This is a genomic window from Stenotrophomonas sp. AB1(2024) (genome assembly GCF_037482345.1).
GTDB lineage: Bacteria > Pseudomonadota > Gammaproteobacteria > Xanthomonadales > Xanthomonadaceae > Stenotrophomonas.
This window is the reverse complement of the sequence record NZ_JBBHKO020000001.1, coordinates 3,312,602-3,370,272: the sequence shown is the minus strand read 5'-3', so window position 1 is coordinate 3,370,272 and position 57,671 is coordinate 3,312,602. Positions and strand designations below refer to the sequence as shown.

The 57,671-nt window shown below is 65.9% G+C and carries 50 protein-coding genes and 3 tRNA genes (1 of these 53 cut by a window edge); 10 read left to right on the top strand and 43 right to left on the bottom strand.

Annotated features, from left to right (window positions below; translation table 11 throughout):
- Positions 1 to 379: the 5' portion of a translation initiation factor IF-3 gene (gene infC, locus WIX41_RS15120; protein ID WP_026070650.1), read on the bottom strand. Its footprint begins 161 nt before the window's first position; only the first 379 of its 540 coding nucleotides appear in the window; it begins with the start codon at positions 377 to 379; its stop codon lies off the left edge, out of view.
- A gap of 47 nt (positions 380 to 426) precedes the next feature.
- Positions 427 to 2,331 carry a threonine--tRNA ligase gene (thrS, locus tag WIX41_RS15115; protein WP_339448876.1) on the bottom strand — a complete coding sequence of 635 codons (1,905 nt, stop codon included), beginning with the start codon at positions 2,329 to 2,331 and terminating at the stop codon, positions 427 to 429.
- 434 nt (positions 2,332 to 2,765) lie between these two features.
- Here thrS and WIX41_RS15110 point away from each other — a divergent pair, with 434 nt between their 5' ends.
- The 5 genes from WIX41_RS15110 (at position 2,766) to WIX41_RS15090 (ending at position 8,229) form a co-directional block, all read left to right on the top strand.
- Positions 2,766 to 4,898: a TonB-dependent siderophore receptor gene (locus WIX41_RS15110; RefSeq protein WP_339448874.1), complete on the top strand. Its 2,133-nt coding sequence runs from the start codon at positions 2,766 to 2,768 to the stop codon at positions 4,896 to 4,898.
- Positions 4,895 to 5,191 (top strand): hypothetical protein, encoded by a 297-nt coding sequence (locus tag WIX41_RS15105; protein ID WP_339448872.1) that lies wholly within the window; start codon positions 4,895 to 4,897, stop codon positions 5,189 to 5,191. The genes WIX41_RS15110 and WIX41_RS15105 overlap by 4 nt, the downstream gene beginning before the upstream one ends.
- On the top strand, positions 5,191 to 5,454 hold the full coding sequence (locus WIX41_RS15100; RefSeq protein ID WP_339448870.1) for a hypothetical protein: 264 nt from the start codon (positions 5,191 to 5,193) through the stop codon (positions 5,452 to 5,454). Before WIX41_RS15105 ends, WIX41_RS15100 begins: the two co-directional genes overlap by 1 nt.
- 10 nt (positions 5,455 to 5,464) lie before the next feature.
- Positions 5,465 to 7,039, top strand: coding sequence for a PepSY-associated TM helix domain-containing protein (locus WIX41_RS15095; RefSeq protein ID WP_339448868.1), 1,575 nt, complete (start codon positions 5,465 to 5,467; stop codon positions 7,037 to 7,039).
- A gap of 122 nt (positions 7,040 to 7,161) precedes the next feature.
- Positions 7,162 to 8,229 (top strand): serine hydrolase domain-containing protein, encoded by a 1,068-nt coding sequence (locus tag WIX41_RS15090; RefSeq protein ID WP_339448866.1) that lies wholly within the window; start codon positions 7,162 to 7,164, stop codon positions 8,227 to 8,229.
- Here the strand turns inward: WIX41_RS15090 and WIX41_RS15085 are convergent.
- The 29 genes from WIX41_RS15085 to WIX41_RS14945 form a co-directional block, all read right to left on the bottom strand.
- Positions 8,198 to 9,790 (bottom strand): winged helix-turn-helix domain-containing protein, encoded by a 1,593-nt coding sequence (locus tag WIX41_RS15085; RefSeq protein WP_339448864.1) that lies wholly within the window; start codon positions 9,788 to 9,790, stop codon positions 8,198 to 8,200. The two genes, WIX41_RS15090 and WIX41_RS15085, sit on opposite strands and share 32 nt — an antisense overlap.
- Before the next feature lie 78 nt (positions 9,791 to 9,868).
- Positions 9,869 to 11,035 carry a glycoside hydrolase family 18 protein gene (locus WIX41_RS15080; protein WP_339448862.1) on the bottom strand — a complete coding sequence of 389 codons (1,167 nt, stop codon included), beginning with the start codon at positions 11,033 to 11,035 and terminating at the stop codon, positions 9,869 to 9,871.
- Positions 11,036 to 11,521: 486 nt separating this feature from the next.
- Positions 11,522 to 13,630 carry a polyribonucleotide nucleotidyltransferase gene (gene pnp, locus WIX41_RS15075; RefSeq protein ID WP_339448860.1) on the bottom strand — a complete coding sequence of 703 codons (2,109 nt, stop codon included), beginning with the start codon at positions 13,628 to 13,630 and terminating at the stop codon, positions 11,522 to 11,524.
- A 150-nt stretch (positions 13,631 to 13,780) separates the two neighbouring features.
- Entirely contained in the window at positions 13,781 to 14,041 is a 261-nt protein-coding gene (gene rpsO / locus WIX41_RS15070) for a 30S ribosomal protein S15 (protein ID WP_038687260.1), read from the bottom strand.
- A gap of 162 nt (positions 14,042 to 14,203) precedes the next feature.
- Positions 14,204 to 15,112: a tRNA pseudouridine(55) synthase TruB gene (truB, locus tag WIX41_RS15065; protein ID WP_339448856.1), complete on the bottom strand. Its 909-nt coding sequence runs from the start codon at positions 15,110 to 15,112 to the stop codon at positions 14,204 to 14,206.
- Positions 15,113 to 15,232: 120 nt separating this feature from the next.
- Positions 15,233 to 15,631, bottom strand: coding sequence for a 30S ribosome-binding factor RbfA (rbfA, locus tag WIX41_RS15060; protein ID WP_339448854.1), 399 nt, complete (start codon positions 15,629 to 15,631; stop codon positions 15,233 to 15,235).
- 62 nt (positions 15,632 to 15,693) lie between these two features.
- The gene (gene infB / locus WIX41_RS15055) at positions 15,694 to 18,336 is read right to left on the bottom strand and encodes a translation initiation factor IF-2 (RefSeq protein ID WP_339448852.1); all 2,643 of its coding nucleotides are present in this window, start codon (positions 18,334 to 18,336) and stop codon (positions 15,694 to 15,696) included.
- Between the two features lie 95 nt (positions 18,337 to 18,431).
- The gene (gene nusA / locus WIX41_RS15050) at positions 18,432 to 19,943 is read right to left on the bottom strand and encodes a transcription termination factor NusA (protein ID WP_339448850.1); all 1,512 of its coding nucleotides are present in this window, start codon (positions 19,941 to 19,943) and stop codon (positions 18,432 to 18,434) included.
- A gap of 7 nt (positions 19,944 to 19,950) precedes the next feature.
- Entirely contained in the window at positions 19,951 to 20,541 is a 591-nt protein-coding gene (rimP, locus tag WIX41_RS15045; protein ID WP_339448848.1) for a ribosome maturation factor RimP, read from the bottom strand.
- A 465-nt stretch (positions 20,542 to 21,006) separates the two neighbouring features.
- Positions 21,007 to 21,083, bottom strand: a tRNA-Met gene (locus WIX41_RS15040).
- Between the two features lie 557 nt (positions 21,084 to 21,640).
- Positions 21,641 to 21,717 (bottom strand) — tRNA-Met (locus tag WIX41_RS15035).
- Between the two features lie 109 nt (positions 21,718 to 21,826).
- On the bottom strand, positions 21,827 to 23,287 hold the full coding sequence (gene nuoN / locus WIX41_RS15030) for an NADH-quinone oxidoreductase subunit NuoN (protein ID WP_339448846.1): 1,461 nt from the start codon (positions 23,285 to 23,287) through the stop codon (positions 21,827 to 21,829).
- A 15-nt stretch (positions 23,288 to 23,302) separates the two neighbouring features.
- Positions 23,303 to 24,811 (bottom strand): NADH-quinone oxidoreductase subunit M, encoded by a 1,509-nt coding sequence (locus tag WIX41_RS15025; RefSeq protein WP_339448844.1) that lies wholly within the window; start codon positions 24,809 to 24,811, stop codon positions 23,303 to 23,305.
- A gap of 23 nt (positions 24,812 to 24,834) precedes the next feature.
- Positions 24,835 to 27,030 (bottom strand): NADH-quinone oxidoreductase subunit L, encoded by a 2,196-nt coding sequence (gene nuoL / locus WIX41_RS15020; RefSeq protein WP_339448842.1) that lies wholly within the window; start codon positions 27,028 to 27,030, stop codon positions 24,835 to 24,837.
- Between the two features lie 7 nt (positions 27,031 to 27,037).
- Positions 27,038 to 27,343 carry an NADH-quinone oxidoreductase subunit NuoK gene (gene nuoK, locus WIX41_RS15015; RefSeq protein WP_068853402.1) on the bottom strand — a complete coding sequence of 102 codons (306 nt, stop codon included), beginning with the start codon at positions 27,341 to 27,343 and terminating at the stop codon, positions 27,038 to 27,040.
- Positions 27,340 to 27,999: an NADH-quinone oxidoreductase subunit J gene (locus WIX41_RS15010; protein ID WP_409187415.1), complete on the bottom strand. Its 660-nt coding sequence runs from the start codon at positions 27,997 to 27,999 to the stop codon at positions 27,340 to 27,342. Before WIX41_RS15010 ends, nuoK begins: the two co-directional genes overlap by 4 nt.
- A gap of 6 nt (positions 28,000 to 28,005) precedes the next feature.
- On the bottom strand, positions 28,006 to 28,494 hold the full coding sequence (gene nuoI, locus WIX41_RS15005) for an NADH-quinone oxidoreductase subunit NuoI (protein ID WP_017355930.1): 489 nt from the start codon (positions 28,492 to 28,494) through the stop codon (positions 28,006 to 28,008).
- Between the two features lie 3 nt (positions 28,495 to 28,497).
- The gene (gene nuoH, locus WIX41_RS15000; protein ID WP_339448836.1) at positions 28,498 to 29,589 is read right to left on the bottom strand and encodes an NADH-quinone oxidoreductase subunit NuoH; all 1,092 of its coding nucleotides are present in this window, start codon (positions 29,587 to 29,589) and stop codon (positions 28,498 to 28,500) included.
- Complete coding sequence (gene nuoG / locus WIX41_RS14995) at positions 29,586 to 31,829, bottom strand: NADH-quinone oxidoreductase subunit NuoG (RefSeq protein WP_339448835.1); 2,244 nt, start codon at positions 31,827 to 31,829, stop codon at positions 29,586 to 29,588. Before nuoG ends, nuoH begins: the two co-directional genes overlap by 4 nt.
- Complete coding sequence (gene nuoF / locus WIX41_RS14990) at positions 31,826 to 33,166, bottom strand: NADH-quinone oxidoreductase subunit NuoF (protein ID WP_339448834.1); 1,341 nt, start codon at positions 33,164 to 33,166, stop codon at positions 31,826 to 31,828. The genes nuoG and nuoF overlap by 4 nt, the downstream gene beginning before the upstream one ends.
- A gap of 3 nt (positions 33,167 to 33,169) precedes the next feature.
- Positions 33,170 to 33,697 carry an NADH-quinone oxidoreductase subunit NuoE gene (gene nuoE / locus WIX41_RS14985; protein WP_339448833.1) on the bottom strand — a complete coding sequence of 176 codons (528 nt, stop codon included), beginning with the start codon at positions 33,695 to 33,697 and terminating at the stop codon, positions 33,170 to 33,172.
- A 94-nt stretch (positions 33,698 to 33,791) separates the two neighbouring features.
- A complete protein-coding gene (locus WIX41_RS14980; RefSeq protein ID WP_409187414.1) occupies positions 33,792 to 35,099 on the bottom strand; it encodes an NADH-quinone oxidoreductase subunit D in 1,308 nt (435 codons plus the stop codon).
- A complete protein-coding gene (locus WIX41_RS14975; RefSeq protein ID WP_339448831.1) occupies positions 35,096 to 35,845 on the bottom strand; it encodes an NADH-quinone oxidoreductase subunit C in 750 nt (249 codons plus the stop codon). The genes WIX41_RS14980 and WIX41_RS14975 overlap by 4 nt, the downstream gene beginning before the upstream one ends.
- A 32-nt stretch (positions 35,846 to 35,877) precedes the next feature.
- Positions 35,878 to 36,432, bottom strand: coding sequence for a NuoB/complex I 20 kDa subunit family protein (locus WIX41_RS14970; protein WP_019182677.1), 555 nt, complete (start codon positions 36,430 to 36,432; stop codon positions 35,878 to 35,880).
- Entirely contained in the window at positions 36,423 to 36,779 is a 357-nt protein-coding gene (locus WIX41_RS14965) for an NADH-quinone oxidoreductase subunit A (protein ID WP_409187512.1), read from the bottom strand. Before WIX41_RS14965 ends, WIX41_RS14970 begins: the two co-directional genes overlap by 10 nt.
- A gap of 112 nt (positions 36,780 to 36,891) precedes the next feature.
- A tRNA-Leu gene (locus tag WIX41_RS14960) sits at positions 36,892 to 36,976 on the bottom strand.
- A 66-nt stretch (positions 36,977 to 37,042) separates the two neighbouring features.
- Positions 37,043 to 37,486, bottom strand: a complete 444-nt coding sequence (secG, locus tag WIX41_RS14955) for a preprotein translocase subunit SecG (protein WP_339448823.1) — start codon at positions 37,484 to 37,486, stop codon at positions 37,043 to 37,045.
- 54 nt (positions 37,487 to 37,540) lie between these two features.
- Entirely contained in the window at positions 37,541 to 38,296 is a 756-nt protein-coding gene (tpiA, locus tag WIX41_RS14950) for a triose-phosphate isomerase (protein ID WP_339448821.1), read from the bottom strand.
- A gap of 331 nt (positions 38,297 to 38,627) precedes the next feature.
- Positions 38,628 to 39,563: an isopenicillin N synthase family dioxygenase gene (locus WIX41_RS14945; protein WP_339448819.1), complete on the bottom strand. Its 936-nt coding sequence runs from the start codon at positions 39,561 to 39,563 to the stop codon at positions 38,628 to 38,630.
- 189 nt (positions 39,564 to 39,752) lie between these two features.
- Between WIX41_RS14945 and WIX41_RS14940 the strand changes: the two genes are divergently transcribed.
- Complete coding sequence (locus WIX41_RS14940; RefSeq protein WP_339448817.1) at positions 39,753 to 40,907, top strand: glycosyltransferase family 4 protein; 1,155 nt, start codon at positions 39,753 to 39,755, stop codon at positions 40,905 to 40,907.
- A complete protein-coding gene (locus tag WIX41_RS14935) occupies positions 40,894 to 41,748 on the top strand; it encodes a polysaccharide deacetylase family protein (protein ID WP_339448815.1) in 855 nt (284 codons plus the stop codon). The genes WIX41_RS14940 and WIX41_RS14935 overlap by 14 nt, the downstream gene beginning before the upstream one ends.
- Positions 41,749 to 42,040: 292 nt before the next feature.
- Here WIX41_RS14935 and glmM read toward each other — a convergent pair whose 3' ends face one another.
- From glmM to trpB, 5 genes are all read right to left on the bottom strand, one after another.
- Positions 42,041 to 43,408 (bottom strand): phosphoglucosamine mutase, encoded by a 1,368-nt coding sequence (gene glmM / locus WIX41_RS14930; protein ID WP_339448813.1) that lies wholly within the window; start codon positions 43,406 to 43,408, stop codon positions 42,041 to 42,043.
- Positions 43,408 to 44,286: an acetyl-CoA carboxylase, carboxyltransferase subunit beta gene (accD, locus tag WIX41_RS14925; RefSeq protein ID WP_339448811.1), complete on the bottom strand. Its 879-nt coding sequence runs from the start codon at positions 44,284 to 44,286 to the stop codon at positions 43,408 to 43,410. Before accD ends, glmM begins: the two co-directional genes overlap by 1 nt.
- A 218-nt stretch (positions 44,287 to 44,504) precedes the next feature.
- A complete protein-coding gene (gene trpA, locus WIX41_RS14920; protein ID WP_339448809.1) occupies positions 44,505 to 45,320 on the bottom strand; it encodes a tryptophan synthase subunit alpha in 816 nt (271 codons plus the stop codon).
- 1 nt (position 45,321) lies between these two features.
- Entirely contained in the window at positions 45,322 to 46,008 is a 687-nt protein-coding gene (locus tag WIX41_RS14915) for a hypothetical protein (protein ID WP_409187413.1), read from the bottom strand.
- Positions 46,005 to 47,231, bottom strand: a complete 1,227-nt coding sequence (gene trpB / locus WIX41_RS14910; protein WP_339448805.1) for a tryptophan synthase subunit beta — start codon at positions 47,229 to 47,231, stop codon at positions 46,005 to 46,007. Before trpB ends, WIX41_RS14915 begins: the two co-directional genes overlap by 4 nt.
- 95 nt (positions 47,232 to 47,326) lie before the next feature.
- Between trpB and WIX41_RS14905 the strand changes: the two genes are divergently transcribed.
- Positions 47,327 to 48,214, top strand: a complete 888-nt coding sequence (locus WIX41_RS14905) for a LysR family transcriptional regulator (protein WP_339448803.1) — start codon at positions 47,327 to 47,329, stop codon at positions 48,212 to 48,214.
- A 178-nt stretch (positions 48,215 to 48,392) separates the two neighbouring features.
- Here WIX41_RS14905 and WIX41_RS14900 read toward each other — a convergent pair whose 3' ends face one another.
- The 7 genes from WIX41_RS14900 to prmB all read right to left on the bottom strand — a co-directional run bounded on the left by WIX41_RS14900 (position 48,393) and on the right by prmB (position 56,021).
- Positions 48,393 to 49,049: a phosphoribosylanthranilate isomerase gene (locus tag WIX41_RS14900; RefSeq protein WP_339448801.1), complete on the bottom strand. Its 657-nt coding sequence runs from the start codon at positions 49,047 to 49,049 to the stop codon at positions 48,393 to 48,395.
- The gene (gene truA / locus WIX41_RS14895) at positions 49,046 to 49,819 is read right to left on the bottom strand and encodes a tRNA pseudouridine(38-40) synthase TruA (protein WP_339448799.1); all 774 of its coding nucleotides are present in this window, start codon (positions 49,817 to 49,819) and stop codon (positions 49,046 to 49,048) included. The genes WIX41_RS14900 and truA overlap by 4 nt, the downstream gene beginning before the upstream one ends.
- A 43-nt stretch (positions 49,820 to 49,862) precedes the next feature.
- Positions 49,863 to 51,758, bottom strand: coding sequence for a type IV pilus assembly protein FimV (locus WIX41_RS14890; RefSeq protein ID WP_339448797.1), 1,896 nt, complete (start codon positions 51,756 to 51,758; stop codon positions 49,863 to 49,865).
- A gap of 81 nt (positions 51,759 to 51,839) precedes the next feature.
- Positions 51,840 to 52,865, bottom strand: a complete 1,026-nt coding sequence (locus WIX41_RS14885; protein ID WP_339448794.1) for an aspartate-semialdehyde dehydrogenase — start codon at positions 52,863 to 52,865, stop codon at positions 51,840 to 51,842.
- Between the two features lie 108 nt (positions 52,866 to 52,973).
- On the bottom strand, positions 52,974 to 53,999 hold the full coding sequence (locus tag WIX41_RS14880) for a 2-hydroxyacid dehydrogenase (RefSeq protein ID WP_339448792.1): 1,026 nt from the start codon (positions 53,997 to 53,999) through the stop codon (positions 52,974 to 52,976).
- A complete protein-coding gene (aroC, locus tag WIX41_RS14875) occupies positions 53,992 to 55,095 on the bottom strand; it encodes a chorismate synthase (protein ID WP_339448790.1) in 1,104 nt (367 codons plus the stop codon). The genes WIX41_RS14880 and aroC overlap by 8 nt, the downstream gene beginning before the upstream one ends.
- Positions 55,092 to 56,021, bottom strand: a complete 930-nt coding sequence (gene prmB / locus WIX41_RS14870) for a 50S ribosomal protein L3 N(5)-glutamine methyltransferase (protein ID WP_339448788.1) — start codon at positions 56,019 to 56,021, stop codon at positions 55,092 to 55,094. The genes aroC and prmB overlap by 4 nt, the downstream gene beginning before the upstream one ends.
- A 129-nt stretch (positions 56,022 to 56,150) precedes the next feature.
- On the opposite strand from prmB, the gene WIX41_RS14865 reads away from it, so the two are divergent.
- Together WIX41_RS14865 and asd are read left to right on the top strand one after the other, a co-directional pair.
- The gene (locus WIX41_RS14865) at positions 56,151 to 56,801 is read left to right on the top strand and encodes an SCO family protein (protein WP_339448786.1); all 651 of its coding nucleotides are present in this window, start codon (positions 56,151 to 56,153) and stop codon (positions 56,799 to 56,801) included.
- The gene (gene asd, locus WIX41_RS14860; protein WP_339448784.1) at positions 56,798 to 57,640 is read left to right on the top strand and encodes an archaetidylserine decarboxylase; all 843 of its coding nucleotides are present in this window, start codon (positions 56,798 to 56,800) and stop codon (positions 57,638 to 57,640) included. Before WIX41_RS14865 ends, asd begins: the two co-directional genes overlap by 4 nt.
- Positions 57,641 to 57,671: the final 31 nt, after the last annotated feature.

Here is a 57,671-nt window from a genome sequence, read left to right as displayed (position 1 = left end):
CCTTGATCTTGTCACCCTCTTCCAGGAAACCGCGCATCTTGCGCAGCTTGATCTGGTAGTCGCCTTCATCGGTGACCGGGCGGAACTTCACTTCCTTGATCTCGACCTGCTTGGTCTTCTTCTTGGCCTCGTTGGCCTTCTTCTGCGCTTCGAACTTGAACTTGCCGAAGTCCATGATCTTGCACACCGGCGGATCAGCCTGCGGCTGAATCTCGACCAGGTCCAGACCTTCGTCTTCGGCCATCGACAGCGCTTCGTCACGCGTCAACACGCCAATCATTTCACCGTCGCTGCCGATCACGCGTACGCGCGGCACCCGGATTTCCTGATTCTTGCGGTTCTGTTTGTTGTCAGGGGTACTGATATTGCAATCTCCCAGAGGAATCAAACCGGCCCTCGTGGATCATCCACAGGGCCGGGACTTTCTTACACGGACTGTTCTGCCTGCAACCGCTCGACGAACGCCTGGACGGACATGCTGCCCAGATCCTCGCCCGAGCGCGTACGCACGGCTACGGCGCCATTTTCCTTCTCGCGGTCGCCCACCACCAGCAGGTACGGGACCCGCTGCAGCGTATGCTCGCGAATCTTATAACCGATCTTCTCATTGCGCAAATCCGACGTTACCCGGAAGCCTTGATCTGCAAGGGTTTTCGTCACTTCCTGCACGTATTCAGCCTGGGCGTCGGTGATATTGGCCACCACCGCCTGGGTCGGGGCCAGCCAGGCCGGGAACTGGCCGGCATGGTGCTCGATCAGGATGCCGATGAAGCGCTCCATGGAGCCCACGATGGCCCGGTGCAGCATGACCGGGTGCTTCTTCTGGCTGTTTTCGTCCACATACTCGGCGCCCAGGCGGCCAGGCATCATGAAATCGACCTGCATGGTGCCCAGCTGCCAGGTACGGCCGATGGCGTCCTTGAGGTGGTATTCGATCTTCGGGCCGTAGAAGGCGCCCTCGCCCGGCAGCTCCTGCCATTCCACGCCACAGCTGGACAGCGCCGAACGCAGCGCGGCTTCGGCCTTGTCCCAGGTGGCATCGTCGCCCAGGCGCGATTCGGGGCGCAGGGCGATCTTGATCTGGATGTCCTCGAAGCCGAAGTGCTGGTACACCGCCAGCGCCTGCTGGTGGAAGGCGGTCACTTCCGATTCGATCTGCGATTCGGTGCAGAACACGTGGCCGTCGTCCTGGGTGAAACCACGCACGCGCAGGATGCCGTGCAGCGCGCCGGAGGGCTCGTTGCGGTGGCAGGAACCGAATTCACCGTAGCGGATCGGCAGGTCGCGGTAGCTGTGCAGGCCCTGGTTGAACACCTGCACGTGGCCCGGGCAGTTCATCGGCTTGACCGCGTAGGTGCGCTTCTCCGATTCGGTGAAGAACATGTTGTCCTGGTAGTTGTCCCAGTGGCCGGATTTCTTCCACAGGCTCACGTCAAGGATCTGCGGGCAGCGCACTTCGCCGTAGCCGCTCTTCTGGTAAACCTTGCGCATGTACTGCTCGACCACCTGCCACAGCGCCCAGCCCTTGGGGTGCCAGAACACCAGGCCCGGGGCCTCTTCCTGCAGGTGGAACAGGTCCTGCTGCTTGCCGATGCGGCGGTGGTCGCGCATTTCGGCTTCTTCGATGCGCTTGATGTAGGCCTCAAGCTGCTTCTTGTCGGCCCAGGCGGTGCCGTAGATGCGCTGCAGCTGCTCGTTCTGCGCATCGCCACGCCAGTAGGCGCCGGAAATGCGGGTCAGCTTGAAGGCCTTCAGGAAGCGCGTGTTGGGCACGTGCGGGCCGCGGCACATGTCCACGTATTCCTGGTGGTAGTACATGCCCATGGCCTGGATGTCGGCCGGCATGTCTTCGATCAGGCGCAGTTTGTAGTCTTCGCCACGGGCCTTGAAGATCTCCACCACCTCCGCGCGCGGGGTCACCTTCTTGACCACGTCGTAGTCCTGCGCGATCAGCTCGCCCATGCGCTTTTCGATGGCGGCCATGTCGTCCGGGGTGAACGGGCGCTCGGAGTAGATGTCGTAGTAGAAGCCTTCGGCGATGACCGGGCCGATCACCATCTTCACATCCGGGTACAACTGCTTGACCGCATGGCCTACCAGGTGGGCGCAGGAGTGGCGGATGATTTCCACGCCCTCTTCGTCCTTGGCGGTGATGATGCGCAGGCGAGCGTCATGGTCGATTACGTCACTGGCATCGACCAGCGTGCCATCCACCGAACCGGCGATGGTGGCCTTGGCCAGGCCGGCGCCGATCGACTGGGCGACGTCCATGACACTGACGGGGTTTTCGAACTCACGGCGGCTGCCGTCGGGAAGCGTGATCGCAATCATGGCTGGGGCTTTGTGCTGGTGGGCCTGGAAGGCAGGCCGGGAAACGGGGTCGAGGGTGTCCGGGGCGCGGCCGGATAAAAGAAAAGCGCCATGAAGGCGCCTGGGCAAGGGGCCATCATGACGTTCAGCGCTGGGCGGTGGTAGTGCTCATGTCGCACGCTGGACCGGCGCTGGGCGCGGGTCACCTTGTTGCCTCGAGGTGGATGCCCCGATCTTAAACCAAACGCGGGCAAAGCCCAATCTTCGGCAGCCGTGGTAGCGCCGGCCGTTGGCCGGCCCTCATGAACGCTGCGGCATGCCGAGGGCATGCCAACGGCCGGCGCTACCGGCCTGGTGGGTGTCTGAACAGGACTGTGTGGCGAACGAAAACAGCAATGATTACCATGCGCACATTGCCCGCTCCCCTTGCCGGGCCTGCCTTTCCAAGGATCGCGATGTCTTCCGCCGCCCGCCCGGCCGCTGCCACCCTGCCCCGCCAGCTGTGCATTGTCCTGCACGCCGCCCTGTTCGCCGCCCCGGCCGTGGCCCTGGCCCAGCCCAGCGACGCCGCCCGGACCCTGGACACGGTGCAGGTCACCGCCCCCATCGCCACCGATTCGGGCAGCGCGACCAAGACCGATACCCCGCTGCGCGAGATTCCGCAGTCGATCTCGGTCATCACCGACCGCCAGATGCGCGACCGGGGCATCCACGGCGTGGAAGAGGCCGTGTGGTACACCGCCGGCGCGCAGGGCGGCCAGTACGGCGATGACACCCGCAGCGACTGGCTGCTGGTGCGTGGCTTCAAGCCGGCCCGCTACCTGGACGGGCTGGCCAGCGTGGAAGGCACCTGGACCGGCGAATCGCGGATCGAGCCGTACGGGCTGGAGCGCATCGACGTGCTCAAGGGCCCGGCGTCGGTCAACTACGGTGCGATGCCGCCGGGCGGGCTGGTCAACTTCGTCAGCAAGCGCCCGCACGCCAACCAGGCACAGGAAGTGGAGCTGCAGGTGGGCAATTACGGCCTCAAGCAGGCCGCGTTCGATATCGGCGGCGCGCTCAACGACAGCGGCACCGTGCTGTACCGGCTGACCGGGCTGGCGCGCAACAGCGACAACATGATCGACCACGTGCACGACGACCGGTACTACCTCGCCCCAGCCGTGACCTGGACCCCGAACGACGAAAATTCGCTCACCGTACTGGCCCGCTACCAGAAGAACGACACCGTGGAAGCCGGCGGCTTCCTACCCTACGAGGGCACCATGGTGCCGGGCGCGAACGGCCGTTACATCCGCCGCAGCTTCTTCGGCGGCGAGCCGGGCGTGAACGACTACACCAAGGAAACCGCTTCGCTGGGCTACGAGTTCCGCCACGATTTCGGCGATGAAACCGTATTCGCGCAGAACGTGCGCTACACCTGGGCCGAAGTGGACGCCAGCGCCGGCACGCTGGGCCTGTTCGGGCTGGCCGCGCCGGGCAGCACCGAACTGGTGCGCTACTACTACCCGCGCATGAACACTTCGCGCAGCGTTGCCATCGACAACAACCTCACCTTCCGCTTCGCCACCGGCGCGGCCGAACACACGCTGCTGGCCGGGCTGGATTACCGTCGTTCGAAAGACGATTACGCCTCGGCGTTCGCCTTCGGTGCGCCACCGCTGGATGCCTACAACCCGGTGTATGGGGCGCCGGTCACCGTTCCGGATTACACCTCGCGCCAGGTGCAGACCCAGGGCACGCTGGGCCTGTACCTGCAGGACCAGATCCGCATCGACCGCTGGCTGCTCACCCTGGCCGGCCGCCAGGACTGGGTAGGCACCGATACCGACCAGCGCATCGGCACGCCCAGCTCGGCGCACCAGAGCGATGACCAGTTCTCCGGCAAGGTCGGGGTGAACTACCTGTTCGACAACGGGCTCAGCCCGTATGTGAGCTGGTCGCAGTCGTTCCAGACCACCATCGGCACCGATTTCGCCGGCAAGGCGTTCTCGCCCACTACCGGCGAGCAGTTCGAGGCCGGCATCAAGTACCAGCCCGCGGGCGGCAAGCTGCTGCTGACCGCGGCGGTGTACCAGATCGACCAGGACAATACGCTCACCGTCGACCCGGACCACACCCTGTTCTCGATCCAGCAGGGCCAGACCCGCGTGCGCGGTGGCGAGCTGGAAGGCCGCTGGAACATCGGCCAGGGCCTGAGCGTGTACGGCGCGTACACCCACCTGGATGCAAAGGTGCGGCAGAGCACGGATGAAGCCTCGGTGGGCAAGCGCGTGGCGCTGGTGCCCAGGCAGAGCGCCTCGCTGGGCGCCGATTACACCTTCACCCACGGCGTGCTGGGCGGCTTCGGCTTCGGCGGTGGCGTGCGCTACAACGGCGGCATCTACGGCGACATCTACAACGACTGGTATACGCCGTCCTTCACCCTGTTCGACGCGGCCGTGCATTACGACCGCGGCCCGTGGCGGGTGCAGGTCAACGCCAGCAACGTGACCGACAAGGAATACGTGTCGGCGTGCAACAGCAGCACCTGGTGCTACTACGGCTATGCGCGCACCGTTACCGCCAGCGTGCGTTACCAGTGGTGAGTGCCGACACCCTGGCGCTGCTGTATTGCAGCCTGGCCGGCGCTGCGTCGGCGTTTTCGGCATTGGCCTTCTACGCCGCCTCGCCGCACTGCCGCTGGCCGCGCCTGCGCCGTGCCGGGCGGTTGGGCCGCCAGCTTGGGCTGGTGGCCGCGGCCACGTCGCTGTGGCTGTGGATGGGCCAGCTCGGCCTGGCCACCGGCTTGTGCGTCACCCTGGCCGGCTGGATGCTCACCGCGATGGCACTGCCCTACCTTGCCGCCTGGACGCGGCCGGACCCGGAGGCGCGCCGCTGATGTGGGCACGTGCACTGGCCGGCCTGTTGGCGGGCTTCTTCGTGGCGGCTGCGGCCACCGGTCTGATCACCTGGCTGCCGCCGGGCCCGTGGCAGTCGGTGATCGTGCCCAGCATGGTCGCCTTCATTCCGCTGTGGATGCTGGCCGCACTGTGGGCGTTCGCGTTCCGTACCGGCCTGCGTGCCTGGCTCTGGCTGAGTGCCAGCGCCGTGTCCGGTTTCGGCCTGCTGTGGCTGCTGCGCCACTTCCATTGGGTGCAGTGAGGCCCATTCGATGAAATTCAGTTCGCTCACCCTGCGTACCTTCACCACCGTGCACACCTGGGTTGGCCTGGTGGCCGGCTTTGCGTTGTTCGTGGCGTTCTATGCCGGCGCCATCACCGTGTTCCACCACGACCTGCCGCTGTGGCAGTCGCCACAGGCGATGAACCAGCCGGCGCAGACGCTGGACGATGCGCAGCGCCTGCTCGACGGCGTGCTGGCCAAACACCCCGATGCGCGCAGGCACGTTGGCATGACCTTCCCCGGCGCGGAAACGCCGCAGTCCATCGCGTACTGGCAGGACGCCAAGGGCACCTGGCTGTTTGCATGGGCCGACCATGTCGATGGCAGCCCTACTCCGCCGCAGGCCGGGCTGGCCGAACTGGTCAACGAACTGCACTACACGCTGGGGCTGCCGGTGGCCGGCATCTATTTGATGGGCGTGGTGAGCCTGCTGTATGGACTGGCGCTGCTGTCCGGGCTGGTGATCCACCTGCCCAAGCTGGTGGGCGACCTGTTCGCGCTGCGCCCGGGCCGCAACCTCAAGCAGATGTGGCAGGACGCGCACAACGTGATCGGCGTGCTCAGCCTGCCGTTCCACCTGTTGTTCGCGGTCACCGGCGCGCTGCTGTGCCTGATGTTCCTGCAGATGGCCGCGCTCAACCCACTGATCTACGACGGCAAGCTGCTGGCGGCGTTGCCGGGCGCCACCGACACCGCGCCGATCCGCGCGCCCGCCAACGAGCCGGTGCGTGCCGGCAGCCTGGCGATGCTGCATGCGCGTGCGATTGCGGTAGCGAATGACAAGGGACAGGCGGTGTTCGAGCCGGCCTACCTGAAGCTGGCCAATGCCGGTGACCGAAACGCCGTGATCGAAATCACCGGCGATGGCGGCGTGTCGCTGGGCCCGCTGGGCGCGGTGGCGATGGATGCCAATACCGGCGATGTGCTGCACACCCAGCTGCCGGGGCATCGCGATGCCAACCACGCCACGTTGGCGGCGGCGTATGCGCTGCACTTCGGCGAATTCGGCAACGGGCTGGTGGCGTGGCTGTACTTCGTGCTCGGCCTGGGCGGGGCGTTCCTGTTCTATTCGGGCAACCTGCTGTGGATCGAGTCGCGCCGCAAGCGTCGCCAGGCCCCCCAGGGCCGCGCCCAGGTGAACATGGCACGGGCCACGGTGGGGGTATGCATCGGGCTGTGCGTGGCGATATCGGCGGCGTTCGTGAGCGTGCAGGTGCTGGAGCACGTGGCACCGGCGCACGCCGATGCGGGGATGCGCTGGACCTGCTTCCTGGTGTGGGGCGGCTGCGCCCTGTGGGCCGCGCTGCGGGCACCGTCCAGGGCAGCGGTGGAGCTGCTGTGGGCGGCGGCGCTGGTGACCGCGCTGATCCCGGTGGTGCACGGGGCAATGAGCGGGCTGTGGCTGTGGACCAGTGCCGCGCGTGGTTACTGGCCGCTGTTCTGGGTGGACGGCGTGGCGCTGGCGATGGCGCTGGGCTTTGCCGCCATGGCTCGCGCAACGCAGCGCCGGGCCGTAAACGGCGACCCCAACAGCGTGTGGGCGCACCCTGCTGTAGACGCCTGAAAAACGCGTAGAGCCACGCAGGGCGTGGCTCTACGGGCGATTTCAGAATTCTTCAGGCGATATTCCAGCACTTCAGACGGGCTGCTGGCGTAGTGGGTTCCTCACCCCAAGGAACTCCACCCATGCATCGAACCCTGCCCGCCCTGTTGCTGGCGCTCGCCGCCTGCCTGCCCCTCACGGCCCCGGCCGCCCCGCCGAAGCTGGACCCGGCCCCTCTGGCCGCGCTGGAGGCGGCCATCGCCCGCGAGGACATCAAACAGGTCACCAGCGTGTTGTTGCTGGTCGATGGCACGGTGGCCTACGAACACTATTTCAACGGTGCCGATGCCGAAACGCTCAACGACGTACGCTCGGCCAGCAAAAGCGTGACCTCGCTGCTGGTGGGGGCGGCCATCGGCGACGGGCACCTGCCGGGCGTGCAGGCGCGTGTCTACGACTACTTCCCGGAGTTCACCGCGCAGCACCCGGTCGACCCCCGCCTGCGCGGCACCACACTGGAAGACCTGCTGACCATGAGCAGCCTGTGGGAATGCGATGACCAGAATCAATTTTCCGCCGGCAACGAAGAGCGCATGTACGTGACCGAGCGCTGGCTGGACTTCGCGCTGGCGCTGCCGGTCAAGGGATTCGCGCCGTGGATGACCCGCCCCGAGGACAGCCCGCACGGGCGCGCGCACGCCTACTGCACGGCCAATTCATTCGTGCTGGGCGCGGTGGTGGAACAGGCCACGAAGATGCCGCTGGCCGACTATGCCGCGCAGGCCCTGGAGCGCCCGCTGGGCATCACCCGCAGCCACTGGAACCGCTCACCCGAGGGGATCGGCATGGGCGGCGGCGGCACCCGCTACCGCACCCGTGATCTGGCCCGGCTGGGCGAGCTGGTGATGGCTGGCGGCCGCTGGCAGGGCAAGCAGCGGGTGCCTGCCGACTACATCGCGGCCATGATCCGCCCGCAGGCGCAGACCGACGACGGCAGCGACTACGGCTACCAGTGGTGGGGCCTGAAGCTGCCGGTGGACGGGAAGGAAACCACGGTATGGGCGATGTCGGGCAACGGCGGCAACTATGTGTTCGTGATGCCGGAGAAGAAGCTGGTCGCGGTGGTGACCAGCAAGGCCTACAACCGCAGCTACGCCCATCCCCAGTCGCGCCGCGTGCTTACCGAGTTCCTGTTGCCGGCGTTGCGCTGAGGCCCTTCAGGTCATCGGGGCGCCAGGACGCTGCCAGTACCTGCGCCCGCTGCGCGGCCACGTCCGCTTCGATCCGGGCCAGCAGGCGCTCCCATCCGGGCGCCTGCCGCAGGGGGGCGAACAGCGGGGTGACGCGCAGCCACGCGGCGTCGCGGAAGCCGGTGTCCACCGCGCGGTGCAGGTCGGCGATGGCCGCGCCCGCATCACCCTGCGCCTGGTGCAGCAGGGCCCGTTCCACGGCTGCGTCCGACCAGCCGTCGTCAGCCTGCGCGGTCACCTCGCGCAGACGCGCGGCAATCCATTCCGGGGACGGCGTGCCACTCCCCTGCTGCAGGCCGGCCAGGGTCTTTCCCAGCGACTGCAGCGGGCGCAGCAGGCGCCCCTGCTCGAAGGCCTCTGCCGCACCTTGCCGGTCGCCACCCATCAACAGCAGTTCGCCGTGCAGGCGCAGCAGCTGTGGATGTGGGGTGCCGCGCGCGAGCGCCTGGTCCAGCGCCTGTCGCGCCTTGTCCTGCTCGCCCATGTTCATCAGCGCACGCGGCCATGCAATGTTGCTGAAGACATTGTCCGGGTACAGCTGGAAGTTGCGCGCATGGCGGCGTGCGGCGGCGTCGGTGAAGCCAAGCAGTTCCAGTTCGCGGGCGACCTGCACGTCGCGGAAGCGGATCCGCTCGGGCGCGCGCAGCGCGAGGTTGGCCTTGAGCGCCTCCGCCAGGTGGCCCTGCTCCTGCTGCAGGTAGGCCAGCGAGGCGCGGGTGCGCTCATCGTCGGGATCGCGCAGCAGCGCCTGCTCGTAATCGGCAATCGCCTGCGGCATTGCGCCAAGGCAATCATGGGCGTACCCGCGCAGCGCATGCGCGGCTGCGTCGTCAGGAGCCGCCTGCAACACCTGCCCGGCCAGCTGCAGTGCCTCCTGCGCGTTCCCCGGCTTGCCGTTGAACAGGCAGGCATCGGCAGCCAATGCACGCGCCAGGCCGCGCCGTGCGGCGCTGGAATCGGGGTCGATCTGCAGCGCCTGGCGGTACAGGGTGATCGCACGCTCGTTGTTGCTGGCCTGGCCGATGCCGGCGTAATACGCGGCGCGCTGCAGTACCGGATCGGCCGGTGAGCGCGTCGCGCTTCCCGGCCACGCGACGATGATGGCGATGGCGGCGCCGGCAGCACCCACGCCCGCCGCCAGCCAAGCCCAACGCCGGTGCGGGCTTCGTTGCGATCCTTCCGTCGTCGTCGCTGTCGGCGTTTCCGGTGCGCACGCCTGCAGCGGCGCGCACAACTGGTAACCGCGACCCCGCACGGAGCGCACGTAGCGCGGCTGGCGGCCGTCATCGCCCAACGCCTGGCGCAGCAGTTTCACCCGCTGGCTGATCGCATCCTCGCCCACCACGGCCGGCGCCCAGACCTGCCGTGCCAGCGTATCGAAGTCGACCACATCGGTGCCGTGCTCCAGCAGGCAGTCCAGCAACCGCCAGCTGAGCCCGCTCACCGGCAGCATCACGTCACCGCGCCGCACCTGCTGCGAGGCGCGGTCGATGTGCAGATCCAGTAGCCGGATGCCGGTCATGGCCCAAGCATAGCGGTAGAGCCACGCCCTGCGTGGCTGCGTGGTGTTCCGCAAGAGCCCGCCACGCAGGGCGTGGCTCTACGGGTGGGCCATGGCCTTCAGCAGACTACCTTCATCGTCGTCGCCGGTCAGTTCCCAGGTGAACACGCCGCGCAGGTTCTGCTCTTTGGCATAGTCGGCGCGTAACGCGATCGAGGCCGGGTCTTCGTAGCTGATGAACACCTTGTCGGCGGCGTTGTACAACCACGGTGACTGCGCCATCGGATGCCAGTGCCGCTGCCAGCCGGGCTTGCCCAGGAACTCCTGCTTGATGCGGCGCCATTCGCCTGCATCGAACGGGGCGCTGTAGGGCTGGTACAGGCCATCGGCAGATTCGGTGGTGACCTTGAAGCCGCGCCCGTAGAACGGCACGCCCAGCACCAGCTTGTCGTTGGGCACGCCATGCTGGCGGTAGTACTGCACGGCGCCTTCCACGTTGTTCCAGCGGCGTTGTTCCGGTGCGAGCGGGTCCTGCGGCACCTCGCGCAGCGGCGCGTTGAAGGTGGACACCTTGGAGAAGCCGGTGCCCATGTCGTAGCTCATCAGGTTGATGAAATCGAGCGCCTTGCCCAGTTCCTTCAACTCATAGCTGAGCGCGGGATCGTACGGGCCGTCGGTCTGTACGCGACCGGCCGGCAGTGCGGCGGTCAGCAGCCGATGTGGACCCTTGCCGCCATCCAGCGCATCAAGCTGGCGGCGGAATTCCTGCACCAGCAGGGTCATGTTGCGGCGATCCTGCGGGCGATCAGTGATCTCCAGTGGGCCACCGGAGACCGGGAATTCCCAATCGATATCCACACCGTCGAAGCTGCCGCGATGCTGCTCGAAGAACATCGCAACGCACGAGCGCACGAAACGTTCGCGGCTCTGTGCCGTCAGCGCGGCATCGGAGAAGCCGCCGGCGTTCCAGCCGCCGATGGAGATCAGGGTGTGCAGCTGCGGGTGTTCGCGCTTGAGCGCGGCCAGTGCCTTGAAGTGCGCTGCAGCGCCGTCGTCCACCACGCACTTGCCGTCGTCGATGCGCGCGAACGCGTAGAACAGATGGGTCAGCGTATCGGCGGGAATGGACGCCACTGGATAGCGCTCGGCCGAACCGCCCGGATAGTAGGCCCCGATCACCGCATTCGGCGCCGGGGCGGCAAGGCTGGCGAGCGGAAGCGCGACCGCGAGGGCGGTAGCCAACAGGAAAGCAGACAGGCGGTACATGGCGACTCCGTGGAGAGGAATGGGCCAACGTTAACAAGGCGCAGGCCGTCATGGCCGGATGTCCTGCGAATCTGTCCGGCGGACACGTCCCGTTGCTGTGGACGGGAAACGCAATGACTGCACAAGGGCCCTCGCGGTAAAGCAGACGCGGCTGCCGGTGGGGCAAGCGACGGGCCGCAAGCCATGCCCCGTCGCGGCCGGCAGGTCCCTGGCAAAGTAAAGGAGGAGGCCGTCGCCGCCAGGCGTCGGCCGGGGGACATCTTCACAGGGGCCTACCGGCCGCGGCGGGGCTCTGAACGCTCGCGACGACCCTGATCGAAGATCGTGCGCCAAGCAAAAAAAACGGGCCCGAAGGCCCGTATTTTTTCAAGGGGTGACGACCAACGGTATGCCCGCCCAGTGGGCGGGCCCCCTTCGGGCCGTCGGCAAGCGACGTTGACAACGGCTCTGCCGTTGTCTGCGTCACCTACCTCGTTTCGCGGTCGATTATTCAGCCGAGGCGCCTTCGCCTTCCTCGACGGCCTTCATCGACAGGCGGATACGGCCCTGCTTGTCGACTTCCAGCACCTTGACCTTGACCACGTCGCCTTCCTTCAGCTTGTCGCCGACCTTTTCAACGCGCTCGCTGGAGATCTGCGAGACGTGCACCAGGCCGTCCTTGCCCGGCAGGATGGTGACGAACGCACCGAAGTCCATGATCTTGGCGACCTTGCCTTCGTAGATGCGGCCCGGCTCGACGTCCGAGGTGATCTGCTCGATGCGGGCCTTGGCGGCCTGCGCAGCGATGGCATTGACCGAGGCGATGACGATGGTGCCGTCGTCCTGGATGTCGATCTGGGTGCCGGTTTCCTTGGTGATGGCCTGGATGGTGGAACCACCCTTGCCGATCACTTCGCGGATCTTGTCCGGGTGGATCTTGATGGTCAGCAGGCGCGGCGCGTAGTCCGACAGCTCCTGGCGCGGAGCGGTCAGGCCGTGGGCCATTTCACCCAGGATGTGCAGACGGCCAGCCTTGGCCTGCTGCAGTGCCTGCTTCATGATTTCTTCGGTGATGCCTTCGATCTTGATGTCCATCTGCAGGGCGGAGATGCCCTCAGCGGTACCGGCGACCTTGAAGTCCATGTCGCCCAGGTGGTCTTCGTCACCCAGGATGTCGGACAGGACGACAAAGCGCTCGCCTTCCTTGACCAGGCCCATGGCGATACCGGCAACCGGCGACTTGACCGGCACGCCGGCGTCCATCAGGGCCAGCGAGGAACCGCAGACCGAGGCCATCGACGAGGAACCGTTCGACTCGGTGATTTCCGAGACGACGCGGATGGTGTACGGGAAGGCTTCCAGCGACGGCATCACTGCCAGCACGCCGCGCTTGGCGAGGCGGCCGTGGCCGATTTCGCGACGCTTCGGGCCCATCATGCGGCCGGTCTCACCCACCGAATACGGGGGGAAGTTGTAATGGAACAGGAAGTTGTCCTTGTACTCGCCGGACACGGCGTCGATCACCTGGCCGTCGCGGGCGGTACCCAGCGTGATGGTCACGATGGCCTGGGTCTCGCCACGGGTGAACAGCGAGGAGCCGTGCACGCGCGGCAGGATGCCGGTCTTCACGGCGATCGGGCGGACGGTGTCCAGCGCGCGGCCGTCGATGCGGACCTTGGTGTCGAGCACCGAGTTGCGCATGGTGCTGTATTCCAGCTCGCCGAATTCCTTCGACAGCTCGGCCGGGTTCCAGCCTTCAGCGGCCACGCGGCCCGCCAGCGACTCGGTCACGTCCTTCTTGATCGCCGAGATGGCGTCGCGGCGCTGCAGCTTGTCGCGCACCTGGAAGGCTTCGCCCAGGCGCGGGCCGATGGCTTCCTGCAGGGCGCTGATCAGCACGTCGTTCTTGGCCGGGGCGACCCAGGTCGACGGCTTGGTGCCGGCTTCCACGGTCAGCTCGTTGATGGCGTTGATGACCTTCTGCATTTCGCGGTGACCGAAGGTCACGGCGCCCAGCATCACGTCTTCGGACAGCAGCGCGGCTTCGGATTCGACCATCAGCACGGCGTTGGCGGTACCGGCCACCACCAGTTCCAGCTCCGAATCCTTCAGTTCGGTCACGGTCGGGTTGAGGATGTACTCACCGTTCTTGTAACCCACCTTGGCAGCGGCGATCGGACCCTTGAACGGGGTACCGGCCAGCGACAGTGCAGCCGAGGCGCCGATCAGCGCGGCGATGTCGCCGTCGATGTCCGGGTTCAGCGACATGACCGTGGCGATGATCTGCACTTCGTTCTTGTAGTCTTCCGGGAACAGCGGACGGATCGGACGATCGATCAGGCGCGAGATCAGCGTCTCCTTCTCGGTCGCGCGGCCTTCGCGCTTGAAGAAGCCACCCGGGATACGGCCACCGGCGTAGAACTTCTCCTGATAGTCACAGGTCAGCGGGAAGAAGTCCTGGCCCTCACGCGCGCTCTTGGCAGCCACGGCGGAGACCAGCAGCACGGTGTCGTCGAACTTGACGATGACGGCGCCACCGGCCTGACGGGCGATTTCGCCGGTCTCAAGCGTGACGGTGTGCTTGCCGTACTGGAAGGTTTTGGTGATTTTTGCCACGGGGGATGTCCTTGGGGAGATGCTGTCTTCGAATGGACCGCGGGCGACCCTTGCCGCCGACGGGTGACCGGAAGTCCGGTCCTGGCGTTTGATTCGGTACTGCCAAAACAAAACCGCGGCGCATTCCTGCGCCGCGGTCGGGGTTCGTGCTTAGCGACGCAGGCCGAGCTTTTCGATCAGGGCCTTGTAACGCGGGGCGTCTTTCTTCTTCAGGTAGTCCAGCAGGCTGCGGCGGCGGTTGACCATCTGCAGCAGACCGCGGCGGCTGTGGTGATCCTTCTTGTGGGTCTTGAAGTGGCCGGTCAGCAGTTCGATGCGGGCGGTCAGCAGGGCGACCTGCACTTCCGGGGAACCGGTATCGGCGGCGCTGCGCTTGTTGTCTTCAATGACCTTCTGGGTGTCGATCGACATATCTGTTTTCTCTTGGATGCGTGGCCCGCAGAAACGCCCCATTGGCGTACCGCGCGACTCGCCGTTAACGAAAGGATGAACCCGCAGACGCGGGGAAGCCTGAAAAGGCCGCGAAATTGTAACGTTCGCAGCCCCCCGGAACAAGCGCCGGGTGGGTCCGGGTCAGAGGTTGAAGCGGCGCTGGGGGGACAGCCGGCCGGTCTGGTCGACCTCGCCAAGCCCCTGGATCCGGTCCTCCGGGCCATACACGGCCACGGTACCGGGCGGCCAGGCCGGATCGCGCAGGCGCTGGCCCACGCAGAAGCGCGGCGCCTGTTCAGCATCCAGATCGACCCGCGGATAGTCGGCCAGGCCGGCCGCCAACGGCAGCAGCAGCGCCTCCATGGCAGGCTCGTCGCCCCGCTCCGCCAAGGCGCGCAGGGTGTCCAGGCTGACCATGGGGACGTCGCGGAACGGGTCCACCCAGAGCCGGCGCAGGCCGGCAATGTGCGCACCACAGCCCAGCGCTTCGCCCAGGTCGCGGGCCAGGCTGCGGATATAGGTGCCTGAACCGCAGGTCACGCGCAGCGACAGCCGGGTCGGCTGCTGGTCCAGGACCTCGATGGCATGGACCTCCACATCGCGTTCGGGCGCGTCGATGGTCTCGCCCCGGCGGGCCTTCAGGTACAGCGGTTCACCCCCCTGCTTGAGCGCCGAGAAAATCGGGGCGCGCTGACGTATCCGGCCCTTCAGGGAGGCCAGGGCCACTTCAAGCTGGTCGCGGCTGATCGACGGTACCGCGCGCTCCAGCAGCACGCTGCCGTCGGCATCGTCGGTATCGGTGGTCTGGCCCAGCACGATGTCGGCGTCATAGGCCTTGGCCGCGCCCAGCAGCAGGCCGGCAATCTTGGTGGCTTCGCCGAAGCACAGCGGCAGCAGGCCGGTGGCCAGCGGGTCCAGGCTGCCGGTGTGGCCGCCCTTTTCAGCGCGGAACAGGCGGCGCGCCACCTGCAGCGCGGCGTTGGAGCTCATGCCGGTGGGTTTGTCGAGCAGGAGGATGCCGTCCAGGCGACGGAAGGTGATTCTGGTCATGGTGGCGATTATCGTAGCGCCGGGCTCTGCCCGGCTGTGCGCGGACCGGGGGTCGGCGCGAAGGACAGCCACGCAGGGCGTGGCTCTACGGCGGAACGCCGGGCAGAGCCCGGCGCTACGTCATTTGGTTTCGTCGTCGCCGTCTTCGGCTTCGCGGTTCTTTTCGGCCGCGAGCGTGTCGGGCAGGTCGCGCAGGAGGTTGTCGATGCGCTCGCCACGGTCGACCGAATCGTCGTAGTGGAAGTGCAGTTCCGGCACGTGGCGCAGCTTCATGGCCTTGGCCAGGTCCATGCGCAGCTCCCAGGCCAGCTCCTTCAGCCCCTTCATCGCCTCGGCCGCACGTTCGGGCATCAGCGCGGTGACGAAAATCTTGGCATGGGCCATGTCACGGGTGATTTCGACGTCGGAAACGCTCACCGAAGGCAAGCCGTGCACGCGCACAAGGTTATGTACGAGCGTACCCAGCTCACGGCGGATCTGGGCGGAAACACGGTCGGTTCGATGGAAGGTTTTTGGCACGAGGAGCTCTTTGAATGGGTATACGGGGCAGGGCCCGACCGTGGGTCGGGCCCTGTTTCACATTACAGGGTACGCGGCACTTCGATACGCTCGAAGCACTCGATCTGGTCGCCCGGCTTGACGTCGTTGTAAGCCTTCACGCCGATACCGCATTCGGTACCGTTGCGGACTTCGTCGACGTTTTCCTTGAAGCGGCGCAGCGATTCCAGCTCGCCTTCGAACACCACCACGCTGTCGCGCAGGACGCGGATCGGCTTGCTGCGCTTGACCGTGCCTTCGATGACCATACAGCCGGCCACCGCACCGAACTTGGAGCTGCGGAACACGTCGCGGACCTGGGCGACACCGATGATCTCTTCGCGGATTTCCACCCCGAGCAGACCGGAGGCCACCTGCTTCACCTGATCGATCACGTCATAGATGATCGAGAAGTAACGCAGGTCCACGCCGTTGGATTCAATGATGCGACGCGCCGAAGCGTCCGCACGCACGTTGAAGCCGATGACGGTGGCCTTGGAGGCAACCGCCGAGTTGGCGTCCGATTCGGTGATGCCGCCCACGCCGGAGTGGATCACGTTGATGCGGATGTCTTCGTTGGACAGCGCAACCAGTGCCTGGCTCAGCGCCTGCACCGAACCCTGCACGTCGGCCTTGATCACCAGGTTCAGCACCTGCTGGCCATCGCCCTTGCCCAGGGTTGCCATGATGTCTTCCATGCGGCTGCCGGCCGACTGCACCAGGCGCGATTCACGGCGCTTGATTTCGCGCTGCTGCGCGACGTCCTTGGCCAGGCGCTCGTCCTCGACCACGACGAAGTCATCGCCTGCATCCGGCACGCCGGACAGACCCAGCACCTGCACCGGGATGGACGGGCCAGCCTGGTCGGGCTGCTTGCCGGTCTCATCGAACAGCGCACGCACGCGGCCGTACTGGATACCGCAGACCAGGTAGTCGCCCTTCTTCAGCGAACCCTGCTGCACCAGCACGGTGGCGATCGGGCCGCGGCCCTTGTCCAGCGAGGACTCGATGACCACGCCGCTGGCGCGGCCATCGGCCACGGCCTTCAGTTCCAGCAGTTCGGCCTGGATCGAAATCGCGTCCAGCAGGTCGTCGATACCGAGACCGGCCTTGGCCGAAATTTCCACCATCTGGATGTCGCCGCCGAAGTCTTCGGACACGACCTGCTCGGCGAGCAGTTCGTTCTTGACCCGCATCGGGTCGGCGCCGGACTTGTCGATCTTGTTGATGGCCACGATCAGCGGCACACCGGCGGAGCGGGCATGCTGGATCGCTTCCTTGGTCTGCGGCATGACACCGTCGTCGGCCGCTACCACCAGCACCACGATGTCGGTCAGCTTGGCACCGCGGGCACGCATCGAGGTGAACGCGGCGTGGCCCGGGGTATCCAGGAAGCTGATGACGCCCTTGGGCGTTTCAACGTGGTACGCACCGATGTGCTGGGTGATGCCGCCGGCTTCGCCGGTGGCGACCTTGGTGCGGCGGATGTAATCCAGCAGCGAGGTCTTGCCGTGGTCGACGTGGCCCATGATGGTGACCACCGGCGGACGCGAAACGGCTTCGCCCTGCTCGCCTTCGTTCAACGCCAGCAGCGCGTCTTCGGCGTCGTTGGTGTTGGCGCGGATCACGTTGTGGCCGAGTTCTTCGGTCACCAGCGCCGCAGTGTCGTGGTCGATGGTCTGGGTGATGGTGGCCATCACGCCCATCTTGAACAGCGCCTTGACCACATCGCCGCCCTTCAGGGCCAGCTTCTGGGCCAGGTCGGCCACGGTGATGGTGTCGCCGATGGTGACGTCACGCACGATCGGTGCGAGCGGACGTTCGAAACCATGGGCACCACCGCCGCTGCGCGACTGGTTGCTGTCACGACGACCGCCGTGCTGCACGCGACCGCCCGGACGACCGCGCGAGTTGCTGTTGTTGCCGCGACGCGCGCGATCGGCGGCCGACAGATGCAGCTGACCGGCGAAGCGGTTGCCACCATCGTCGTCGCGCTTGGCGCCCGGGCGGTTGTTGTTGTTGTTGTTCGAGTTGCGATCGTCTGCACGCGCAGCCGGACGGGCCGGGGTCGGCGCGGACGGACGCGCGGCACGTGCCGGCGCTTCGCTGGCGGCCGGGCGGGCAGCCGCCACCGGTGCCGGCGGGGCGTTCTTCGCGGCTTCAGCAGCGGCTTCGGCAGCCTTGCGCTCGGCTTCGGCGCGTTCCTTGGCGTCGATCTCTTCCTGGCGCTTGCGTGCGATTTCTTCATCGCGCGCACGGTCCTTTTCGGCCAGTGCACGCTGCTCGTCCAGATTGCGCTGGCGGGATTCCTCCAGCTTGCGCAGGATGTCGGCGCGCTCCTCATCCGGCGTCATCGCCTTGCCACTGGCGTCCTTGGTGTAGGTGCGCTTCTGGCGCACTTCAACATTGACGGTGGTCTTGCTGCGGCCGGCGCTGACGGTCACTTCCTGCAACTTGCGACGGTTGAGGGTGATCTTCTTCGCAGCCTCGTCGGCACTCTCGACGGGCTGCTCGGTCTTGCCATGCGAACGACGAAGGAAGCCCAGGAGCTTCACCTTCTCGGTGCTGGTCACGACCTGGTCGGGACCGCTGAACTTCATGCCGGCTTCGGCAAGCTGTTCAAGCAGTTTTTCGACCGGCGTATTGACCAGTTCGGCAAGCTTGCGGATGGTGGTTTGCTGCGACATTCGGATCCTATGATCTGGTTGGCGCTCCTCCGAAACGGGCGAAGGCAGCGCGGAGTCTAAGCCCTGATCGGGTCAGGGCACTGTTCATCGCTGGCTCATTCGCCGCGCTCCAGGCGGGCGATCTCCTCGGCTCGGGCGGCAAGGATCAGGGCGGCGGCGCGCTCCTGGTCCATGTCCTCGATACCGAACTCGAGGATCTCATCGGCGGCCAGGTCCGACAGGTCCTCACTCGTACGCACGCCATGGCCGGCCAGGGCGTAGGCGGTTGCCTCGTCCATGCCTTCCAGGGCGAGCAGGTCTTCGGACGGCGAACCATCTTCCAGACCCTCCTCCACCGCAAGCGCTTCGTTGAGCAGCGCATCGCGGGCACGGGCACGCAGCTCTTCGACGATGTCTTCGTCGAAGCCTTCCACGGCCAGCAGTTCGCCGACCGGGACGTAGGCGATTTCTTCCACGGTGTTGAAGCCTTCGGTCACCAGGATGGCGGCGATTTCTTCATCCACTTCCAGCTTGTCCATGAACAGCTGGCGGGCAACGCCCTGCTCTGCCTCGGACTTGGCGGTCACCTGGTCCTGGGTCATCACATTGAGCTGCCAACCGGTCAGGCGGCTGGCCAGGCGCACGTTCTGGCCGCCCTTGCCGATCGCCTGGGCCAGGCGCTCTTCAGCCACGGCCAGGTCCATCGAGTGCTTGTCTTCATCGACGATGATGGACTGCACTTCCGCCGGCGCCATCGCATTGATGACGAAGTTGGCGGGGTTGTCGTTCCACAGCACGATGTCCACGCGCTCGCCATTGAGCTCGTTGGACACCGCCTGCACGCGCGAACCGCGCATGCCGATGCAGGCGCCGATCGGATCGGTGCGCGCATCGTGGGCGAGCACGGCGATCTTGGCGCGGTCGCCCGGGTCGCGTGCACAGGCCTTGATCTCGACCAGGCCCTGGCCTACTTCCGGCACTTCCAGCTTGAACAGCTCGATCATGAATTCCGGGGCGGCGCGGCTGATGAACAGCTGCGGGCCACGCGGTTCCGAGCGGACTTCGGCCAGGTAACCGCGCACGCGGTCGCCAGCGCGCAGCACGTCGCGCGGAATGCCCTTGTCCTTCGGGATGAAGGCCTCGGCGTTGCCGCCCAGGTCCACGTAGATGTTGCCGCGCTCGGCGCGCTTGACCACGCCGGTAACCAGCTCGCCCACGCGGTCCTTCCACGCATCGACCACCTGCTGGCGTTCGGCTTCACGCACGCGCTGGACGATCACCTGCTTGGCGGCCTGCGCCGCGATGCGGCCGAAGTCCGGGTTTTCGATCTGTTCTTCGATGTAATCGCCCACTTCCACGCCTTCGGCTTCGTCGATGGCATCCATCAGGCGAATCTGGCGGTCCGGCGATTCCATCACCACGTCATCGGCCACCACTTCCCAGCGGCGGAAGGTTTCGTAGGTGCCGTCCTTGTGGTCGATCGACACGCGCGCCAGCACTTCCTCATCGGGATAGCGCTTCTTCGCGGCCGACGCCAGTGCTGCTTCGATCGCATCGAAGATCACTTCACGCGGAACGCCCTTTTCATTGGCGACCGCATCCACTACCAGCAAAAGTTCCTTGCTCATTGTTGGCTCACTCCGCGCGCGGCTTCTTGGCCGCCGGCTCGTTGGATGGTTTCTTGTTCGCCTTGCCACCCTGCTTGGGTGCCGGGCCAGTCGGTTTGGTCGGAGCCAGGCCGAGGGCGGCCCAGTCCGGCATGATGCGTGCCTTCTCGATATTCTCGATGTCGGCGGTAAACGGGGAATTGTCGACCTTGAAAGTGACCGTCTTCTGCTCGGCATCGACACCGAGGATTTCGCCCTGCAGGCGACGACGGCCGTCCTGTGGCAGCTTCAAGGTGACCTTTGCGGACTCGCCGACGGCACGTTCGAAATGATCGAAGGTGAACAGCGGGCGGTCCACGCCGGGCGAGGACACTTCCAGCGTGTAATTGGCGGTGATCGGGTCTTCCACGTCCAGCTGGGCCGACACTTCGCGGCTCACGCGCTCGCAGTCGTCGATGTTGACCACGCGCTCGGGCTGTTCGGCCAGCGGCACGTCGATATACAGGCGCAGCGTGGCGCCACCCGGGGCGGTCAGATACTCCACACCCAGCAGCTCGAGACCCAGCGACTGAACGGTGGGGGCGAGCAGATTCGCGATTTCGGTTGCCTTGTCGCTCACAGTCTGCCTTGATTCATTGAAAGAGATGCTGGCCCGGCGCAGTACCTGGAGCCCGGAAACAACAAAGGGCCCGCTGGGCCCCTTGTCCGGTACAACTCCGGTCATGCTGGATTCCGGTTGCAGATCACGCGCGGTGCGTGATGCTGCGAGCCCAGCCGTCCGGGGGGTCACGACTACCTGAAGGGAAGTCGCACGGCCCGGAAGCCGGTCGCGGGACGGTCCACATTCCAGAGAATGGGCCCAGTCAGGTAGTCCGCTAAGCCGTGGATGATAGCCGTTGCACTGCGCTGGTGCAACGGGCGGGGACGCCAAACGGGTCAATCCGACGGTCCATTCATCTTCATGACGCGCTGCCCGCCCCTGCCCGCGCCGTGCCAGCCTCCCCTCCGGCCGTCCCAACGAAAAAAGCGACCCCGTTGCCGGAATCGCTTTTTCGTCTACTGCATCTGCACTGCAGATTTTCTGTGGTAGCGGGGGCAGGATTTGAACCTGCGACCTTCGGGTTATGAGCCCGACGAGCTGCCAGACTGCTCCACCCCGCAGCAGAAGCGGAATTGTAATGGATGCGCGCGCGCGGCGCAACCCATGCATCACCGTGGCAGCACGGCCCTGCCCTTTCGTTGCAGCCAACGCCCAGGAAAGAACGCTGACGACTGCGCTCAGGCGTCGAACTCAAGCGAGTCGTAACTGGGCAGCGTCGACCGGTCATAGCCGGGCGCCGGGTCGCGCCACGCAGCACGTCGCGCCACGATCCTGCGCATGGCGTAATGCCACCTCCCGACAGGTGTTCTGACCTGCATCATGGCGTCAATGAGCAATATTCCGTTCACATCGACCGGGGCGTTCGCGCTGAGGAATCCGCTCGGGTTCTGCCCCGTCGTGTAAGCAGGGGACGGATACTGCTTCAGCGGCGGCGGCGTCCAGTCCCAGGCACCTTCTGGGCCAAACGCCGCACCGCCATCCTCAACGGCACACTCAGTCGCCTGGTCGGACTGCGGTACAGACTCTCCGCACTCTAGCGCCGCGGACGTGCAACGCAGAACGGCGACCCGAGGGTCGCCGTTCTGGTGCTGGATATCTGACATCCAGCAATACAACTTGGTAGCGGGGGCAGGATTTGAACCTGCGACCTTCGGGTTATGAGCCCGACGAGCTGCCAGACTGCTCCACCCCGCAGCAGAAGTGGTTGAGTTGATCTCTTACCGCAACGATGTTCTGGCGAAACCGCTGCATCAACAACTCAGGAAACGAATATTACACGAACTGCGCAGCTTTGTATCGCTTTTTATGCAAGATGCGCAAAAGCCTGCTGGCACCACACCATGATCGGGTTCCAGGCCAGGCCCAGTGCCAGCAGCGCCAGGGCATTCACGCCCAGCACCACACCCAGCACGCGGTCGTTGTTGGCCGGCAGCGGCTCGCCCACCGGCTCATCGAAGTACATGACCTTGATGACGCGCAGGTAGTAGAAGCAACCGATCACCGCGCAGATCACGCCAAGAATGGCCAGCCACAGCATGCCACCGTTGATGGCCGCGCCCAGCACCGCCAGCTTGGTCCAGAAGCCCAGGAACGGCGGGATGCCGGCCATGGACGCCATGATGCACAGGACCAGGCCTGCCATCCACGGGTTGCGGGCGTTCAGGCCCTTCAGGTCGTCGATCTTCTCGGCTTCAAAACCATTGCGCGACAGTGCGATGATCGCGCCGAAACCGGCGGTGGACATGATTGCGTAGCTCAGGGCATAGAACAGCGCCGCTGCATAACCCCGCTCGCCGCCACCGGCGATGCCCAGCAGCAGGAAGCCGATGTGCGACACGGTCGAGTACGCCAGCATGCGCTTGAGGTTGCTCTGCGCAATCGCCATCAGGTTGCCGACCACCAGCGACAGCGCCGCCAGGCCACCAATCAGGTACTTCCACTCGTCCGACAGCGGGCCCACGCCCACTTCCAGCAGGCGGTAGGCCATGCCGAACGCGGCCAGCTTCGGGGCCGAGCTGATGAACAGCGCGACCGGCGCCGGAGCGCCCTGGTACACATCGGGCAACCACATGTGGAACGGCGCCGCGCCGAGCTTGAAGGCCACGCCGGCGATCATGAACACCGCGCCGGTCAGCAGCAGCATCTTCTCGTCGGAATTGGGGATGGCCGCGTTGATGGCGTCCAGGTGCAGCGAACCGGTGGCGCCGTAGACCAGCGACATGCCGTACAGCAGCAGGCCCGAGGCCAGCGAACCCAGCACGATGTACTTCATCGCCGCTTCGGTGGCCAGGCCGTTGTCACGGTTGCTCGCGACCAGGGCATAGGAACACAGCGCCAGCAGTTCCAGGCCCAGGTACACCATCAGCAGGCTGCCGGCCGAGACCAGGATCATCATGCCGGAGGTGGCAAACAGGATCAGCACCGGGATTTCGCCCTGGAACAGATCGCGTTCGCGCAGGTAGCTCCAGCCGTACACCAGGGTCAGGCCGCTGCACAGCACGATCACGGCCTTCATCACGTCGGCCGCGGTATCGCGGACGAACATGCCGTGGAAGACCTCGCCCTGCCCGCCCACGCCGGTGGCGAGCATGAACAGCACGACCGCCAGTGCGGCAACCGAGAACAGGTGGGTCCAGATCTTGTTCTGCTTGCTGATGAACAGATCGAGGATCAACAGGGCGAACGCGCTGCCGATCAGCACCAGCTCGGGCGCGAGTGGCAGCAGGTCAGCGGCGGTCAGTGGCAACAGCGGCGAGGTGGTCATCATCAAATCCTGGAATTACAGCAACTTGCTGGATGCGATCTGCATCGCCAGCTTCGCGATCGAGGGTTCCATCAGGTCGGTCAGCGGCTTGGGGTACAGGCCCAGCGCCAGCGTACCCACGGCGAACACACCCAACACCAGCCATTCACGGCCGTTGATGTCCTTCAGTTCGGCAACATGGGCATTGGCCACTTCACCGAAGAACACGCGCTTGTACAGCCACAGCGTGTAGGCAGCGGTGATGACCAGCGTGCTTGCCGCGGCCAGGGCCAGCCACGGATTGCGCTGGAAGCTGGCCATGATGATCATGAACTCACCGACGAAACCGCTGGTGCCCGGCAGGCCGGCATTGGCCATGAAGAACAGCATGGCGAAGGTGGCAAACCACGGCATCACGTTGACCACGCCGCCGTAATCGGCGATGCGGCGGCTGTGCATGCGGTCGTACAGCACGCCCACGCAGGAGAACATCGCACCCGACACGAAGCCGTGCGAGACCATCTGCACCATCGCACCCTGCAGGCCCAGGCGGGCGGCATCGGCGTTGCCGGCATCACGCACCAGCCACAGGGCGATGAAGGTGCCCAGGGTGACAAAGCCCATGTGCGCGATCGACGAATAGGCGATCAGCTTCTTCATGTCGTCCTGGACCAGCGCGACCAGGCCGACGTAGATCACCGCGATCAGCGACAGGGCGATCACCAGCCATGCCCATTCCTGCGAGGCGTCCGGCACGATCGGCAGGTTGAAGCGCAGGAAGCCGTAGCCACCGATCTTCAGGGCGATGGCGGCCAGGATCACCGAACCGGCGGTCGGCGCTTCCACGTGGGCGTCCGGCAGCCAGGTGTGGACCGGGAACATCGGCACCTTGACCGCAAACGCGATCAGGAAGGCGAAGAAGATCCAGGTCTGCTCCTGGGCCGACAGCTGCAGCTGGTACAGGTCGGCCAGCTGGAAGCTGCCGCCCTTCAGGTACAGGTAGATCAGCGCCACCAGCATCAGCACCGAGCCGAGGAAGGTGTACAGGAAGAACTTCAGCGCGGCGTAGATGCGGCGCGGGCCGCCCCAGACACCGATGATCAGGAACATCGGGATCAGCATCGCTTCGAAGAATACGTAGAACAGCATCGCGTCGGTCGCGGCGAAGATGCCCACGGTGACACCTTCCAGGATCAGGAAGGCGGCCACGTACTGGTTGACCCGCTTGTCGATCACGCCCCAGGCGCCGATCAGGGCCAGCACCGAGACCAGCGTGGTCAGCAGGATCAGCGCGATGGCGATGCCGTCCACGCCCAGGTTGTAGCCGATGTCGTAGGCCGGGATCCAGGCGCGGGTTTCGACGAACTGCAGTGCGTCGTTGGCCACGTCGTAGCCGCTGAGCAGCGACAGGCTGATCACGAAGGTCAGTACCGCCACGCCCAGAGACGCCCAGCGGGCGGTCTGCGCATCACGGATGGCAAGGATCAAGGCACCGCCGAGGATCGGCAGCCAGATGAGAACACTGAGTAGAGGCCAGTTCGACACGTCTTCTTATTCCGTACAGGTCATCAACGCAGGTAATGCATCAGGACGCCCAGGAGGGCAATCAGGCCGATGATCATCGCGAAGGCGTAGTGATAGAGGAAACCGGATTGGGTGCGACGCAGCAGGTTGGCCGCCAGATCGATCAGGCGTGCCGAACCGTTGACCACCACACCATCGACGATGTTCGTGTCGATCGCGCGCGAAACCTTGCCCAGCTTGATGCCGCCGCCGGCGAAACCGCCGATCCAGAGCTTGTCGAACCCGTACTTGTTCTCCAGCACCGACACCAGCGGCGCAAAGGTCTTGCGGGCGCGGGTCGCCAGTTCCGGCTTCCACAGGTAGAACAGGGCCGCCAGCAGGAAGCCGGCCAGGGTCAGCCACACGGCCTGCCCCTTCATGGCATGGCCAACGAAACCGAGCGGGCCATGGAACTCTTCAGCCAAGGCACCCAGGGTGTTGCGTGCCGGGTCGTAGAAATCGACCACGCCGGTGAAGAACGAATGCACCTGGCCCGGAATGCCGTGCGCGGCATGATGGCCGGCCCAATCGGTGCCGTACAGCATCGGACCGATGCTGAAGTAACCGATGAAGATCGACGGGATCGCCAGCAGGATCAGCGGCAGCGTCACTACCCACGGGGTTTCGTGCGGCTCATGCGGACCGTGGCCATGGCCGTGGTCGTCATGGTGCGCGTCGCCGTGGTGGGCATCGGCATGCGCGTCGGCGGCGTGGTGATCATCGTGGCCATGGCCATGGTCATCATGCGCATCGCGGAAGCGTTCCTTGCCATGGAAGGTCAGGAACAGCAGGCGGAAGCTGTAGAAGCTGGTGACGATCACGCCCCCCAGCACGGCCCAGTAACCATACGTCGCCACCCAGCTCGGGGCAAACTCGGCGTGGTGCTTGGCTGCCTCGATGATGGTGTCCTTCGAGTAGAAGCCGGAGAAGAACGGCGTACCGACCAGGGCCAGCGTACCGATCCACATGGTGATGAAGGTGATCGGCATGTACTTGCGCAGGCCGCCCATCTTGCGCATGTCCTGCTCGTGGTGCATGGCGATGATCACCGAGCCCGCGCCCAGGAACAGCAGCGCCTTGAAGAAGGCGTGGGTCATCAGGTGGAACACGGCGGCCGAGTAGGCCGACACGCCCAGCGCCACGGTCATGTAGCCCAGCTGGGACAGCGTGGAGTACGCGACGACGCGCTTGATGTCGTTCTGCACGATGCCGATCAGGCCGGTGAAGAACGCGGTGGTGGCGCCAATGAACAGCACGAAATTCAGCGCGGTCTGCGACAGCTCGAACAGCGGCGACATGCGGGTGACCATGAAGATGCCCGCAGTGACCATTGTCGCGGCATGGATCAGCGCCGAGATCGGAGTCGGGCCTTCCATCGAGTCCGGCAGCCACACGTGCAGCGGGACCTGGGCCGACTTGCCCATGGCGCCGATGAACAGGCAGATGCAGATGACAGTGGCGACCGACCAGATGACCGGTGCATCGGTGATCTGCAGGGAGCTGCCGAACAGGCTGATCGCACCGGACCACACCTGCAGGTATGAGTTCTGGCCGTTGACCAGCATGTCCGAGGCATTGGCGAACACGGTGGCGTAGTCCAGCGAACCGAACACCCACAGCACGCCGGCGATACCCAGGATGAAGCCGAAGTCGCCGACGCGGTTGACCAGGAACGCCTTCATGTTGGCGAAGATCGCGGTCGGGCGCTTGAACCAGAAGCCGATCAGCAGGTACGACACCAGGCCCACCGCTTCCCAGCCGAAGAACAGCTGCAGGAAGTTGTTGCTCATCACCAGGGTGAGCATCGAGAAGGTGAACAGCGAGATGTAGCTGAAGAAGCGCTGGTAACCCGGGTCATCCTGCATGTACCCGATGGTGTACACGTGGACCAGGAAGGACACGAAGGTGACCACGACCATCATCATGGCGGTGAGATTGTCGATCATGAAACCGACATGCGCCGAGTACTGGCCGACCTCGAAGAAGGTGTAGACGTTCTGGTTGAACGGCTGCGCGCCGCCCCACAGCAGCTGGTAGAACACGTAGCTGGACAACACGCAGCTGACCGCGACACCCAGGATGGTGACGGTCTGCGCGCCGATGCGCCCTACCTGACGACCGAACAGGCCAGCGATGATGCTGCCGACCAGCGGTGCAAGCACCACGGCGATCAACAGACTCTTGGAGAGAGTAATTTCCATCTACGGATCAGCCCTTCAGCGAATCGACTTCGCCGACATTGATGGTGCGGCGGGTACGGAACAGGGTTACCAGGATCGCGAGGCCGATCGCGGCCTCGGCCGCGGCCACGGTGAGGATGAAGAACACGAACAGCTGCCCGGCCGTGTCACCCATTTCACGCGAAAACCCGACGAAATTGATGTTCACCGACAGCAGCATCAGTTCGATGGACATCAACAGCACGATGATGTTCTTGCGATTGAGGAAAATGCCGGCAAGGCTGATGCAGAACAGCAGCGCGCCCAGCGCCAGGATATGACCGAGGGTGATCACGGGGCAGCCTCCTCGTTGCTGGACGGCTTGGTAACGGCGTGGACCACCGGCGTTTCGACATCCATCTTGACCACGCGCAGGCGGTCATGGCTCTTGACCATGGTCTGCTCGGTCGGGTTCTGGGTCTTCAGGCCGGTGCGGCGACGCAGGGTCAGCATCACGGCGGCCACCACGGCCACGGTCAGGATGACGGCGGCGAACTCGAACGGCAGCAGGTATTCGGTGAACAGGCTGCGCGCCAACCAGGTGATGTTGGAGGTGTCGGCAGCCAGCGCGGCGGCGTTGTCGGCCGGCAGCGGGTTGACCGCCCTGCCCTTCACGCCGATCAGGATCAGCATCTGCACCAGCATGGTGACCGCAACCACCAGGCCGAGCGGCAGGTAGCGGACCCAGCCCTCGCGCAGGTTGGAGGCGTCGATGTCGAGCATCATCACCACGAACAGGAACAGCACCATCACCGCGCCGACGTAGACCAGCACCAGCGCCACGCCGAGGAATTCAGCCCCGATCAGGATCCAGATGCAGGCCACGGAGAAGAAGGTCAGGATCAGGCACAGCACGGCGTAGACCGGATTGCGCACGCTGATCACCGCCGCAGCGGAAATGCCCGCCACGATGGAGAAGACCCAGAAGAAGATATTTACCCAATCCATCATTCAACCTCAGCGGAAAGCGGCATCGGCGGCACGACGCTCGGCGATTTCGGCTTCAAGCCGATCACCGATGGCCAGCAGCTGCGGCTTGGTAACGATGTTCTCGCCACGGTTCTCGAAGTGGTACTCGAGAATGTGGGTCTCGACGATCGAGTCCACCGGACAGCTTTCTTCACAGAAGCCGCAGAAGATGCACTTGAACAGATCGATGTCGTAGCGGGTGGTACGGCGGGTGCCGTCTTCGCGCTTGGCCGAATCGATGGTGATGGCCAGCGCCGGGCACACCGCTTCGCACAGCTTGCAGGCGATGCAGCGCTCTTCCCCGTTGGGGTAGCGGCGCAGCGCATGCAGGCCGCGGAAACGCGGCGACTGCGGGAACTTCTCCATCGGGTACATCAGCGTGTACTTCGGCTTGAACGCGTACTTCAGGGTCAGCCACAGACCGCCGAGCAGCTCGAGCAGGAGCAGGCTTTTGAAGTAATGGGTAATTCGATTCATCACTTAGACGCCCTTCTGGATCACGCCGTAGAACACCATCACAGCCGTTACCGCAATCCACGCGATGGTGAGCGGGATGAAGACCTTCCAGCCCAGACGCATGATCTGGTCGTAACGGAAACGCGGGAAGCTGGCACGGAACCAGATGTAGGCGCTGGCGAAGAAGAACACCTTCAACAGCAGCCACGGGGCACCGCCCTTCCAGATCCAGTCGATCCACGGCGAAATGTCCGCCGTGATCCAGCCCTGGAACGGGCTCAGCCAACCGCCGAGGAAGAAGATCGAGATCAGGAAGCTGATCAGGATCATGTTGGCGTATTCGGCCAGGAAGAACAGCGCGAACGCACCACCGGAGTATTCGACCATGTGGCCGGCGACAATTTCCGATTCGCCTTCCACCACGTCGAACGGCGCGCGGTTGGTTTCGGCCACGCCGGACACCCAGTACACGATGAACAGCGGGAACAGCGGAATCAGGAACCAGTCGAAGAAGCCGGAGTTGCCGGCCTGCGCCATCACGATGCCGCTCAGGTTCAGGCTGCCGGCCGCGATCATCACACCGACCAGGGCAAAACCCATGGCGATTTCGTAGCTGATCATCTGCGCCGAGGCGCGCATGGCCCCCAGGAAGGCGTACTTGGAGTTGGACGCCCAACCGGCCAGGATGATGCCGTACACCCCCAGCGAGGTCATCGCCAGCAGGTACAGCAGGCCGGCATTGGCATTGGACAGCACCACCTGCGCATCGAAGGGCACCACCGACCAGGCCGCGAAGGCCGGGGCCAGGGTGATCAACGGGGCCAGGATGAACATCGCCTTGTGCGAGCTCGCCGGCTGGATGATCTCCTTGAACAGCAGCTTGAAGACGTCGGCGAAGGCCTGGAAGATGCCCATGCCCACGTACATCGGGCCGTGGCGGACGTGCATCCAGCCGATCAGCTTGCGTTCCCAGACCACGAAGAACGCCACCGCGATGATCACCGGCATGGCGATCACCAGGATCTTCAGCACGATCCACAGCAGCGCGCCGATCTCACCCAGGCCCAGGAGCCACTGGTGGAGCGGGTCGACCGCGTTCAACAGCAATTCGTTCATGCAGCCACCACCGTTACGCGTGCGGCACCCAGCGGTGCGGTTGCACCGTGGCCCGATTCAATCCAGACCGACCCCGCAGCGACACGGGCGTCGACCACCACCGGCAGGGTGGCCTTGCCGGCATCGGTGCCGACTTTGGCCATCTGCCCTTCGACCAGCTGCAGGCGGGCGGCGTCGGCGGCGTTGAGCACGATGCGCGGCGCGGCGTTGAGCGGGTGCGACTGCAGCGCCTGGGCACGGCGGACCACCGCATCGGTGCGGTAGATCGCCGCGGTGGACGCCACTTCCAGGCCTTCGCCGGCCACCGGCGTTGCCGCCGAGGTGGACACGGTGACAGTGACCGGGGCCAGGCTGGCGCGCAGGCCGGCCAGGTCGGTGAACTCGAAACCGGCCAGGGCCAGTTCGCCGCCCAGCGCACGCAGCACGCGCCAGCCTTCACGGGCCTCGCCCGGCAGCTTGCCGCCGGCACGGGCCGACTGCTCGCGACCATCGAGGTTGGTCAGGGTGGCGTCGATTTCCGGCAGTGCGCCGATCGGCAGGATCACGTCGGCCACGTCGCGGGTCGAGGCACAGGCGAACTGGCTGAAGGCCACCACCTGGGCACCGGCCAGCGCCTTGCGGGCAGCGGCGGTGTCGGCGAAATCCAGGCCCGGCTCGATGCCGTACAGGACATAGGCCTTGCGCGGCTGGGCCAGCATGGTGTTGACGTCCTTGCCAGCCGGCAGCACGCCGGCGCGGGACAGGCCCACGGCGTTGGCGCCCTGCGGGATGCGGCACAGCCTGGCACCGGTGGCGGCGGCGAAATCAAGCGCGGCAGCGCGGATCGCGGCAGCCTGCGGGTGGTTTTCGGCGATGCCACCGACGATCAGCACGGCATTGCCGGTCACCGCTTGGCGCAGCTCGGCGTTGCCCAGGGCCTCGACGAACTTCGACGGGGCCACGATCTGCTTGCCGGCCAGCGTGAAGGCGAAATCGAAATCAACCGGGTTGATCGCGTGGATCTTCGCGTTGCGCGTGGTCTGCGCCTTGCGCAGGCGGGCGTGCAGCAGCGGCAGCTCGTGGCGGATGTTGCTGCCGAGCACGACGATGCTGTCGGCGCCTTCGATCTCGGCCAGCGACAGGCCGAAGATCTCGGCAGTGGCGGCGTCGGAGAAGTCGCGGTTGTTGATGCGGTGGTCGATGTTGCCGGTGCCCAGGCCGGTGGCGAGACGGGCCAGCAGCGCGCCCTCCTCGTTCGAGGCCGACGGGTGAACCAGCACGCCGAGGTCGTCGCCCTTGTTGGCCGACAGGATCTCGCGGGCAGCGGCCAGGCCTTCAGCCCAGCTCACTTCCTGCCATTGCCCGTTGATCTTGCGCAGCGGCTTGACGGCGCGATCAGCGCTGTACAGGCCCTGGTGCGAATAACGGTCGCGGTCGGACAGCCAGCATTCGTTGACCAGTTCGTTGTCGCGCGGCACCGAACGCAGCACTTCGCCGCGGCGCACGTGCAGGAACAGGTTCGAACCCATCGCGTCGTGGTAACCCAGCGACTCACGCGCGGTCAGTTCCCACGGACGGGCGCGGAACTGGAACACCTTGTTGGTCAGCGCACCGACCGGGCAGACGTCGACGACGTTGCCGGACAGCTCGGTGGTCAGCGGCTTGCCGTCGTAGGTGCCGATCTGCAGGTTTTCACCGCGGTACATGCCGCCCAGCTCATAGGTACCGGCCACGTCGGCAGTGAAGCGGACGCAGCGGGTGCACTGGATGCAGCGGGTCATTTCGGTGGCGACCAGCGGCCCGATGTCCTCGTCGGGCACCACGCGCTTGCGCTCGTTGAAGCGGCTCACCGAACGGCCGTAGCCGAGCGAGACGTCCTGCAGTTCGCACTCGCCGCCCTGGTCGCAGATCGGGCAGTCCAGCGGGTGGTTGATGAGCAGGAACTCCATCACCGAACGCTGGAACTTCAGGGCCTTCTCGCTGCGGGTGGCAACCTTCATGCCATCCATCACCGGGGTGGCGCAGGCCGGCGCCGGCTTGGGCGACTTTTCCACGTCGACCAGGCACATGCGGCAGTTGGCCGCGATCGGCAGCTTCTCGTGGTAGCAGAAGCGCGGGATCGGAATGCCGGCCTTGTCGGCGGCCTGGATGATCATCGAGCCCTTGGGCACGACCAGGGACTGGCCGTCGATCTCGACGGTCACATGCCCTTCCGGCACGATCGCCGGAGTGCCACCAGGATTGTTGGGTTGCGCGCTCATGCGGCGGCTGCCTCCACCTTCTTGCCGTCGACCATCGAATGACCGTTGACGATGTAGTACTCGAATTCGTCCCAGAACTGGCGCAGGAAGCCCTGGATGGGCCATGCCGCCGCTTCACCGAACGCACAGATGGTGTGGCCTTCGATCTGGCCGGCCACCGCCTTCAACTGGTGCAGGTCTTCCATGGTTGCCTTGCCGGCGACGATGCGCTCGAGCACGCGGTGCATCCAGCCGGTGCCTTCACGGCACGGGGTGCACTGGCCACAGGATTCCTTGTGGAAGAACTGGCTGATGCGGCAGGCGAACTTGACGCAGCACACGCTGTCGTCGAGCACCACGATGGCACCCGACCCCAGGCCGGTGCCCAGGGCACGCAGGGTGTCGTAGTCCATCTGCAGGCCCTTGAGTTCTTCGGCCTTCAGCACCGGCATCGACACGCCGCCCGGCACCGCGCCCTTGAGGGTGCGGCCCGGCTTGAGGCCGCCGGCCATTTCCAGCAGCTCATCGAAGGTGGTGCCCAGCGGCACTTCGAAGTTGCCGCCCTGCTGCACGCAACCGGAGACCGAGAAGATCTTCGGGCCGCCGTTCTTGGTCAGGCTCAGGCTCTGGAACCACTCCGGGCCGTTGCGGATGATCGCCGGCACCGAGGCATAGGTCTCGGTGTTGTTGATCGTCGACGGCTTGCCGTACAGGCCGAAGTTGGCCGGGAACGGCGGCTTGTAGCGCGGCTGGCCCTTCTTGCCTTCCAGCGATTCCATCAGCGCGGTTTCTTCGCCGCAGATGTAGGCACCAGCGCCGAGGGCGCCGTAGATGTCGATGTCCACGCCGCTGCCGAGGATGTTCTTGCCCAGCCAGCCGTTCGCGTACGCGTCGGCCAGGGCCTGCTCGAAGTTCTCGAACGGCTCGTGGTGGAATTCACCGCGCAGGTAGTTGTAGCCCACGGTGCTGCCGGTGGCGTAGCAGGCGATCGCCATGCCTTCCACCACCGAATGCGGGTTGTAACGCAGGATGTCGCGGTCCTTGCAGGTTCCCGGCTCGGATTCGTCCGAGTTGCACAGGATGTACTTCTGCATGGTGCCCTTGGGCATGAAGGACCACTTCAGGCCGGTCGGGAAGCCGGCGCCACCACGGCCACGCAGGTTGGACTGCTTGACCATCTCGATGACCTGCTCCGGCGGGATCTTCTCTTCGAGAATCCTGCGCAGGGCGGCGTAGCCACCGGTCTTGAGGTAGCTTTCGTACGACCACGGGGTGTCGTAGTGCAAGGTGGTGTAGACCACCTGGTGCGGCAACGGTGCGGGACCGACCGGACCCTTGGGTGCGTGATGATGTGCCATGTCTTACTCCAACCCGTCCAGCAGCTCGTCGACTTTCTCGACGGTCAGGCGCTCGTGGTAATGGCCATTGATGACCATCATCGGCGCACCGGCGCAACCGGCCAGGCATTCTTCTTCACGCTTGAGGTAGATGCGGCCATCGGCGGTGGACTGGCCGGTCCTGCAGCCGAGCTTCTTCTCGGCATGCGCGACCAGGTCCTCGGCGCCGTTCAACCAGCAGCTGATGTTGGTACAGAACGCCACGTTGTGGCGGCCGACCTTCTCCAGCTCGAACATCGAGTAGAAGCTGGCAACCTCGTAGGCCCACACCGGCGGCAGGTCCAGGTACCTGGCCACGCCGGCGATCAGCTCGTCGGTCAACCACCCGGCGTTCTGTTCCTGGGCGGCGTGCAGGCCCTGCAGCACCGCCGAACGCTTGCGGTCCGGCGGGAACTTGGACAGCCAGTGATCGATGTGCGCGCGCGTCTTGTCGCTCAACACCACCATCGGGTCGACGTCGCGCGCCGCCTCGAAATTACCCGTCGCCTTCATCGGCCGACCTCAGCGAATACCAAATCGTTAAAAACCAGAACCTGCAGCGCCGGCAGCAGCCGGCGGGTGTCAGGCATCGTGCATGCGGTGGCCATTACCGGTCCACCTCGCCGAACACCAGGTCGTAGGTGCCGATCATGGCCACCACGTCGGCGAGCATGTGCCCGCGCACGATCGAGTCGATCGAGGACAGATGGGCAAAGCCCGGCGCGCGCAGGTGCACGCGGAACGGCTTGTTGGCGCCATCGGACATCAGGTAGCAGCCGAACTCGCCCTTGGGCGCTTCAACCGCGGCGTAGGTTTCGCCGGCCGGGACGCAGTAGCCTTCACTGAACAGCTTGAAGTGATGGATCAGCGCTTCCATGTCGTCCTTCATGTCCTCGCGGCTGGGCGGGGCAACCTTGAAGTTCTTGACCATGACCGGGCCGGGGTTGGCGCGCAGCCACTGCACGCACTGCTTGATGATGCGGTTGGATTCGCGCATCTCGGCCACGCGGACCAGGTAGCGGTCGTAGCAGTCGCCTTCCTTGCCCAGCGGGATGTCGAAATCGACGGCATCGTACTTCGCATACGGCTGCTTTTTGCGCAGGTCCCAGGCAACGCCCGAGCCACGCAGCATCACGCCGGTCATGCCCCAGGCATGGGCCAGTTCCGGGCTGACCACGCCGATGCCAACCGTACGCTGCTTCCAGATACGGTTGTCGGTGAGCAGGGTTTCGTATTCGTCGACACGGCCGGGGAACTCGACGGTGAAGTTTTCCAGGAAGTCCAGCAGCGAACCTTCGCGCGAGGCGTTGAGGTTCTTCAGGGCCTTGCCCTTGTGCCAGCGCGATTCCTTGTACTTGGGCATCTGGTCCGGCAGGTCGCGGTAGACGCCACCCGGACGGTAGTACGCCGCGTGCATGCGCGCGCCACTGACCGCTTCATAGCAGTCCATCAGCTCTTCGCGTTCGCGGAAGGCGTACAGCATCACCGCCATCGCACCCAGGTCGAGCGCGTTGGAGCCCAGCCACATCAGGTGGTTCAGGATGCGGGTGATTTCATCGAACATGGTGCGGATGTACTGGGCACGCTCGGGCGCTTCGATCCCCATCAGGGTTTCGATGGCGCGCACGTAGGCGTGCTCGTTGCACATCATGGACACGTAATCCAGGCGGTCCATGTAACCGATGGACTGGTTGAACGGCTTGGATTCGGCCAGCTTTTCGGTACCACGGTGCAGCAGGCCGACGTGCGGGTCGGCGCGCATGATGGTTTCGCCATCCATTTCCAGGATCAGGCGCAGCACACCGTGCGCGGCCGGATGCTGGGGACCGAAGTTCATGGTGTAGTTGCGGATTTCCTGGCGCAGTTCGGCCGGGTTGCTCGCAAATGCCTGCTGGGCTTGCTGGAACTCACTCACTTGCTTGCCTCCGTCTGCGCGCTTTCGCCGGCAGCGGTCTGGAAACGGGCGTCGTCGCGGATCACGCGCGGCACGCCGACACGCGGCTCCACCGAGGTGACCGGCTCATAGACCACGCGCTTCTTTTCTTCGTCGTAGCGGACTTCGACGTTGCCGATCAGCGGGAAGTCCTTGCGGAACGGGTGCCCCACGAAGCCGTAGTCGGTCAGGATGCGACGCAGGTCCGGGTGGCCTTCGAAGATCACGCCGAACAGGTCGAACGCTTCGCGCTCGAACCAGTTCAGGCCCGGCCACACATTGGTCAGCGAGGCCACCACCGGCAGTTCCTCGTTCGGCGCAAAGCAGCGGATGCGCATGGTGAGGTTGTGCTGGTAGGAACGCAGCTGGGCGACCACCGCGTAACGCTGCAGCGGCACCGGCTGCGGCTGGGTGCCATCGCTGGTTTCGCGGGTGGGGAACTCGCCCCAGGCGAAACGGCCGACGGACTTGCCCTCGACGCCACGGCTGAAACCCTGGGAGGAGACATCGGCGGTGTCCCACTCGTCGCTGCCGTAGCCGAGGTAGTCCAGCCCGCACAGGTCAACGGCCTGCTCGAAACCGAATTCGTCGCGCAGCGCCAGAGCGGTGGCATGCCAGTCAGCGGCGGGCACTTCCAGCGTCACTTCGCCGCGGGGTTCGACCACGAAGACCTGCGCACCTGCGAAACGTGCGGAAAGTCGGTCGATGAAGGATGCTTGCTCTGCCATGGGGGCTTGGCGTGCTCTTGTCAGGAGGAATGTCAGCGGGCGATGGTCTGCGTACGCCAGATCTTCTTCTGCAGCTGCAGGATCCCGTACACCAGCGCTTCGGCGGTAGGCGGACAACCGGGGACATATATGTCCACCGGCACCACGCGGTCGCAACCACGCACTACTGCATACGAGTAGTGGTAGTAGCCGCCACCGTTGGCGCAGCTGCCCATGGAAATGACCCACTTCGGGTCCGGCATCTGGTCGTAGACCTTGCGCAGGGCCGGGGCCATCTTGTTGACCAGCGTACCGGCCACGATCATCACGTCGGACTGGCGCGGCGACGGGCGGAACACCACGCCGTAGCGGTCAAGGTCCAGGCGCGCGGCACCGGCATGCATCATTTCAACCGCGCAGCAGGCCAGACCGAAGGTCATGGGCCACATCGAGCCGGTACGTGCCCAGTTCAACAGCGCGTCGACGCTGGTGGTCACATAGCCCTTTTCGAGCAGCGGGTTGTCGCCTTCGGGGCGCAGGATGTCATCGACCCGCCCTTCCGGGACCGGGTTGTTCATCAGGCCATCGAGAGTCTGAATTACTCCCATTCCAGCGCTCCCTTCTTCCAGACGTAAATGAAACCGAGGAAAAGCATGCCCACGAACATGCCCATCGTGACCAGCGAGCGTGCGCCCAGCTCCATGAAGACCTGGGTCCACGGCACGATGAAGATGATTTCCAAGTCAAATACGATGAACTGGATGGCGATCAGGTAATAGCGCACATCGAACTTCATGCGCGCGTCCTCGAAAGCTTCGAAGCCGCATTCGTACGGCGAGAGCTTTTTCAGATCAGGACGCCGGGGACCGAGGAACCGGCCGACCAGCATCAGCGCAACGCCGATACCGGTGGCAACAATCAGAAACAGCAGAGACGGCAAATATTCGGCCAGCACAGCGATTCTCTCTTGCCTCTGCCGCCACGCCTGCAGGCGTTTTGGCATGGGGGAGTGGACGGAAAACGCACCTGGCGCTTTGCGCGCCAGACGTATCCGCTTACAAACAAAATGGTGCCCAAGAGGGGACTCGAACCCCTACGACCTAAGTCGCTACCACCTCAAGGTAGTGCGTCTACCAATTCCGCCACCTGGGCTTACGTATCGCACTGGGCGGAATTCCAATTGGATTCCCCCCAACGCGCCGCATATTGTAACCGTCTTCAGGGAGTCTGGGAGCCTTCCGAAGGCTTTTCTTCACCCGATTTCGGCGTTTCCGCCTGAGCCGGCACAGTGGCCTGCGGAACCGGCTGCTGGGCAGCGGCTTCCGGGGCCTTCGGCACGACCGGCAGCTCACCGGCGGGGACCGCCGGGGCGCTGGGCGCGACCGGGGCCGACATCACACCGAGGTCCTGCTGGACCGCCGGGCGCGCACCATGGCTGGCGTACCAGGCCATGAACAGGCTGATGCCGAAGAACACCACGGCCAGCCACTTGGTCGACTTGGACAGGAAGTTGGACGCGCCACGCGCGCCGAACACGGTGCCCGAGGCACCGGCACCGAAACCCGAACCTGCGGCCGCACCGGAGCCACGCTGCATCAGAATGAGCGCGATCATGGACACCGCGACCAGCACGTAGACCACATTGAGGATCAACATCAGCATTTCGAATCCGTCCTCGGACATATCGTGCCGACCCGGGGCCGGCAACATTTCGTGTTAGCGCCCGGCCGCCGCATGGGCGATGGCCAGGAAATCCGCGGCCACCAGCGAGGCGCCGCCCACCAGCCCACCATCGACATCGGGCTGCGCGAACAGTTCCCCTGCGTTGTCGGGCTTCACGCTGCCGCCATAGAGGATCGGCAACGAATCGGCGATTCTAGCATCCAGCTTGGCCACTTCGCCACGGATGAACGCATGGACCTGCTGGGCCTGCTCTTTGGTGGCGGTACGGCCGGTGCCGATGGCCCAGACCGGCTCGTAGGCAACCACGGCATGCTGGAAGCCGGCCGGGCCGACCAGCTCCAGCACCGGGGCCAGCTGACCAGCGATGACCGCTTCGGTCTGCCCGGCCTCGCGCTGCTCCAGGGTCTCGCCCACGCACAGGATCGGGACCAGGCCGGCATGCAGGGCGGCGGCGAACTTGCGGGCCACCAGCTCGCTGCTTTCCTGGTGGTACTGGCGGCGCTCGGAATGGCCGACCAGGCCATAGCGGGCCCCCACTTCGGCCAGCATGGCGGCGGAGACCTCGCCGGTGTAGGCGCCCTTCTCGTTGGAGCTGACGTCCTGCGAGCCAAATGCGACGGCACGGCCTTCAAAGTCGTTGACCAGCTCGCCCAGGTACGGCAGCGGCGGCAGGATGACGACTTCCACCCCGTCCTTGGGCAGGCTGGCGACGATATCGCTGACCAGGTCGGTCGCGAATTGGCGGCTGCCGTGCAGCTTCCAGTTACCGGCGACGATCTTGCGGCGCATGGCGGGCTCCTTTGGGATATCAACAGCCAATGATACCGGATGTAACGAATCCGCGTTTCCCGAAAACGCTTACATTTCAAATGGATATTGGTTTTCAGGCGGGATCGGGCAGCCTGCGGGCCGGCCAACGGCCGGCGCTACCGCTTCGGACGCTGTAAACGTCGGAAACGTGGTCGCAATCATCATGCAATCGTCTCCGGACGCTTGCGCCGCGCTGCGCGCGGTGTCCGGCCAACGGCCGGGGCTACGAATTCATACGAGCCCATGGGGATCTAGGTCAATCAACCAAAGGCACTGAAATGAAAGAAGGCCGCCTTTCGGCGGCCTTCTTTCATTTCAGCTTGATCTCGCGCAGGCGCTCTTCCAGGAAACCGTGGGCGGTGATCGGCTCCGGGTAGCGGCTCGGGTTTTCCGGGGTGATGCAGGTCGGCAGCACGTCGATCAGGAAGTCCGGGTTCGGGTGCAGGAAGAACGGCACCGAGTAGCGCGGCTGGCGGGCCTGCTCGCCCGGGGGATTGACCACGCGGTGGATGGTGGACGGGTACACGTGGTTGGTCAGGCGCTGCAGCATGTCGCCGATGTTGACCACGATGGTGTCCGCGTCCGAGGTGAACGGCACCCACTTGCCTTCGTGCGACTGCACTTCCAGGCCCGCCGCGCTCGCGCCGACCAGCAGCGTGATGAAGTTGATGTCGCCATGCGCGCCGGCGCGCACGTTCGGGATGTCATCGGCGGTGATCGGCGGGTAATGGATCGGGCGCAGGATGGAATTGCCGTTGTTGGTCTTGTCGGCGAAGAAATCGATCGGAAGGCCGATGTGCAGCGCCAATGCCGACAAAACGCGCGAGCCCAGCTTGTCCAGCTCCTGGTACAGGCCGTAACCCTTCTTCTTGAAGTCCGGTACTTCCGTCGGCCACAGGTTCGGGGCCATCACATCGCGGTACTTCGAATCGTCCGGGATCTCGCGGCCGATGTGCCAGAACTCCTTCAGGTCGAAGTGCCTGGAGCCTTTGGCCGTTTCCACGCCGAACGGCGTGTAGCCGCGCGCGCCACCGGTGCCCGGCAGGTGGTACTGCAGCTTGGTGGCTTCGGGCAGCGCAAAGAAGGCCTTGAACACATCGTAGGCCGCATCGATGTCCGCCTGCGGGATGCCGTGGTTGCGGATGCCCGCAAAACCCCATTCACGGTAGGCCGCTCCCAGCTCGGCGACGAAGGCGTCGCGGTCGCTGTCGAAACGGGTGATGTCGAGGGTGGGGATCTGGCTCACAGCGGTTCCTGGCTTGTTCGAGGTAGGTATACCGGCCACAACTGTGGCCCGGCTGAACATTGTGCCAGATCGGACAATCGACACCGCCGATACATTGATACAAATCGATACAATGCGCCCGCCCTCCGCCTCGACCCTGACCCACTACCCCACGCAATCACGTTGACTGTCTTGACCCCTGGAACGTTCATGACGAACAAACCGCTGAAAATTCTGCATACCGAAGCCGCCAAGGGATTTGGCGGCCAGGAGATCTACATCTACCGCCACATGCTGGCCATGCGCGAACGCGGGCACGACGTGTCGCTGCTGTGCCAGCCCGGCGCACGCCTGGGCGAGATCGCGCGCGAAGCCGGCTTCACCGTGCACGCCTTGAAGATGGGCGGGCTGTTGCGGCTGCTGCGCGGCATCTGGTCCGTGAAGCGACTGGTCCGGCGGCATACCTACGATGTGGTCAACACCACCAGCCGCCGCGATGCGCTCATTGCCGCCGCCGGCGCGCGCCTGGCCGGCGCGCCGCTGGTGGTGCGCTCACGGCACCTCATGAGCCCGGTCAATTCCCTGCTGACCTACACCGGCCTGCCGCACCGGGTACTGACGGTGAGCAGTTTCGTGAAACAGCTGCTGGTCCATCGCGGTATCGCCGATGACCACATCGGCATCGTCCCACCGATCGCGGTACCCCCACAGTGGTCGCAGGCCGGAAACGATGATGCCTGGCAGTGCCTGCAGGAGACGCGGGCGGAGGTCCGCCGCGAACTGGGTTTCGCCGACGACCAGATCGTGGTCGGCTGCGTGGCGGTACTGCGCGAAGCCAAGGGCCATGCCGACCTGCTCCGCGCGATCGCCCCGCTCTGCCGCCAGCAGCCGAACCTGCACCTGGTTGTCATCGGCGACGGCCAACCGATGCTGGACACGCTGACCGCACTGCGCGCGAACCTGGGCATCGCCGCCCAGGTCCACCTGCTCGGCTACCGGCTGGGCGCGTGCCGGTTGATGACCGGCTTCGACATCTTTGCCCTGGCCAGCCACAAGGAGGCAGCCGGTACGGTCTTCCTGGAAGCGGCCTATGTGGGCGTGCCGATCGTGGCCACCCGGGTCGGCGGCGTGCCGGAGATGCTGGTGGAAGGCAGCAATGCCCTGCTGGCCCCGCTGGGCGACCAGGCCGCACTCACCCGTGCATTGCAGACCCTGGTCGAGCAGCCTGAACGCCGCCGGCAGATGGGCCTGGCCGGCTGGGAGTGGATGCGGGGCACCTACCGTTTCACCCCGACCGGGCACACCGAAACCACCGAATACTATTACCACCAGTGGTTGAAGGAGCTGGGACATGGCCAACGCTAGAACCGTGCCGGTACTGATGCACCACCACGTCTCGCCCTCGCCGGGGATGATCACGGTGTCGCCGGAAAACTTCGAAAGCCAGATCGCCTGGCTGGCGCGCAACGGCTGGACGTCGCTGACGCTGGAACAGTACGCCGGCTTCCTGGCCGGCAGGCCGGTGCCGCGCAGGTCGATCGTGATCACCTTCGATGACGGTTACCTGGACAACTGGGTGTACGCACACCCGATCCTGCAGAAGTACGGCATGCACGCGGTGGTGTTCGTTGTCACCGGCTGGATGGGCGAAGGCCCGCAGCGGCCGCATGCCGGCCAGCCGGATGCGGTACTTCCGGCCACGCCCGATCACCGCGGCTGCGAAACGGCGATCCTGCGCGAGAACCGCCACGACGATGTGATGATGCGCTGGAGCGAAGCGCGCGCGATGATCGACGCCGGCACCTTCGAAGTGCATTGCCACACCCACACCCACACGCGCTGGATGAAGCAGGACATCAGCCGCGAACAGAAACGCGAAGGCATCACCCGCGACCTGGAAATGGCGCGCGGCGTGCTGCAGGAGCAGTTGGGCGAAGTGTCCGACACGCTGTGCTGGCCGTATGGTGATTTCGACGAGGATTACCTGCCGATCGCGCGTGCGCAGGGATTCCGCTACCTGCACACCACCCACCCGTTCGGGCGCAACGTGGTCGGTGGCGATCCGGAGCACATCTATCGTTTCGCGATCCGCAACCGCCCCGCCAGTTGGCTGCGCAAGCGCATCGCGTGGAGTTACCACCCATTGATCGCGCCGGTGTTCAACCGGTTCAAGGCCAGGCAGAAGAAGATGGTGCCGGGGCCGTAGGACACAGAGCGCCATGGGTCCGAAGCCCATGGTTGATTGATCCCAATCCCAAACGGCGCGACGCGCCGGCCCGGAGGGTGACCGCCAGGACGGCGGGCATAACGTTGGCCGGACACCGCGCGCAGCGCGGCTCAGGTATCCGAAGGCGGCAAAATGCGGTCCCGATAATCGGTCCGACGTTTAGATGGACCGAAGCCACCCGTCCAGCGTTCATGACCCCTGCACGAAGAGCAGCCGGCCAACGGCCGGCGCTACCGCCAACAAAAAAACCCGGCCGAAGCCGGGTTTTTCATCACGTCGCAGCCGCTGCCTTCACCGCACCGGACAGGCTGTCCAGCGTGGCCTGCATCAGCTCGGCGGTGTCGGCCTCGACCGTGACGCGGACCACCGGCTCGGTGCCGGACGGGCGCAGGAATGCGCGGCCGCGGCCCTTGACCGCCTGCTGCGCATCGGCCAGCGCCGTCTGCACGCCCTCGGACTGCACGATCGCCTTGGCTGAAACACCTGCCAGGCGCACGTTGACCGTCTTCTGCGGCACCCGGGTCAACCCCACCAGCGATTCGCGCAGGCTTTTGCCTTCCCGGCGCAGCACTTCCAGCACCTGCAGCGCGCTGACGATGGCATCACCGGTGGTGGCCCGATCCAGGCACAACAGGTGGCCGGAGGCTTCGCCACCCAGCACGCCGCCACCTTCAACCAGCGCCTGGTGCACGTAGCGGTCGCCCACGTTGCTGCGCTGGAACGGCAGGCCCAGGCGCTCCAGCGCCTGCTCCAGGCCGAAGTTGGTCATCAACGTGCCGACCACCGGACCACGCAGGCGACCACTGCGCTGCCACGACGGCGCCAGCACATACAGCAGGTCATCGCCATCAACCGGGTTGCCCTGGTCATCGGCCATCAGCACGCGGTCGCCATCGCCGTCGAAGGCGATGCCCAGGTCAGCACCCACTTCGCGGACCTTCACGGCAAGGTTGTCGATATGCATCGAGCCGACGCCGTCGTTGATGTTCACCCCATTGGGCTCGGCACCGATGGCCACTACCTCCGCACCCAGCTCGCGGAACAGCAGCGGCGCAATGTGGTAGGTGGCCCCGTGCGCGCAGTCCAGCACGATCTTCAGCCCACGCAGATCGAACCCGCGCGGCACGCTGGCCTTGCAGAATTCGATGTAGCGGCCTACCGCATCGCGCCCACGCGCCGCCTTGCCCAACCGGTCCGAGTCAGCGGTGGTGAAATCGGTATCCAGCGCCGCTTCCAGCGCCAGCTCCGTCGCATCGTCGAGCTTCTCGCCATCGGCGGAGAAGAACTTGATGCCGTTGTCGTAGTGCGGGTTGTGGGAAGCGCTGATGACGATGCCCGCGTCGGCACCGAGCGTGCGCGTGAGGAACGCGACCGCCGGAGTCGGCATCGGTCCCAGCAGCTGCACGTCAGCCCCGGCGGCGACCAGCCCGGCTTCCAATGCCGCTTCGAACATGTAGCCGGAAATACGCGTGTCCTTGCCGATCACCACCACCGGCCGGTGACCCGGGCGGTGGCCGTTGCGTTGGGTCAGCACACGGCCCAGTGCATTGCCCAGGCGCAGCACGAAGTCTGCGGAAATGACCCCCTGCCCGACCCGGCCACGGATACCGTCGGTGCCGAAGTACTTGCGCGCCCCCATCAGGCAGCAGCGCCCGGGGCGGACTGGCGGCCCAGCATGGCCAGCAGCTCGGAAAGACGGTCGCGCATTTCACGGCGGTCGCAGATCTGGTCGATGGCGCCGTGCTCGAGCAGGAATTCCGAGCGCTGGAAGCCTTCCGGCAGTTTCTCACGCACGGTCTGTTCGATCACGCGCGGGCCGGCGAAACCGATCAACGCCTGCGGCTCGGCGATGTTGATGTCGCCCAGCATCGCAAACGACGCCGACACGCCACCGGTGGTGGGATGGGTCAGCACCGAAATGTACGGCAGCCCCGCAGCACGCAGGCGACCCAGCGCGGCCGAGGTCTTGGCCATCTGCATCAGCGAGAACAGGCCTTCCTGCATGCGCGCACCGCCACTGGCGGAGAAGCACACGTAGGGCGCGCCGATTTCCAGCGCCTTTTCCGCGGCCAGCGAGAAGCGTTCCCCCACCACCGAGCCCATCGAGCCGCCCATGAAGGCGAAATCGAACGCCGAGGCCACCAGCGGCCGGCCCTTGAGCAGGCCCTGCATGGCGATCAGCGCGTCGTATTCGCCCGTGTTCTTCTGCGAAGCCTTGATGCGCTCGCTGTACTTCTTCTGGTCCTTGAACTTGAGCAGGTCGGTCGGCCCAAGGCGCGCGGCGATCTCGGTGGTGCTGTCGGCGTCGAACAGCGCGGCCAGGCGCGCCCGTGCGCGGATAGCCATGTGGTGGCCGCACTTGGGGCAGACTTCCAGGTTTTCTTCCAGCTCAGGACCGTAAAGCGCGCTGCCGCAGCTGCTGCACTTTTCCCACAGGCCCTCGGGGACGCTGCGCTTCTTGCTGGGGACGTTGTCGGTGCGGATGCCCGACGGCATCAACTTGCTGAGCCAACTCATGCGGGATGACACTTCCGTTCAGGGCGGCCCGGGGCCGCAAAGGACGACAGTCTAGCTCACCCGTCCGGGAGCCGGGATCCCTACGGGGGCGTGTGGACGGGACGTGAACGGCCGCGCGCCAAGGCAGCGCCCAGGCAACCTGGTAGCGCCGGCCGTTGGCCGGCCCGCGCACAGGTATCCGACGCCCATGAGGGCCGGCCAACGGCCGGCGCTACCGGTTATTGCGTGGCGTCGAGTGCCTGCCGCAGCGGCTGCAGGAACGTTTTTGCTGTCCGCGCCGCGTTGTCGCCGTCCCCGGCCTCGGCCAACGCCGCTACCAGGGCGCTGCCCACCACCACGCCGTCGGCTTCCTGGGCCATCGCGGCGGCGCTCTGCGCGTCCTTGATGCCGAACCCTGCCACCACCGGGACGGTCGAACGACTGCGCAGATCGCGCAGGCGGGCACCGGCGGCGTTGCTGTCCAGCCGTTCGGAGGCACCGGTGACACCGGCAAAGCTCACGTAATACAGGTAGCCCCTGGCCATCGACGAAAGCAGGTCCAACCGATCGTCAGCGGTGGTAGGCGAGGCCAGCAGGATCAGCGCCAGGCCGGCGGCGCTGAAGATCTCCAGCGTCTCTTCCGCTTCTTCGGGTGGCAGGTCGACCAGCAGCACGCCGTCCACGCCCGCATCAATGGCCGCCTTGGCGAAACGCGCGGTGCCGTGAATCTCAACGGGGTTGAGGTACCCCATCAACACCACCGGCGTGGTGGTGTCATCACGGCGGAAGCTCTGCACCGTTTCCAGCACGTAGCGCAGGCCCGCACCACGCGCCAGCGCGCGTTCGGAGCTGCGTTGGATGGTCGGGCCATCGGCCATCGGATCGGAGAACGGGACGCCCAGTTCGATCACGTCGGCGCCGGCGGCGGCCAACGCGTGCATCACCGGCACGGTGGCGTCCAGGCCCGGGTCGCCGGCGGTGATGAAGGGAATCAGCGCCTTGCGGCGGCTGGCGCGCAGGCGGGCGAAACAGGCGTCGATACGGGCAACAGGCATCTCAGGCACATCCTTCTTTCAATTCAACGGCGCCGCTGGCGCCCCAGTACAACTTCGAAATCACCCCGCCAAAGATTTCCAGCCGGATCGCCAGATCCGAGCCGGGGTCCTGCCAGGTCACGTATTCGCCCGTTTCCGGACCATAGGCGTGCGGCATGCGGGTGCTGCCAGGCGGCAGGCGGGTCAGCGCCTCTTCGAGCGACATGCCCAGGCGCAGCCCGAACGGACCCGGTTGGGCGATGGCCTCGTAGGAGCCGTCGATCGTATCCAGGTCGAAACGCTGCACGTGGGCGTCATCGACCATCATCGACACGCCCTCGGGCAGGCTGCCGCGCTCGTAGTATTCGCAGGATCCACTGCCCTCCCCTTCGCTGAGCCCGGCCGAATGCCACGGCCCCTCGGCTTCGACCTCGCTGAAGCGCTGGCCGATGACCACGTCGCCGGCATGATCCAGCGCCACCGAGACCACGGCCGGTGCCAAGGCATCACCTTCGGCATCGGTGGCTGTGCCATCAGGGGGCTCAAGGAGCGGGCGATCGGCTCCGTCGTCATTACTGGCAGGCAGCTGCGCCGGCGCGATGGCAGCCGGTCCCGCAGCGGGCGCCAGCACCGGCGGTTCGGGCGGTTTGCAGCCGGTCAAGCCGACCACGATCAGCAGCGCACTTCCCTGGCGCAGCACGGGATTCACAGAACCAGGCCCTCGCGCGCGGCGATGGTGTGCACGTCCTTGTCGCCACGCCCGGACAGGTTGCACAGCACCAGCTTGTCGCTGGGCAGCTCGCGCGCGATCTTGATCGCCTGGGCCACGGCGTGGCTGGATTCCAGCGCGGCCAGGATACCTTCGCTATGCGCCAGCTGATGGAACGCGGCCAGTGCTTCATCGTCGGTGATGCCCACGTATTGGGCGCGACCGGCATCGGCCAGGAAGGCATGTTCCGGGCCGACGCCGGGGTAATCCAGGCCGGCCGAGACCGAATGGGTTTCAATGATCTGGCCATCGTCGTCGCAGATCACATAGGTGCGGTTGCCGTGCAGCACGCCGGGCCGACCGGCGGCGATGGACGCGGCATGGCGACCGGTTTCGATGCCGTCGCCCGCCGCTTCGGCGCCGACGATGCGCACGTCACGGTCGTTGAGGAAGGCATGGAACAGGCCGATGGCATTGCTGCCGCCACCGACGCAGGCGGTGATCGCATCAGGCAGGCGACCGTAATCGGTAAGCATCTGCGCACGCGCTTCGCGGCCGACGATGGCATTGAAGTCGCGCACCATGCGCGGGTACGGGTCCGGGCCGGCCACGGTGCCGATGATGTAGAAGGTGTCGCGCACGTTGGTGACCCAGTCGCGCATGGCTTCGTTGAGCGCGTCCTTGAGCGTGGCCGAGCCGGAGGTGACCGGCACCACCGTCGCGCCGAGCAGCTTCATGCGGTAGACGTTGATCTTCTGCCGTTCGATGTCGGTGGCGCCCATGTACACCACGCATTCCAGGCCCAGCCGCGCTGCCACGGTGGCGCTGGCCACGCCGTGCTGGCCGGCGCCGGTCTCGGCGATGATGCGCTTCTTGCCCATCCGCGCGGCCAGCAGGGCCTGGCCGATGGTGTTGTTGATCTTGTGCGCGCCGGTATGGTTCAGATCCTCGCGCTTGAGCAGGATCTGCGCACCGCCGACCTGCCGGCTCAGCCGTTCGGCGTGGTAGATCGGGCTCGGCCGGCCCACGTAATGGGTCAGGTCCTTGTCGTAGGCGGCGATGAAGGCCGGGTCCCGGCGCGCCTGGTCATAGGCCGCCGCCAGCTCCTGCAGCGGCCCGATCAGCGTTTCGGCAACGAAACTGCCGCCATAGCGGCCGAAATGGCCGTTGGCATCGGGGTAGGCATGGAAATCGACGATGGGAGATGCGGAGGGTGCGGACATGACGCGACAGCCATTGGAGACAGACTGACAATTTAGCGCACATATCGGGGCCGGAATATCGATATTATCTGCATAAATTCGTCAGAAAAACTCACATGAGCCAGACGCCGTTGCCCCCCTTGAACGCGCTGCGCAGCTTCGAAGCCACCGCCCGCCTGGGCGGCGTGGGGCGGGCCGCCGAAGCGCTGCACGTGACCCATGGGGCGATCAGCCGGCAACTGCGGCTGCTGGAGGAACACCTGGGCGTGACGCTGTTCGAGCGTGCCGGTCGCGGCCTGCGCCTGACCGCAGCGGGCCAGCAGCTGCAAGCCGCCTGCGCGGGTGCGTTCACGCAGATCCGAGACGCGGTCGACACCCTGCAGCGCCGGCAGCGTCCCGGGGCGCTGGTGCTGGGCTGCAGCGGCAGCATCCTGGCGCGCTGGATGATTCCGCGCCTTCCCGCGCTGCAGGCCGACCTGCCGCAGGTGCCGCTGCACTGGTCGGCCCAGGACGGCAGCTTCACCGAACAGCAGCAGGCACTGGATGCGGTGCTGCTGCTGGCGCAGCCGCCGTGGCCGCGTGGCTGGCAGGTGCGCGAACTGGCACCGGAGCGGGTCGGTGTGGTGGTGAGCCCGCAGCATCCGGCTGCCGCGCGCCTGCGGCAGCAACCGCCGCAAGCGTTGCTGCGCGAGTCGTTGCTGCACACCACGTCACGCCCGCAGGCGTGGCCGGCGTGGGCGCTTTCGCATGGGCTGGATCCATCGGGGCTTCAGCTGGGCACCGGCTTCGAACACCTGTACTACCTGCTGGAAGCGGCGGTGGCCGGGCTGGGCGTGGCGATCGCGCCGGAGCCGCTGGTGGCAGATGAGCTGGCCGCCGGTCGGCTGCTGGCACCGTGGGGATTCGGGGCCACGGGTGGGTTCTGGGTACTGGCCACGCCGGCAGGTGGCCAGGATGCGCGGGTGGAATCCCTGGCGGAATGGTTGGCCGAAAAGCTGCGGTAGGGTCGCACGCCAGTCGACTGCCGATAGCGGTAATCGGCGCTTTGGCGCATGGACCGATGCCGGGCGAGCGTTTCCATGGACGCGCGGTAGCGCCGGCCGTTGGCCGGCCCGCGTGATGGTTCAACGTTCCTGAGGGCCGGCCAACGGCCGGCGCTACCGCGGATTGGCGCCTCTGGCGCTAATCCGCTTCGTGGCAATCGGCGCGGCGGACTTCTTCGACGAACTTGCGCATCTTGTAGCCGTCCTTGATGCCCGGCTCGATTTCGATGCCACTGGAAACGTCCACGCCCCACGGCAAGGTGGCCACGATGGCGTCGAAAACGTTGTCCGGGGTGATGCCACCGGCCAGCAGGAACGGGCGATGCAGACCGGTCGGCAGGCGGGTCCAGTCGAAGGCCACACCGGTGCCGCCGCCACCGCCGGGAGCGTGGCTGTCGAACAGGAAACCGGCCGCGCTCGGGTAACGCAGCTGCAGCTGGCGGGCATTGACGTCTTCGCGGCCGCCCATGGCCACCGCCTTCAGGTAAGGCATGTTGAAGCTGCGGCAGAAGGATTCGTCTTCCTCGCCATGGAACTGCAGCAGGGTCGGACGCACGGTGCGCAGCACTTCACGCACTTCTTCCTTGCTGTTGTCGCGGAACAGCGCGACCACATCCACCATCGGCGCGATCGCCTGGCGCATGGCGCGGGCTTCGGCCGGCGCCACGCGGCGCTTGCTCTCGCGGGCGAAGATGAAGCCCACCGCGTCCACGCCCAGTTCGCCGGCCAGGCGCACGTCGCCGGCACGGGTCATGCCGCAGAACTTGATACGGGTGCGGTAGAAGGAGCGGCTCATAGGGTGACCTCGGCGGGCAGGTGCCAGTTGTCGGGGTACAACGGGCCAACGAATACCAGTCCCTGGGGCGGTGCGGTCGGGCCGGCCACGGTGCGGTCCTGGCCGGCAAGGAGCTCGGCCATCCACGACACCGGCTTTTCCCCACAGCCAATCAGGATCAATGAGCCGACGATATTGCGCACCATGTGATGAAGGAATGCATTGGCCTGAACGCAGACCTCCACGATCTCGCCCTGGCGGGTCACGCTGATCGCCTGCAGGTCGCGCCGGGCATGCAGGGCTTCGCACTGGACGCTGCGGAAGGCACTGAAGTCGTTCTCGCCCAGCAGGGCCTGCCCGGCCTCGTGCATCAGCGCAGCATCGAGCGGGCGGCGCTCCCAGCTCAGGGTCTGCCGGTACAACGCCGGGCGGATCTGCCGGTTGAGCAACCGGTAGCGGTAGCGCCGGGCGCGGGCGGAGAACCGTGCATGGAAATCGTCGGCCACCGGCACGCACCAGCGCACTGCGATCGAGCGCGGCAGGCGGGTGGTGGTGCCCAGGGTCCAGCCGCGCGGATCGCGGACCACGTCGGTCTCGAAATGCACCACCTGGCATTCGCCGTGCACACCGGCATCGGTGCGACCGGCGCAGACCACCTGGATCGGCGCATCGGCCACCGATGACAGCGCTTCCTGCAGGCTGGCCTGCACGCTGGGGCAGCCGCTCTCGCCGAGCTGCTGCCAGCCTTTGAACTCGCTGCCGTCGTATTCGACGCCCAGTGCGTAACGCATGCTCAGAACTTCGCCTTGAATGCCGGAGGGCCGCCGGCGCGGATCATCCGAGCCGTGACAGCAGTTCGTGGGCCTGCTGCTGGCTGTGCGGGTCGCCGGCCTGGGCGACTTCGAGCAGCAGGGTCCGCGCGGTGTCGGCATCGCCGAGGTCCAGGTAGGCGATCGCCAGTTCAAGGCGGCCGCGACCGGGCGTGCCGAGCGGGGCCGTATCGACATGAACCGGCGGGCGCGCGGGCGCTTCGGCGGTATCCTCGGGGAACTCAAACACACCGCGGTAGGAGGGCTGCGCGGCCGCCTCCAGCGCGTGCGGCGGAACGCCATCATCGACGGCATCGGGTGCGACCGGCGCGACCACCACCGGGGTTTCGACCGCGCCCACTGCATCATGTATCGAGCGGCCCGGCTGCGGCTCCAGGGCGAACATCGGCTCGCGCCGGCCATCGTCCAGGACACCGGCATCGGCCAGGACGTAAGCCGGCGCATCACGCAGGTCGGGTGCATCGGCGGCTACTTCCTGCTGGGCCGCCAGCTCGTCCACGTAGTCTGCGGCGGGAACGGCAGCAGCCAGGCTGGCCGCATCCAGGCCATCGCGGCGCAGCGGCGGCAACGGTGAGGGCTTGCGCCGACGCGCCACGACCCATCCGGCCACGACCAGCAACAGCACGGCCAGGCCCACCCAGGCCCAACCGCCACTGCCGGTTTCCCGTGCCGCCGGGGCCTCGCCCAGGCGCTGTTGCGCGGCGGCCAGGTCGGTGTCCTTCATCGCGATCAGCGATGCCTGCTGCTGCTTGAGCTTTTCCAGCTCGGCCACGCGGTTGCGCAGTTCCTGAATCTCGGCATCGCGGGTGGCAACATCTTCCTTGGCCTGCCGCAGTTGTTCGTTGCCCAGCATGTCACCCTCGCTGCCGGCGGCGGTGCCGGTGGTTGTACCTGCATTGTTGTTGGTAGCGGCGACCGCCGGGGCGATCTCCAGGCGCCCTCCCGCCGCGACGGCGGGGGCAGCCGGTGCAGCTGCTGCAGGCGCCGTGGCAACGCCGCTGCGGGTCGGCTGCGGAATGGCCGAGCGGGCCTGGCGCCATTGCGCCGTGTGCTCACGCACCATCGCGGCTGCCTGCGCGGCATCGACCGGTGCGTCGGCACTGGCGCTGCGCAGCACCGCCCCCTGCTTGAGCAGGTTCACGTTGCTGCGGATGAAGGCGTCTGGATTGGCGCGAAACAAAGCGATCATCGCCTGGTCGAGGCTGAGCCCCTGCTCGCGGGCAAGCCCGCTGGCGATCTGCGACAGGGTCTGCCCACGCTGTACGGTGATGCTGCCGTCTGCTGCAACGGCTGGCGCAGGCGCTGCAGCAGCCTGTCGCGACGGCGCTGCACTGCGCGCCGGCACCGGGCTGGTCCGCGACGGCGTGGGCGCGGCGGTCGCGTCCGGTGCCTGCGCGGGAGCCGGTTCGGCTTCGCGCACGATGGCATTGGACATCGCACCCGCCGGCGCGACGATTTCCGGTTCGGCCACGGCCAGGGCACTGTCGGGCGCATCGACCAGTGCCGAGTACTCGCGGACCAGGCGGCCCTGCCCCCAGTCGGCTTCAATCAGGAAATTCAGCGACGGCGTGGTGACTGGTGCCTGCGAGCTCACCCGCACCACGGCACGGCCGTTGGCATCGCGGGTCAGTTCGAACTGCAGTTCACTTACCAGGCCGGTCGGGCGTTCCAGTCCGACCCGTGCAAAAGTTACCGGCGAGGCAAGGGCCACGCGCAGGTTTTCCAGCTCGGCCGGGTCGGCAGAAATGACCGGAATCTCAGCCAGCAAGGGCTGCCCGGGCTTGGACAGCACCCGGATGTCGCCGAGGCCAAGGGCCATGGCGGAGCTGCTGGCCAAGGCCAGCAGCAGGGTCGAGACATACTTGAGCGGGCGCGATGCGCCCGGAACCCGGTTCTTCATGCGGGCAATATAGCGATTCCCGACCAATCCAGCCATGCAGGGGCGTGGCAGGTACCACGCCCTGCGTGGTACCTGCGCCCGTCAGCCTTCAGCGGCAACCAGCTCAGCCAACTGCACGGCATTGAGCGCAGCGCCCTTGCGGATGTTGTCCGACACGATCCACAGGTTCAGGCCGCGCGGGTGCGACAGGTCCTCACGAATGCGACCGACATACACCGCATCGGTGCCGGAGGCATGCGTGACCGGGGTCGGGTAACCGCCGGCTTCATGCCGGTCGACCACTTCCACGCCGGGCGACCGCGACAGCAGTTCGCGCGCCGCGTCCGGGGTGACCTTGTCGCGGGTTTCGATGGTGACCGCTTCGGAGTGACCGTAGAACACCGGCACGCGCACCGCGGTGGGGTTCACCAGGATGCTGTCATCGCCCAGGATCTTGCGGGTTTCCCAGACCAGCTTCATTTCTTCCTTGGTGAAGCCGTTGTCCTGGAAATCGTCGATGTGCGGGATCAGGTTGAACGCGATCTGCACCGGGAAGCGCTGCGGGTCGATGCCCTGGAAGCTGAGCAGCTGGCCGGTCTGCTTGCCCAGTTCCTCCAGCGCCGAGCGCCCGCCGCCGGACACCGACTGGTAGGTGGCCACGTTGATGCGCTGGATGCCGTACTGGCGGTGCAGCGGCGCCAGCGCCACCAGCATCTGCATGGTGGAGCAGTTCGGGTTGGCGATGATGCCGCGCGGGCGGTTCTTCAGTGCTTCCGGGTTCACTTCGGAGACCACCAGCGGCACGTCATCGTCGTAACGGAACGCGGAGGAGTTGTCGATCACCACGGCACCGGCAGCGGCGAACGTCGGGCCGAACTCCTTGGAGACGCTGCCACCTGCGGAGAACAGCGCGATATCCACGCCATTCGGGTCGAACGTGGCCAGGTCCTGGACCTTGATCTTCTGGCCCTGGAAGTCGATTTCGCCGCCGGCCGAACGCGACGACGCGAGCAGGCTCAGCGTGGCGACCGGGAAGTTGCGCTCGGCCAGGATGGCCAGCATGGTTTCGCCGACGGCGCCGGTGGCACCGACGACTGCGACGTGGAAACGACGATCAGGGTTGTTCATATAAGCCTCGTTTGGTGTTGGCGTACCGACCAACGGTCGGGACCTGCCGAATGTGTTTGAACCGCAGATTGGGCTCGGGGAACCTCACGCAACAGCGGCGGAGATTCCCTATCGTTTTGCGTCGTCGATTTTTTTGGCAGCCACGGCATCGGCGTTGATCGCGCTGGGCGGGTTGCCGGCGTTCGGGCCCAGGCCGAGTGCGGCCAGCAGGTTGTCCACGGCCAGCTGCACCATCGCCCGGCGCGTGGCCTGGCTGGCGCTGCCGATATGCGGGGTAAGCACGATGTTGCGCAGGGCCAGCAGCTCCGGGCGCACGCTCGGTTCACCTTCGAACACATCCAGCCCGGCGGCGGCCAGCCGGCCATTGGCCAGTGCGTCGGCCAGTGCCAGTTCGTCGACGATGCCGCCACGGGCGATGTTCACCAGGGTGGCGGTGGGCTTCATCTTCGCCAGTGCGGTGGCATCGATGATGTGGTGCGAAGACGGGCCGTAGGGCAACACCAGCACCAGGTGGTCGGACTGGGCCAGCAGCGTGTCCAGATCCACATACTGCGCGCCGACCTCGGCTTCGGTCGCATCAGGAAGGCGCGAGCGGTTGTGGTACAGCACGCGCATGCCGAAGCCAAGCGCACCCCGCCGGGCAATGCCCTGCCCGATGCGGCCCATGCCGAGGATGCCCAGCGTGCTGCCGTGGATGTCGGCACCGAGCATGGTCTGGAACGACCACTGGCCCCACTGTCCTTCGCGCAGCCAGCGCTCGGATTCGGTGATCCGACGCGCGGTGGCCATCAACAGGGCGAAGCCGAGGTCGGCGGTGGTTTCGGTCAACACATCCGGGGTGTTGCTGGCCAGGATGCCGGCCGCGTTGAGCGCGCCTACATCCAGGTTGTTGTAGCCCACCCCGACATTGGCAATCACGCGCAGGTTCGGCGCGTTGGCGATTTCGGCCGCGCCGATACGTTCGTTGAGGGTGATCAGCGCGCCGTCGACCTGGGCCAGCTGCTCGGCCAGCATCGCGGGCGTATAGCGGGTGACCTCATGGGTCGTCGCCAACACGACATGCTGCCCAAGCTGTTCGATGACATCATCGAACAGCGGTTGGCTGACCCAGACCCGGGGGCGCGGATCAACCATCGATCGACCCGGGAATGCGCGGGGTGATGTCGCCGACATCGCCGCACTGGGCGCGGTGGCGCAGCGCCTGGTCCATCAGCACCAGCGCCATCATCGCCTCGGCGATGGGGGTGGCGCGGATGCCCACGCACGGGTCGTGGCGACCGGTGGTGATCACCTCTACGGCAGCGCCGCTGGCATCCACCGTGGCGCCGGGCAGGCGCAGGCTCGAGGTCGGCTTGAGCACGATCGAGGCGGTGACCTGCTGGCCGGTGGAAATGCCGCCGAGGATGCCGCCGGCATGGTTGCTGGCGAAGCCTTCAGGGGTGATCAGGTCGCGGTGCTCGGTGCCCTTCTGCGCGGCGCTGGCAAAGCCGTCGCCGATTTCCACGCCCTTGACCGCGTTGATGCTCATCAGCGCCGACGCCAGCTCGCCATCGAGCTTGCCGTAGATCGGCTCGCCCCAGCCCGGCGGTACGCCATCGGCGACCACGTTGACGCGCGCACCCACCGAATCGCCGGACTTGCGCAGCGCATCCATGTAGCTTTCCAGCGCCGGCACCTGTCCGGCCACCGGCCAGAAGAACGGGTTGTCTTCCACCGCCGACCAGTCATGGCCGGTCGGGGTGATCTCGCCCAGCTGCGACAGGTAGCCGCGCACGGTCACCCCATGGCGCTGCAGCAGCCACTTCTTCGCGATCACGCCGGCAGCCACGCGCATGGTGGTTTCGCGCGCGGACGAGCGGCCACCACCGCGCGGGTCGCGGATGCCGTACTTCTGCCAGTAGCTGTAGTCGGCATGGCCCGGGCGGAACTGCTGGGCGATGTTGCTGTAGTCCTTGCTGCGCTGGTCGGTGTTGCGGATCAACAGCGCGATCGGCGTACCGGTGGTGCGCCCTTCGTACACGCCCGACAGGATTTCGACCTCGTCGGCCTCGCGCCGCGCCGAAGTGTGCCGGCTCTTGCCGGTGGCGCGGCGCTGCAGGTCGTGGGCGAATTCGTCGGCGCTGATCTCCAGCCCTGGCGGGCAGCCGTCGATCACGCAGCCGATCGCCGGACCATGCGATTCGCCGAACGTGGTGACCGAGAGCAGCTTGCCGAAGGTGTTGGAACTCACGGCCGCTGCGCCGCCAGTTCGGTGATGCGGGCGCTATGGGCGATCAGCTCACGGCACTCGACCGCGAAGATGCCCATCTGGCCGACCTTGAACTCGACCCAGGCGAAATCCACTTCCGGCAACAACTTGATCAGGTGCTGTTCGGATTCGCCCACTTCGCAGATCAGCAGGCCATCTTCGCTCAGGTGCAGCGGCGCGTCGCGCAGGATCTTCAGCACCAGGTCCAGGCCGTCGTCGCCGGCACGCAGACCCATTTCGGGTTCATACGAGTACTCCTTCGGCAGCGCGTCGGTTTCGTCGTTGGTGACGTACGGCGGGTTGGTCACGATCAGATCGTAGTGACGGCCGGTGAGGCCGTTGAACAGGTCCGACTTGAGCAGGGTGACGTTGTGCGCCTGCAGGCGTTCCTTGTTTTCTTCGGCCAGCGACAGCGCCTCATCGCTCAGGTCCGCGCCGTCCACTTCCCAGTTCGGGTAGTAGTGGCCCATGGCAATGGCGATGCAGCCCGAGCCGGTGCACAGGTCGAGCGCGCGGTGCACGTCGCGGCCGGCCAGCCACGGTTCGAAGCCGGTTTCGATCAGTTCGGCGATCGGCGAGCGCGGCACCAGCGCGCGGCGGTCGCTCTTGAAGCTCAGCCCGGCAAACCAGGCTTCACCGGTCAGGTAGGCGGCCGGCAGGCGCTCGCTGATGCGGCGCTCGAACAGGGCCAGCACCTCGGCCTTCTCCGGGGTGGTCACCCGGGCCGCGCCATAGGCCGGGCCCAGGTCGTGCGGCAGGTGCAGCGCGTGCAGGACCAGTTGGGTGGCTTCGTCCAGCGCGTTGTCATAGCTGTGCCCGAAGGTCAGCCCGGCGGCGTTGAAACGGCTGGTGCCGTAGCGGATCAGGTCGATGATCGTATGGAGTTCGGCGGCCGTTTCGGCGGTCATGGCAGGGCAACAGACAAAGTGGCCCCAGATTATAGGCGCTGCGGCGCAGCACGGCATCCGTTGCAGCGGAAACGGAAACCGCCGGCCCCCATCCCCTATCATGGAGGCCCCTTCGGGAATGGGCCTTACATGTTCAATCGCAACGTCGGCATCATCCTGCTCATCGCGCTGGCCGCCGGGCTCGGCCTGGTCGTTGCCCAGAAAGTGTTCGCGCCCAAGCCGGCAGGCAACCGCCCGGCCACAGAATCGATCACCTTCTACCCGCAGCCACGCCCGCTGCCGGACTTCAACCTGGGCCAGTCCGATGGCACCCGGCTGATTCCCGGTGAGCTCAAGGGCCACTGGACCCTGGTGTTCCTGGGCTTCCTGTCCTGCCCCGACATCTGCCCGACCACCCTGGCCGACCTGGCCCAGGCCCAGAAGCAGTGGGAAACCCTGCCCGAGACCCTGCGCCCGCGGCTGGTGTTCGTGTCCGTGGACCCCGAACGCGACACCCCGGCGCGGCTGGGCGAGTACGTGCACGCCTTCCACAAGGACACCCTGGCCGCCACCGCCGACGTGCCCTCGCTGGAGCGCTTCGCCACCGCGCTGGGCTTCGTGTTCCAGAAGGTGCCGGGCAAAAGCTTCGATGAAAACCCCCAGGATTACACCCTGGAACACTCGGCCAGCCTGGCCGTGCTGGACCCGGACGGCAAGCTGGCCGGTCTGATCCGCCCCCCCTTCAACGCGCCGGCCATTGCCCGCGACCTGAACCTGTTGACCGAGAAATCCGCCCCATGAGCCTGACCACCACGCTGAGCTACGCCCTGCCCCACCGCCTGCTGTCATCGATGGCGCGGCGCCTGGCGTATTCCAGCAACCCGCGGATCTCACGCTGGCTGATCGACACGGTGACCGAAAAGTTTGGCGTGAACCTGGCCGAGGCGGCCAACCCGGACCCACGCAGCTACCCGACCTTCAACCAGTTCTTCACCCGCGCTTTGAAGCCGGGCGCGCGCGTGCCCGATGCCGGTGCCCGCACCCTGCTGATGCCGGCCGATGGCCGGATCAGCCAGCTGGGCGCCATTGAAGACGGCCGCATCTTCCAGGCCAAGGGTCAGTCGTTCACCGCCGCCGAACTGCTGGGCGATGCGGCCGATGCCGAAGTGTTCCACCACGGCCTGTTCGCCACCGTGTACCTCTCGCCCAAGGACTACCACCGCGTGCACATGCCGTGGACCGGCACCCTGCGCGAAACCGTGCACGTGCCGGGGCGGTTGTTCAGTGTGGGTCCGGCGGCCGTGAACACCGTGCCGGGGCTGTTCGCCCGCAACGAGCGCCTGGTCTGCCATTTCGACACCGATTTCGGCCCGATGGTGCAGGTGATGGTCGGCGCGCTGCTGGTGTCGGGCGTGGAGACGGTGTGGGGCGGCGAAGAGATCCCGGCCTACGGCGACACCATCACCCGCAAGGATTACCGCGGCAAGGGCATCACCCTGGAGCGGTTCGCCGAGATGGCGCGCTTCAATTACGGCTCGACGGTCATCGTGCTGCTGCCGCCAGGCGTAGCCGATTTCGCGCCGCATCTGGACGCCGAACACGCCGTGCAGCTCGGTCAGGCGTTGGCCACCCTGCGTTGAGAGCAGCCACGCAGGGCGTGGCTCTACGCGA

Bases quoted from the DNA above. Each gene is read 5' to 3' on its own strand.
- thrS (WP_339448876.1), bottom strand. From the start codon at position 2,331: ATGATTGCGATCACGCTTCCCGACGGCAGCCGCCGTGAGTTCGAAAAC.
- WIX41_RS15110 (WP_339448874.1), top strand. From the start codon at position 2,766: ATGTCTTCCGCCGCCCGCCCGGCCGCTGCCACCCTGCCCCGCCAGCTG.
- WIX41_RS15100 (WP_339448870.1), top strand. From the start codon at position 5,191: ATGTGGGCACGTGCACTGGCCGGCCTGTTGGCGGGCTTCTTCGTGGCG.
- WIX41_RS15095 (WP_339448868.1), top strand. From the start codon at position 5,465: ATGAAATTCAGTTCGCTCACCCTGCGTACCTTCACCACCGTGCACACC.
- WIX41_RS15090 (WP_339448866.1), top strand. From the start codon at position 7,162: ATGCATCGAACCCTGCCCGCCCTGTTGCTGGCGCTCGCCGCCTGCCTG.
- WIX41_RS15085 (WP_339448864.1), bottom strand. From the start codon at position 9,790: ATGACCGGCATCCGGCTACTGGATCTGCACATCGACCGCGCCTCGCAG.
- WIX41_RS15080 (WP_339448862.1), bottom strand. From the start codon at position 11,035: ATGTACCGCCTGTCTGCTTTCCTGTTGGCTACCGCCCTCGCGGTCGCG.
- rpsO (WP_038687260.1), bottom strand. From the start codon at position 14,041: ATGTCGATCGACACCCAGAAGGTCATTGAAGACAACAAGCGCAGCGCC.
- truB (WP_339448856.1), bottom strand. From the start codon at position 15,112: ATGACCAGAATCACCTTCCGTCGCCTGGACGGCATCCTCCTGCTCGAC.
- infB (WP_339448852.1), bottom strand. From the start codon at position 18,336: ATGTCGCAGCAAACCACCATCCGCAAGCTTGCCGAACTGGTCAATACG.
- nusA (WP_339448850.1), bottom strand. From the start codon at position 19,943: ATGAGCAAGGAACTTTTGCTGGTAGTGGATGCGGTCGCCAATGAAAAG.
- nuoN (WP_339448846.1), bottom strand. From the start codon at position 23,287: ATGACCACCTCGCCGCTGTTGCCACTGACCGCCGCTGACCTGCTGCCA.
- nuoL (WP_339448842.1), bottom strand. From the start codon at position 27,030: ATGGAAATTACTCTCTCCAAGAGTCTGTTGATCGCCGTGGTGCTTGCA.
- WIX41_RS15010 (WP_409187415.1), bottom strand. From the start codon at position 27,999: ATGATGGATTGGGTAAATATCTTCTTCTGGGTCTTCTCCATCGTGGCG.
- nuoI (WP_017355930.1), bottom strand. From the start codon at position 28,494: ATGAATCGAATTACCCATTACTTCAAAAGCCTGCTCCTGCTCGAGCTG.
- nuoH (WP_339448836.1), bottom strand. From the start codon at position 29,589: ATGAACGAATTGCTGTTGAACGCGGTCGACCCGCTCCACCAGTGGCTC.
- nuoG (WP_339448835.1), bottom strand. From the start codon at position 31,829: ATGAGCGCGCAACCCAACAATCCTGGTGGCACTCCGGCGATCGTGCCG.
- nuoF (WP_339448834.1), bottom strand. From the start codon at position 33,166: ATGGCACATCATCACGCACCCAAGGGTCCGGTCGGTCCCGCACCGTTG.
- nuoE (WP_339448833.1), bottom strand. From the start codon at position 33,697: ATGAAGGCGACGGGTAATTTCGAGGCGGCGCGCGACGTCGACCCGATG.
- WIX41_RS14975 (WP_339448831.1), bottom strand. From the start codon at position 35,845: ATGGCAGAGCAAGCATCCTTCATCGACCGACTTTCCGCACGTTTCGCA.
- WIX41_RS14970 (WP_019182677.1), bottom strand. From the start codon at position 36,432: ATGGGAGTAATTCAGACTCTCGATGGCCTGATGAACAACCCGGTCCCG.
- secG (WP_339448823.1), bottom strand. From the start codon at position 37,486: ATGCTGATGTTGATCCTCAATGTGGTCTACGTGCTGGTCGCGGTGTCC.
- tpiA (WP_339448821.1), bottom strand. From the start codon at position 38,296: ATGCGCCGCAAGATCGTCGCCGGTAACTGGAAGCTGCACGGCAGCCGC.
- WIX41_RS14940 (WP_339448817.1), top strand. From the start codon at position 39,753: ATGACGAACAAACCGCTGAAAATTCTGCATACCGAAGCCGCCAAGGGA.
- WIX41_RS14935 (WP_339448815.1), top strand. From the start codon at position 40,894: ATGGCCAACGCTAGAACCGTGCCGGTACTGATGCACCACCACGTCTCG.
- glmM (WP_339448813.1), bottom strand. From the start codon at position 43,408: ATGGGGGCGCGCAAGTACTTCGGCACCGACGGTATCCGTGGCCGGGTC.
- accD (WP_339448811.1), bottom strand. From the start codon at position 44,286: ATGAGTTGGCTCAGCAAGTTGATGCCGTCGGGCATCCGCACCGACAAC.
- trpA (WP_339448809.1), bottom strand. From the start codon at position 45,320: ATGCCTGTTGCCCGTATCGACGCCTGTTTCGCCCGCCTGCGCGCCAGC.
- trpB (WP_339448805.1), bottom strand. From the start codon at position 47,231: ATGTCCGCACCCTCCGCATCTCCCATCGTCGATTTCCATGCCTACCCC.
- WIX41_RS14905 (WP_339448803.1), top strand. From the start codon at position 47,327: ATGAGCCAGACGCCGTTGCCCCCCTTGAACGCGCTGCGCAGCTTCGAA.
- WIX41_RS14900 (WP_339448801.1), bottom strand. From the start codon at position 49,049: ATGAGCCGCTCCTTCTACCGCACCCGTATCAAGTTCTGCGGCATGACC.
- truA (WP_339448799.1), bottom strand. From the start codon at position 49,819: ATGCGTTACGCACTGGGCGTCGAATACGACGGCAGCGAGTTCAAAGGC.
- WIX41_RS14890 (WP_339448797.1), bottom strand. From the start codon at position 51,758: ATGAAGAACCGGGTTCCGGGCGCATCGCGCCCGCTCAAGTATGTCTCG.
- WIX41_RS14885 (WP_339448794.1), bottom strand. From the start codon at position 52,865: ATGAACAACCCTGATCGTCGTTTCCACGTCGCAGTCGTCGGTGCCACC.
- WIX41_RS14880 (WP_339448792.1), bottom strand. From the start codon at position 53,999: ATGGTTGATCCGCGCCCCCGGGTCTGGGTCAGCCAACCGCTGTTCGAT.
- prmB (WP_339448788.1), bottom strand. From the start codon at position 56,021: ATGACCGCCGAAACGGCCGCCGAACTCCATACGATCATCGACCTGATC.
- WIX41_RS14865 (WP_339448786.1), top strand. From the start codon at position 56,151: ATGTTCAATCGCAACGTCGGCATCATCCTGCTCATCGCGCTGGCCGCC.
- asd (WP_339448784.1), top strand. From the start codon at position 56,798: ATGAGCCTGACCACCACGCTGAGCTACGCCCTGCCCCACCGCCTGCTG.